Annotated in this window: 58 protein-coding genes and 2 pseudogenes (2 of these 60 only partly in view); 17 read left to right on the top strand and 43 right to left on the bottom strand. The window is 53.2% G+C overall.

The window, feature by feature from the left end; all coding sequences use genetic code 11:
- From ppa to HU143_RS19985, 3 genes are all read left to right on the top strand, one after another.
- On the top strand, positions 1-118 hold the 3' end of the coding sequence (gene ppa / locus HU143_RS19975) for an inorganic diphosphatase (protein ID WP_000055079.1). Its footprint begins 413 nt before the window's first position; 118 of the gene's 531 nt are visible here — the last part of the coding sequence; its start codon lies off the left edge, out of view; the stop codon is at positions 116-118.
- A 409-nt stretch (positions 119-527) separates the two neighbouring features.
- The gene (locus HU143_RS19980) at positions 528-1,691 is read left to right on the top strand and encodes a metallo-dependent hydrolase (RefSeq protein ID WP_023226976.1); all 1,164 of its coding nucleotides are present in this window, start codon (positions 528-530) and stop codon (positions 1,689-1,691) included.
- Positions 1,688-2,896, top strand: a complete 1,209-nt coding sequence (locus HU143_RS19985) for an MFS transporter (RefSeq protein ID WP_000203132.1) — start codon at positions 1,688-1,690, stop codon at positions 2,894-2,896. Before HU143_RS19980 ends, HU143_RS19985 begins: the two co-directional genes overlap by 4 nt.
- Positions 2,897-2,949: 53 nt before the next feature.
- On the opposite strand, the gene HU143_RS19990 is transcribed toward HU143_RS19985, so the two are convergent.
- Genes HU143_RS19990 through tamA form a run of 3 tightly spaced genes read right to left on the bottom strand, consistent with a single transcriptional unit; the run spans position 2,950 to position 8,806 of the window.
- Positions 2,950-3,294, bottom strand: a complete 345-nt coding sequence (locus HU143_RS19990; RefSeq protein WP_001219167.1) for a gamma-glutamylcyclotransferase family protein — start codon at positions 3,292-3,294, stop codon at positions 2,950-2,952.
- A gap of 2 nt (positions 3,295-3,296) precedes the next feature.
- Entirely contained in the window at positions 3,297-7,076 is a 3,780-nt protein-coding gene (gene tamB / locus HU143_RS19995) for an autotransporter assembly complex protein TamB (RefSeq protein ID WP_023226975.1), read from the bottom strand.
- Positions 7,073-8,806: an autotransporter assembly complex protein TamA gene (tamA, locus tag HU143_RS20000; protein ID WP_001120235.1), complete on the bottom strand. Its 1,734-nt coding sequence runs from the start codon at positions 8,804-8,806 to the stop codon at positions 7,073-7,075. Before tamA ends, tamB begins: the two co-directional genes overlap by 4 nt.
- A 212-nt stretch (positions 8,807-9,018) precedes the next feature.
- Between tamA and msrA the strand changes: the two are divergent.
- Both msrA and HU143_RS20010 read left to right on the top strand, forming a co-directional pair.
- Positions 9,019-9,657 (top strand): annotated as a pseudogene (msrA, locus tag HU143_RS20005) (peptide-methionine (S)-S-oxide reductase MsrA).
- Between the two features lie 182 nt (positions 9,658-9,839).
- Positions 9,840-11,183, top strand: a complete 1,344-nt coding sequence (locus HU143_RS20010; RefSeq protein WP_000934974.1) for a hemolysin family protein — start codon at positions 9,840-9,842, stop codon at positions 11,181-11,183.
- A gap of 84 nt (positions 11,184-11,267) precedes the next feature.
- On the opposite strand, the gene HU143_RS20015 is transcribed toward HU143_RS20010, so the two are convergent.
- Positions 11,268-11,474 (bottom strand): DUF1107 domain-containing protein, encoded by a 207-nt coding sequence (locus HU143_RS20015; RefSeq protein WP_000689229.1) that lies wholly within the window; start codon positions 11,472-11,474, stop codon positions 11,268-11,270.
- Between the two features lie 326 nt (positions 11,475-11,800).
- On the opposite strand from HU143_RS20015, the gene HU143_RS20020 reads away from it, so the two are divergent.
- Positions 11,801-12,358 carry a YtfJ family protein gene (locus tag HU143_RS20020; RefSeq protein ID WP_023226974.1) on the top strand — a complete coding sequence of 186 codons (558 nt, stop codon included), beginning with the start codon at positions 11,801-11,803 and terminating at the stop codon, positions 12,356-12,358.
- On the opposite strand, the gene cysQ is transcribed toward HU143_RS20020, so the two are convergent.
- Positions 12,348-13,088 (bottom strand): 3'(2'),5'-bisphosphate nucleotidase CysQ, encoded by a 741-nt coding sequence (gene cysQ / locus HU143_RS20025; RefSeq protein ID WP_000893398.1) that lies wholly within the window; start codon positions 13,086-13,088, stop codon positions 12,348-12,350. The genes HU143_RS20020 and cysQ overlap by 11 nt on opposite strands.
- Before the next feature lie 266 nt (positions 13,089-13,354).
- Here cysQ and HU143_RS20030 point away from each other — a divergent pair, with 266 nt between their 5' ends.
- Positions 13,355-15,298: a bifunctional 2',3'-cyclic-nucleotide 2'-phosphodiesterase/3'-nucleotidase gene (locus HU143_RS20030; RefSeq protein WP_023226973.1), complete on the top strand. Its 1,944-nt coding sequence runs from the start codon at positions 13,355-13,357 to the stop codon at positions 15,296-15,298.
- A gap of 57 nt (positions 15,299-15,355) precedes the next feature.
- Here HU143_RS20030 and HU143_RS20035 read toward each other — a convergent pair whose 3' ends face one another.
- On the bottom strand, positions 15,356-15,742 hold the full coding sequence (locus tag HU143_RS20035; protein WP_001201297.1) for a winged helix-turn-helix transcriptional regulator: 387 nt from the start codon (positions 15,740-15,742) through the stop codon (positions 15,356-15,358).
- Positions 15,743-15,829: 87 nt separating this feature from the next.
- On the opposite strand from HU143_RS20035, the gene HU143_RS20040 reads away from it, so the two are divergent.
- The 3 genes from HU143_RS20040 to ytfE all read left to right on the top strand — a co-directional run bounded on the left by HU143_RS20040 (position 15,830) and on the right by ytfE (position 18,489).
- Positions 15,830-16,678, top strand: coding sequence for an SDR family oxidoreductase (locus HU143_RS20040; RefSeq protein ID WP_000560616.1), 849 nt, complete (start codon positions 15,830-15,832; stop codon positions 16,676-16,678).
- An 80-nt stretch (positions 16,679-16,758) separates the two neighbouring features.
- On the top strand, positions 16,759-17,724 hold the full coding sequence (locus HU143_RS20045) for a DMT family transporter (RefSeq protein WP_023226972.1): 966 nt from the start codon (positions 16,759-16,761) through the stop codon (positions 17,722-17,724).
- 102 nt (positions 17,725-17,826) lie between these two features.
- Positions 17,827-18,489: an iron-sulfur cluster repair protein YtfE gene (gene ytfE, locus HU143_RS20050; protein ID WP_023226971.1), complete on the top strand. Its 663-nt coding sequence runs from the start codon at positions 17,827-17,829 to the stop codon at positions 18,487-18,489.
- Between the two features lie 111 nt (positions 18,490-18,600).
- Here the strand turns inward: ytfE and cycA are convergent, their stop codons facing one another.
- Both cycA and fklB read right to left on the bottom strand, forming a co-directional pair.
- Positions 18,601-20,010 (bottom strand): D-serine/D-alanine/glycine transporter, encoded by a 1,410-nt coding sequence (cycA, locus tag HU143_RS20055; protein WP_023217940.1) that lies wholly within the window; start codon positions 20,008-20,010, stop codon positions 18,601-18,603.
- A 295-nt stretch (positions 20,011-20,305) separates the two neighbouring features.
- Positions 20,306-20,926, bottom strand: a complete 621-nt coding sequence (gene fklB / locus HU143_RS20060) for an FKBP-type peptidyl-prolyl cis-trans isomerase (protein WP_000235161.1) — start codon at positions 20,924-20,926, stop codon at positions 20,306-20,308.
- 219 nt (positions 20,927-21,145) lie between these two features.
- On the opposite strand from fklB, the gene HU143_RS20065 reads away from it, so the two are divergent.
- Positions 21,146-21,781, top strand: coding sequence for a LysM-like peptidoglycan-binding domain-containing protein (locus HU143_RS20065; protein WP_023226970.1), 636 nt, complete (start codon positions 21,146-21,148; stop codon positions 21,779-21,781).
- Between the two features lie 49 nt (positions 21,782-21,830).
- Here the strand turns inward: HU143_RS20065 and HU143_RS20070 are convergent, their stop codons facing one another.
- The 6 genes from HU143_RS20070 to HU143_RS20095 all read right to left on the bottom strand — a co-directional run bounded on the left by HU143_RS20070 (position 21,831) and on the right by HU143_RS20095 (position 24,645).
- Complete coding sequence (locus tag HU143_RS20070) at positions 21,831-22,757, bottom strand: DMT family transporter (protein ID WP_023226969.1); 927 nt, start codon at positions 22,755-22,757, stop codon at positions 21,831-21,833.
- Between the two features lie 147 nt (positions 22,758-22,904).
- Entirely contained in the window at positions 22,905-23,354 is a 450-nt protein-coding gene (rplI, locus tag HU143_RS20075; protein ID WP_001196065.1) for a 50S ribosomal protein L9, read from the bottom strand.
- A 41-nt stretch (positions 23,355-23,395) separates the two neighbouring features.
- Positions 23,396-23,623, bottom strand: a complete 228-nt coding sequence (rpsR, locus tag HU143_RS20080; RefSeq protein WP_000135199.1) for a 30S ribosomal protein S18 — start codon at positions 23,621-23,623, stop codon at positions 23,396-23,398.
- A gap of 4 nt (positions 23,624-23,627) precedes the next feature.
- The gene (priB, locus tag HU143_RS20085; RefSeq protein ID WP_001519453.1) at positions 23,628-23,942 is read right to left on the bottom strand and encodes a primosomal replication protein N; all 315 of its coding nucleotides are present in this window, start codon (positions 23,940-23,942) and stop codon (positions 23,628-23,630) included.
- A gap of 6 nt (positions 23,943-23,948) precedes the next feature.
- Positions 23,949-24,344 carry a 30S ribosomal protein S6 gene (rpsF, locus tag HU143_RS20090; protein WP_001216673.1) on the bottom strand — a complete coding sequence of 132 codons (396 nt, stop codon included), beginning with the start codon at positions 24,342-24,344 and terminating at the stop codon, positions 23,949-23,951.
- Between the two features lie 70 nt (positions 24,345-24,414).
- Positions 24,415-24,645: a hypothetical protein gene (locus tag HU143_RS20095; protein ID WP_024148172.1), complete on the bottom strand. Its 231-nt coding sequence runs from the start codon at positions 24,643-24,645 to the stop codon at positions 24,415-24,417.
- 169 nt (positions 24,646-24,814) lie between these two features.
- On the opposite strand from HU143_RS20095, the gene yjfY reads away from it, so the two are divergent.
- Positions 24,815-25,090, top strand: a complete 276-nt coding sequence (gene yjfY, locus HU143_RS20100) for a DUF1471 family protein YjfY (RefSeq protein WP_023226968.1) — start codon at positions 24,815-24,817, stop codon at positions 25,088-25,090.
- 128 nt (positions 25,091-25,218) lie between these two features.
- Here the strand turns inward: yjfY and HU143_RS20105 are convergent, their stop codons facing one another.
- The 6 genes from HU143_RS20105 to ulaA are packed head-to-tail and all read right to left on the bottom strand — an operon-like array spanning position 25,219 to position 29,625.
- Positions 25,219-25,905: an L-ribulose-5-phosphate 4-epimerase gene (locus HU143_RS20105; RefSeq protein WP_001170772.1), complete on the bottom strand. Its 687-nt coding sequence runs from the start codon at positions 25,903-25,905 to the stop codon at positions 25,219-25,221.
- Entirely contained in the window at positions 25,905-26,759 is an 855-nt protein-coding gene (ulaE, locus tag HU143_RS20110) for an L-ribulose-5-phosphate 3-epimerase UlaE (RefSeq protein ID WP_000949529.1), read from the bottom strand. Before ulaE ends, HU143_RS20105 begins: the two co-directional genes overlap by 1 nt.
- Positions 26,760-26,768: 9 nt before the next feature.
- Positions 26,769-27,419, bottom strand: coding sequence for a 3-keto-L-gulonate-6-phosphate decarboxylase UlaD (gene ulaD / locus HU143_RS20115; RefSeq protein WP_000056761.1), 651 nt, complete (start codon positions 27,417-27,419; stop codon positions 26,769-26,771).
- 13 nt (positions 27,420-27,432) lie between these two features.
- Positions 27,433-27,897 carry a PTS ascorbate transporter subunit IIA gene (gene ulaC / locus HU143_RS20120; RefSeq protein WP_000776531.1) on the bottom strand — a complete coding sequence of 155 codons (465 nt, stop codon included), beginning with the start codon at positions 27,895-27,897 and terminating at the stop codon, positions 27,433-27,435.
- A 9-nt stretch (positions 27,898-27,906) separates the two neighbouring features.
- The gene (gene ulaB, locus HU143_RS20125) at positions 27,907-28,212 is read right to left on the bottom strand and encodes a PTS ascorbate transporter subunit IIB (RefSeq protein ID WP_000218357.1); all 306 of its coding nucleotides are present in this window, start codon (positions 28,210-28,212) and stop codon (positions 27,907-27,909) included.
- A 15-nt stretch (positions 28,213-28,227) separates the two neighbouring features.
- Entirely contained in the window at positions 28,228-29,625 is a 1,398-nt protein-coding gene (gene ulaA / locus HU143_RS20130) for a PTS ascorbate transporter subunit IIC (RefSeq protein WP_023226967.1), read from the bottom strand.
- Between the two features lie 362 nt (positions 29,626-29,987).
- Between ulaA and ulaG the strand changes: the two genes are divergently transcribed.
- Entirely contained in the window at positions 29,988-31,052 is a 1,065-nt protein-coding gene (gene ulaG, locus HU143_RS20135) for an L-ascorbate 6-phosphate lactonase (protein ID WP_000049161.1), read from the top strand.
- Between the two features lie 103 nt (positions 31,053-31,155).
- Positions 31,156-31,911: an HTH-type transcriptional regulator UlaR gene (ulaR, locus tag HU143_RS20140; RefSeq protein WP_000133618.1), complete on the top strand. Its 756-nt coding sequence runs from the start codon at positions 31,156-31,158 to the stop codon at positions 31,909-31,911.
- On the opposite strand, the gene yjfP is transcribed toward ulaR, so the two are convergent.
- Positions 31,908-32,657 (bottom strand): esterase, encoded by a 750-nt coding sequence (yjfP, locus tag HU143_RS20145; protein ID WP_000560304.1) that lies wholly within the window; start codon positions 32,655-32,657, stop codon positions 31,908-31,910. The genes ulaR and yjfP overlap by 4 nt on opposite strands.
- A 183-nt stretch (positions 32,658-32,840) precedes the next feature.
- Between yjfP and bsmA the strand changes: the two genes are divergently transcribed.
- Entirely contained in the window at positions 32,841-33,170 is a 330-nt protein-coding gene (bsmA, locus tag HU143_RS20150; RefSeq protein WP_000586836.1) for a biofilm peroxide resistance protein BsmA, read from the top strand.
- 130 nt (positions 33,171-33,300) lie between these two features.
- Complete coding sequence (gene yjfN / locus HU143_RS20155) at positions 33,301-33,576, top strand: DUF1471 family protease activator YjfN (protein WP_001518964.1); 276 nt, start codon at positions 33,301-33,303, stop codon at positions 33,574-33,576.
- Between the two features lie 44 nt (positions 33,577-33,620).
- On the opposite strand, the gene HU143_RS20160 is transcribed toward yjfN, so the two are convergent.
- The 22 genes and pseudogenes from HU143_RS20160 to nnr all read right to left on the bottom strand — a co-directional run bounded on the left by HU143_RS20160 (position 33,621) and on the right by nnr (position 55,674).
- Positions 33,621-35,243 (bottom strand): isovaleryl-CoA dehydrogenase, encoded by a 1,623-nt coding sequence (locus HU143_RS20160; protein WP_000118964.1) that lies wholly within the window; start codon positions 35,241-35,243, stop codon positions 33,621-33,623.
- Positions 35,244-35,327: 84 nt separating this feature from the next.
- Entirely contained in the window at positions 35,328-36,491 is a 1,164-nt protein-coding gene (locus tag HU143_RS20165; RefSeq protein WP_000943942.1) for a glutathionylspermidine synthase family protein, read from the bottom strand.
- A gap of 2 nt (positions 36,492-36,493) precedes the next feature.
- A complete protein-coding gene (locus HU143_RS20170) occupies positions 36,494-37,132 on the bottom strand; it encodes a DUF1190 domain-containing protein (protein ID WP_001085605.1) in 639 nt (212 codons plus the stop codon).
- A 9-nt stretch (positions 37,133-37,141) separates the two neighbouring features.
- Positions 37,142-37,540 carry a DUF350 domain-containing protein gene (locus HU143_RS20175; protein ID WP_000547737.1) on the bottom strand — a complete coding sequence of 133 codons (399 nt, stop codon included), beginning with the start codon at positions 37,538-37,540 and terminating at the stop codon, positions 37,142-37,144.
- Between the two features lie 17 nt (positions 37,541-37,557).
- Positions 37,558-38,241 (bottom strand): YjfK family protein, encoded by a 684-nt coding sequence (locus tag HU143_RS20180; RefSeq protein WP_072162159.1) that lies wholly within the window; start codon positions 38,239-38,241, stop codon positions 37,558-37,560.
- A 122-nt stretch (positions 38,242-38,363) separates the two neighbouring features.
- Positions 38,364-38,465: pseudogene (locus tag HU143_RS24660) on the bottom strand (hypothetical protein); the annotation flags it as partial.
- Positions 38,465-39,163 (bottom strand): PspA/IM30 family protein, encoded by a 699-nt coding sequence (locus HU143_RS20185; RefSeq protein ID WP_000511974.1) that lies wholly within the window; start codon positions 39,161-39,163, stop codon positions 38,465-38,467. The pseudogene HU143_RS24660 and the gene HU143_RS20185, both read right to left, overlap by 1 nt.
- A 14-nt stretch (positions 39,164-39,177) precedes the next feature.
- Positions 39,178-39,582, bottom strand: coding sequence for a YjfI family protein (locus HU143_RS20190; protein WP_001621793.1), 405 nt, complete (start codon positions 39,580-39,582; stop codon positions 39,178-39,180).
- A gap of 131 nt (positions 39,583-39,713) precedes the next feature.
- On the bottom strand, positions 39,714-40,445 hold the full coding sequence (gene rlmB, locus HU143_RS20195; RefSeq protein WP_001293274.1) for a 23S rRNA (guanosine(2251)-2'-O)-methyltransferase RlmB: 732 nt from the start codon (positions 40,443-40,445) through the stop codon (positions 39,714-39,716).
- 90 nt (positions 40,446-40,535) lie between these two features.
- Entirely contained in the window at positions 40,536-42,974 is a 2,439-nt protein-coding gene (gene rnr / locus HU143_RS20200; RefSeq protein ID WP_000076357.1) for a ribonuclease R, read from the bottom strand.
- Between the two features lie 37 nt (positions 42,975-43,011).
- A complete protein-coding gene (gene nsrR, locus HU143_RS20205) occupies positions 43,012-43,437 on the bottom strand; it encodes a nitric oxide-sensing transcriptional repressor NsrR (RefSeq protein ID WP_001177632.1) in 426 nt (141 codons plus the stop codon).
- A 207-nt stretch (positions 43,438-43,644) separates the two neighbouring features.
- The gene (gene purA / locus HU143_RS20210) at positions 43,645-44,943 is read right to left on the bottom strand and encodes an adenylosuccinate synthase (protein WP_000527960.1); all 1,299 of its coding nucleotides are present in this window, start codon (positions 44,941-44,943) and stop codon (positions 43,645-43,647) included.
- 102 nt (positions 44,944-45,045) lie between these two features.
- Positions 45,046-45,243: a DUF2065 domain-containing protein gene (locus HU143_RS20215; RefSeq protein WP_001089290.1), complete on the bottom strand. Its 198-nt coding sequence runs from the start codon at positions 45,241-45,243 to the stop codon at positions 45,046-45,048.
- Positions 45,244-45,321: 78 nt separating this feature from the next.
- Positions 45,322-46,326: a protease modulator HflC gene (hflC, locus tag HU143_RS20220; protein WP_001232417.1), complete on the bottom strand. Its 1,005-nt coding sequence runs from the start codon at positions 46,324-46,326 to the stop codon at positions 45,322-45,324.
- A gap of 2 nt (positions 46,327-46,328) precedes the next feature.
- Entirely contained in the window at positions 46,329-47,588 is a 1,260-nt protein-coding gene (hflK, locus tag HU143_RS20225; RefSeq protein WP_000312505.1) for an FtsH protease activity modulator HflK, read from the bottom strand.
- A gap of 214 nt (positions 47,589-47,802) precedes the next feature.
- Positions 47,803-49,083 carry a ribosome rescue GTPase HflX gene (gene hflX / locus HU143_RS20230; protein ID WP_000460338.1) on the bottom strand — a complete coding sequence of 427 codons (1,281 nt, stop codon included), beginning with the start codon at positions 49,081-49,083 and terminating at the stop codon, positions 47,803-47,805.
- A 71-nt stretch (positions 49,084-49,154) separates the two neighbouring features.
- A complete protein-coding gene (gene hfq / locus HU143_RS20235; RefSeq protein WP_001051875.1) occupies positions 49,155-49,463 on the bottom strand; it encodes an RNA chaperone Hfq in 309 nt (102 codons plus the stop codon).
- A gap of 82 nt (positions 49,464-49,545) precedes the next feature.
- Positions 49,546-50,496: a tRNA (adenosine(37)-N6)-dimethylallyltransferase MiaA gene (gene miaA, locus HU143_RS20240; protein WP_001000734.1), complete on the bottom strand. Its 951-nt coding sequence runs from the start codon at positions 50,494-50,496 to the stop codon at positions 49,546-49,548.
- Positions 50,489-52,345: a DNA mismatch repair endonuclease MutL gene (mutL, locus tag HU143_RS20245; protein ID WP_001122557.1), complete on the bottom strand. Its 1,857-nt coding sequence runs from the start codon at positions 52,343-52,345 to the stop codon at positions 50,489-50,491. The genes miaA and mutL overlap by 8 nt, the downstream gene beginning before the upstream one ends.
- Positions 52,346-52,354: 9 nt before the next feature.
- On the bottom strand, positions 52,355-53,677 hold the full coding sequence (amiB, locus tag HU143_RS20250; RefSeq protein ID WP_023226964.1) for an N-acetylmuramoyl-L-alanine amidase AmiB: 1,323 nt from the start codon (positions 53,675-53,677) through the stop codon (positions 52,355-52,357).
- A gap of 16 nt (positions 53,678-53,693) precedes the next feature.
- Positions 53,694-54,155 (bottom strand): tRNA (adenosine(37)-N6)-threonylcarbamoyltransferase complex ATPase subunit type 1 TsaE, encoded by a 462-nt coding sequence (tsaE, locus tag HU143_RS20255; protein WP_000981984.1) that lies wholly within the window; start codon positions 54,153-54,155, stop codon positions 53,694-53,696.
- On the bottom strand, positions 54,127-55,674 hold the full coding sequence (gene nnr / locus HU143_RS20260) for a bifunctional ADP-dependent NAD(P)H-hydrate dehydratase/NAD(P)H-hydrate epimerase (RefSeq protein WP_000968675.1): 1,548 nt from the start codon (positions 55,672-55,674) through the stop codon (positions 54,127-54,129). Before nnr ends, tsaE begins: the two co-directional genes overlap by 29 nt.
- Between nnr and queG the strand changes: the two genes are divergently transcribed.
- On the top strand, positions 55,673-56,519 hold the 5' portion of the coding sequence (gene queG, locus HU143_RS20265; protein WP_001615111.1) for a tRNA epoxyqueuosine(34) reductase QueG. 293 nt of this gene lie beyond the right edge of the window; 847 of the gene's 1,140 nt are visible here — the first part of the coding sequence; its start codon is at positions 55,673-55,675; its stop codon lies beyond the right edge, outside the window. The genes nnr and queG overlap by 2 nt on opposite strands.

Raw genomic sequence — 56,519 nt, forward strand, 5'->3', positions numbered from 1 at the left:
CTTCGAGCATTATAAAGATCTCGAAAAAGGCAAATGGGTGAAAGTTGACGGTTGGGACAACGCCGAAGCGGCTAAAGCGGAAATCGTTGCCTCCTTCGAGCGCGCAGCGAAGAAATAAGTTCGCTTTTACATAATCGTCAAGATAAAGGCTCTCATAGTAATGAGGGCCTTTTTATTGGCTAATGAATAGAACACAATTTTTATCATTATTAGTTTAACATTCACGGAATGAATAAGACTTTACCTTATTTTTTATTAAAAAGGGTTGAATACGCTCACATTTTCTCTAAAAAGCTTAAGATAATAATTGTTTTGTGAATGCCCGCAGACTCCTCTGGACTTACGCCCTAAATATTAGCAAGCGCCAAATTCTTATTTAGTGCATAGGCCCGATTACCTTTTTAATAAGGTATCCTAAGCTTTCCATACCAATAACCGTATTTTTAATCCAACATAACATCCGCTCAAAACACACTTTTTAATATATTTTTAAGGGCTGCCATAATTATTTACTATTTTAAGAGATTATGATGAAAAATGATATATTAATTACCGGTGGACATATCATCGATCCCGCTCGTAATATTAATGAGATTAACAAGTTACGCATCATTAACGATATTATCGTTGATGCCGATAAATATCCTGTAACTTCGGAGACCCGGATTATCCATGCCGACGGCATGATCGTCACTCCCGGTCTTATCGATTATCACGCGCATGTTTTTTATGACGCGACGGAAGGCGGCGTCAGGCCTGATATGTACATGCCGCCGAATGGCGTCACCACCGTCGTGGATGCAGGTTCTGCCGGTACGGCAAACTTTGATGCCTTCTACCGAACGGTGATTTGCGCCAGCAAAGTTCGAATCAAAGCGTTTCTGACCGTGTCGCCGCCGGGCCAAACCTGGTCACAAGAAAATTATGATCCTGACAATATTGATGAAAATAAGATCCACGCGCTGTTTCGCCAGTATCGCAATGTTCTTCAGGGATTAAAACTCAAGGTTCAGACTGAGGACATTGCTGAATATGGCTTAAAACCGCTGACTGAATCCCTTCGTATTGCCAACGATTTAAGGTGCCCCGTGGCAATACACTCGACTCATCCCGTCGTTTCCATGAAAGAACTTGTCTCCTTGCTACGCCACGGCGATATTATCGCTCATGCGTTTCACGGCAAAGGTAGCACCATTCTTACTGATGAAGGCGCTGTCTTAGCCGAAGTCCGTCAGGCAAGAGAAAGAGGCGTTATATTTGATGCCGCCAATGGTCGCAGCCATTTTTCAATGAACACGGCACGCCGGGCCATCGCCAATGGCTTTCTTCCGGATATCATCAGTAGCGATCTCTCAACCATCACTAAACTCGCCTGGCCTGTTTACGCCTTACCATGGATTTTATCGAAATATTTAGCACTCGGCGTCGCGCTTACCGATGTCATTAACGCCTGTACCCATACCCCAGCAGTTTTATTGGGCATGGCAGCAGAAATTGGTACGCTGGCCCCTGGGGCATTTGCCGATATCGCCATCTTTAAATTAAAAAACAGGCATGTTGAATTTGCCGATATTCATGGTGAAACGCTCACGGGGACGCATGTGCTGGTACCACAAATGACCATAAAATCCGGTGAGATATTATTTCGTCAAATTGATTTTGGCGCGCGGCCAAACGGAGTTGAAAAATGACCTCAATGCAAAAATGGCTACGGATCGGCGCGACATTAATGTTCGGCCTTTTTGTTGCTTATCTTGACCGTTCTAATCTTTCCGTTACGTTACCTACGATTACACACGACCTGAATATTGATGGCGCAACGGCCAGCATTGTATTAACCATATTTCTTATTGGCTATGCCTTTTCAAATATTTTTGGCGGCGTATTTACCCAGCGATACGATCCGAAAAAAATAGTCATTCTGATGGTGCTAATCTGGTCGATTGCGACCGTTTTTGTCGGATTTACCTCGTCAGTGTACGTTATTTTGATTTGTCGGCTGGTGCTTGGCATTACCGAAGGCATTTATTGGCCGCAGCAGTCCCGCTTCGCCAGCGACTGGTTTTCAGACAAAGAACGGACGCAGGCGAACAGTATTATCCAGTATTATGGACAGTTCCTGGCATTAGGCCTGGGATTTATGATTTTGTCCCCGCTGGATGCTGCCTTCGGTTGGCGAAATGTTTTTATTATCACTGGTGTGATCGGCATTGTTGTTGTAGTTCCACTTTATATAACAATGCTGAAAAAACAGGAAGAAGCGCCTTATTATCGTGCGCCGGCGCCAACAGAGAAAACTAAACTTACCCTGGAATCGCTGGGCGGAACCCCCTTCCTACTTCTTATTTTTACCTACATCACTCAAGGGATGTTGTTCTGGGGAATTACGTTATGGATACCCATGGTTGTCAATTCTCTCGGCTATACCGGATTCAGTAAAGCATTGGTCAGTTCTCTGCCTTATCTGACTGCGGTTATACTGGCAATCCCTATCTCATGGATCAGTGATAAGACACAAAAGCGTGTACTTATTGCTTCACTGGGCCTACTAATCCCCGGCGTGATGTTATTTCTCCTGCCATTTGTCGATGCGCCGGGCTTTAAAATCACGCTCATTACCCTGGCGATGGGTTATTATGCCGCCAGCTTTACCCCCAATATCTGGTCGATTATCCAGTCGAACGTTAAACCCCATGCGATTGGCCCAGCCTCCGGTATTATTAATGGCATCGGCGCCGGCGGCGGCGGTACGCTGGCAGGCCTAATGGTCGGCTATTTTTACCGGACAACCGGCAGCTATATGCAGGGATTTATGGTTCTCGGATGCATTGTTATCCTGGGCGGCGCGTCATTATTGATCTACGGCAGAATAAGAGCTCATCGTGCCCGGCGCTAGCGCCATCAGCCAGAATGTAAAAAACAACGCCACCCGAGGGTGGCGTGTTCAGTTCAGGGCTGGTTTCTGTCTAACCAGTCACCGCTTTCAATCAGAGTTAACCCATCAACAGGACGTTGATATACATACATCCATGCGCTGCCGTAAGGCGTCTGGATTAACTGGCGTGCGTATTCACCGCCCCTGGTGCGCAAAGCATCAAGTTCGGCCAGCGTGGCGTTATCAATTCGATAAACTTCACCGTATACCGCTCCGTTTCCCGGAACTGCGCCTGGATAGTGGCCCAGACTATACAACTGGTAGTTATCGATACGGTAATCGCCAAGCAATTGGGCATTGGTCATCCAGTGACTGTTGCCTTGTTTCTGTCGTAAACTGCCATAGACAAATATTCGCATTGCTAAAACTCAAACTGATAGAGCAAATCAAGTGCCTGATCTACGCCAGACACTGCTTCCAGATATAGCTTAGGCATCAGGCGATAACGTAACGTGAGCGTCGCCAGAGAGTCAAATATCCCTACACCATACTTCACCTGTAGACCCGGCAGTACATAGCCGCTGACCACAACCTGGGACGAATCGCCCACCCCTTGCGTGTCCAGCGCCAGATTACTTACACCGAATGTCTCTCCGATTTTACCCACAACCTGACCACTTTGCGCAACCCCCAGGCCAATAAGCATGGAGGTCATTGCTGCGCTATCACTCTGATTGCTGTCCAACCCCTGCCCACGCAGCAGATAAGAAAGCGCTTCAGCCTGCGGCATCGCCGGATCGGAGAAGATTTCCGCTTTGGGTTCATCAGCAGTGCCTGTGACGCGCACACCCGCAATGACATCGTCTTCGGTGGCGTCAGGGTTACGGATCGCTTCGATATTGAGCAGCGGCTGATCCGGCGGGCCGGAGAACAGCAGCTCGCCTTTACGGACAAGCAGGTCCTGGCCGTAGGCGCGGAATCGGCCGTCAGGAATATTGATTTGACCATTCAGCCCCAGCCCCTGCTTATCCTGCGCGACTTTCAAATCGCCGGTCAAACGCGCTTTAAGCCCGAAGGCGTCGATGCGCACGTTGTTGCCGACGTGGACCGTCAGATTACTGTTGATGGGAATAGACGCTGTCTGCGGCGTTTCTGGTTGCAAGTCATTGTTGAGCATAACCACATCGCTGGAGACGCCGACCGCGCTCTCCGGCAGGTCGTGCACCACAATTCGTGCCCACGGAACGTCCACACGCCCATCCAACGTGAACAGCGAAGGCGTCGCGTCAAAGACCACATCCGGCGAGACATCCAGGCGCACCATCGGCGGAACGGTAATCCGCACCCGGCTGCCTTTCGCCGTCACCCGCGCGCGCCAGTTGTCAATCTGGCTCCAGTCGGCGTTACCGTTCAGGTTAATTTGCCCTTGTTGTGTTCGCACGATACCAGCGAGCGTCGAGCGCGTACCGCTAAAGTTCATGGTGAGCTGGCTCGGCTGCATCTCAAACGGCATAAAATTACCGTCAATATCCAGCGCGCTAAGCTGCAACTGACCAAACAACTGCGGGCTTTGCACATCGCCGCCCAGACGTAGCCTGGCGTTTAACATTCCCGCCGCTTTTTCGCCGCGCGAAAAGACAGGGTTGACCATCGCCAGATTGAGATTGCGCATGTTGACGTTACCGCCGAGATTGCGCCGCCCCTGAGGATCGGTTACCTGCACCTGGCCATCGAATTGACCATTGTTCGTCAGGCGAATCAGCCATCCCAGCTCGGCGCGATTATTGTGCAGATCGGCGCTGAGGTTCAGCGTCTCAAACGCGACCGGTAATGGCGCGTCATTGACGGTCTGCGTGACCTTCACATTACGACCGGAAAGCGTGACCTTCCCCTGCGGCAATCCCTCCTGGGTGGTGTCCCACGACACGTCCGCTTTCCCGCTAAAGATCCCGCTGGCCTGAGTGGTATCAGGCATAAATGGCTTCAGCATCGCCAGATCAAAGCGGTTGAGATTGACCACCGCCCGTCCTGCGGCGCCCGCATCAATGGTTTGCGGGATGCACAGCTCGGCGTTCGGGTTCAGCCAACAATGTGGCCCGATACTGATTTTCTGTTCTTTATTACGGTAGTCCAGCGCAATCGCGCGGGTCAACGACCATGGCCCCACTGGCGTCTGGAAACGGGTGTCGCTTAACGTCCCTTTCCAGCGCGCTGCCTCGCGATCAAAACTGCCTGTCAGGGAGAGTTGACCGGATACCGGTTCTCCCTGAACACGGAGCTGTAGCTGATGCTGCTTCTCGCTGCCTTTGGCGTCAAGCGTCACCAGATTGATGTTAACGTCGGGCTGCGAAATCCGCTCTACGCGAACGTTGAGATGGCCCGCTATCTGATCGGTGGATTTAATATCGCCCTCAATGCGCGCCTGGGCGACAGACAGCTCCTGCCAACGCAGACCGCGGGCGGTGATATCCGCCAACAGCTGCGGCGCTTCTACCGTACCGCGGACTTTAACGATTCCTTTTGCCATGCCGCCCAGTCCTGGCAGCGCATTATCCAGCCCCGGCGCATCGATGGCGGCGTCAAGATTCAGCTCCTTAACGCCAAGCTCGCCTTTTATATCGGCGCTGTTTGGGCCCAGCGCAAGGTGCAGCCCCGGGATCGTCCACTGCATGTAGCTGTTGCCCTTTAGCGTCCCGTTGACGTTAACGCTGTTCTGCTTCACATTGCCGGTCAGCTTGAGCTCCGGGACATCCATCTGCCAGGTGCCGCCGTAGAGGCTGCCTTTGGTTTTCATGACGCCGTTAAGCTTCGCGGGCCAGTCCGGGATCTCTTTAGCGGTATTGATGCCATTTAGCGTCAGTTCGCCACGCCAGCTAATCGCCTGCTGCCAGTCCACCAGCGCTTTCAGTTCGGTTTTTCCCTCCAGAGCGGCGATGGTAAGTTTATCGAGATTAATCTGCCGCTCATTCCCTTTAGCATCCAGCGTGATGGTCGCCGGCGGAATATCTTGTCCTTTCACGGCGGTTCGCATCGACAACGTATAGTCGGTCATCTTACCGCTCAGTTTGAGCTTCAGATCGTCAGCCTGAAACTGGGTATCACCCGTCAATGGCCAGGCAATGCGTTGGCTGACGACTTCAAGATTGAGCGGTAAACCGGCCTCCGCCAGCCGCGTCTGGGCGCGAAGCGCGACATCCATCGGCCCGGAAAGGTTCACCCCGACCTCCAGTTGTTCGCGTAACGCGCCGCCGACCTTGAGTTTTATCTTTTCACCCTTTAGCGGATCGATATTCAGCGTACTGTTGAGCGTAATATCAACCGGCCAGTTATTGGCGAGCTGCGCCGTACCGGAGGCTTTCACCGTGCCCTGGTTGGCGTCGATATCCAGCGTATCCAGCTTCATATTACCGTCGATACTGCTGACTTTAAGCAGCATCGTGCGCACCGTCAGATCGGTATCGCCGGTGATGCGTAGCTGCTCGCCGCGAAACGACTCGATATTCAGATTGAGCGGCAGGTGAACATCGGTCATCTCCGGCATTACCGGTTTTGCAAACAGATCTTTTAGCGTTTCGCCAAGCGGCTTTTCATCCGGTTGAGGTTTCTCGATTTTGGGTTCAACCACCTCTTCCTGCGCCACGTCAGCGACCTTCGGCAGCGCGATCAGCAATCCCTGAAGCCGCGTCGGTTTCAGGGTCAGGTTTTTCTCCTGCCATGCCAGCCCGGAGGTAAAATCCAGCACCGAAACGGTAGTGTCATCAATCTTGATATTGATGTTATTCAACGCCACGCGCGACAGCGTGATGGGCCAGGGGGTGGAGAGGTTCAGCGGTCCGCTTTCTTCCTCTTCTTGCGCCGGTTCGGAAGGCGGCATTTTTTTGCTGTCGATAGCGACATTAATGTCTTTTAGCGCCAGATCATTGACGCACAGGCTACTGCGCCACAGGCAATCAAGCCCGACGGCCAGATGAATTTCGCCCGCATTCACCGCAACGCCCGGCTGCTCATAGCGGATATTTTTTAACGATAAGTCCCGCCAGCCGCCGGTGACCTGCCCAATCTCCAGCCCCGGCACCCAGCGGTTCGCCGCACTGAATACCAGATGCAGCCCCGTCGTCGTCCCGACCAGAAACGCAACGCTCGCCAGTAACACCACAATGAAAATCAACACGCCGAGGCTTATTTTCTTCCATAAACTCATAATTCAGGCCCCAGACCGATATAAAACTGTAAACCGTGTTCGTCTTTGTCGCCGACCGGTACGGCAAAATCGAGTTTGATAGGCCCAACCGGCGACGCCCAGCGCACGCCGACCCCGGTCCCGGTTTTGAAATCGCTACGGCGAATATCACTCACCGCCTCGCCGCTATCGACAAACACTGCCCCCCACCATTTGCCGGTGACGTTATACTGGTACTCCAGCGATCCGGTTGCCAGTTTTGAGGCGCCTTTAAGATTGCCGTCGCTATCTTTAGGCGAAATAGATTTGTATTTATAGCCGCGAATACTGCGGTCGCCCCCGGCGAAGAAACGTAAATCCGGCGGAACTTTGTCGAAATCACCGGTTTCTATCCAGCCCAAATTGGCGCGCATCACAAAACGGTGGCGATCGTACAAAGTCCGAATCCAGACGTTTTGCGCCTGCAGCACGGAGAAATCCACGTCGGAGCCCCAGGCCGTATTCGAATAGTCTACTGAATAGCGCTGCGAATCGCCCCAGGTTGGCATCAGTCCCCCTCGCGAGCGGGTTCGGCTGATCATCACGCCCGGGTAGAACAGCATGGTGGTATTGGTGACGTTCCCCTGGGTAAAGTGGTCGAAACTCCAGCGCAGGTTAATCGCCCGCTGCCAACCGCTGGAAAGGTCCCAGTAACGCGACACGGCAAGCGTGGTCGAGTCCTGCTCCGTATCATTCAAATCGGTACGTTTAAAACCGCCCTGTACCAGATAGTATTGCTCCAGCGGGTTTTTCAGCAGCGGCATTTTATAACTAAAATCCAGCACCTGTTCCGGCGCAGATATACTGGTGCTGGTGGTCAGACTATGACCGTAAGAGTTCATCCACGGTTTTTTCCACGACGCTTTCACGCGCGGCCCGACGTCGGTGGAGTACCCCACCCCGGTTTCAATCGTGTTTTCGGTTCGCGGCGATACCACGCCTTTTAACGGCAGAATTTTTGTTTTACGCGATTTCTCAAATTCCGGCGCCACCACGACAGAATTAAACCATCCGGTAGCGGAAAGTCGGCGGTTTAGTTCCGCCAAATCTTTCGATTCGTACTCATCGCCCTCTTTAAACGGCAACAGATTTTGTAAATATTCATCACGAATCTGCGAACCTTCGAAGGTGACAGGCCCGAAGCGATAGCGCTCACCGCTATCATAATCAATATCCCAAAACGCCTGATGGCGGCCCAGAGCAATTCCCAACTGACTTTTAACGAATTCGCTGTCGAAATAGCCTTTACGTAGCGACACGCTGGTTAACGACTTTTTAAAATTGTCGTAGTCTCCCTGGTTGAGCACCGTGCCGATTGCCGGACGCGTTTTCAGTAAGGCCAGATAATCTTTGTCCGTGCGCGCGCCGCCGCGTAAAATGACTTCTGTACCGCCAATCAACACCGGCTGGCCGGGCGTAACCCTGGCGATTAATACCTGCCGTCCTTTCGCAGGCGGTGGAAGCAGGTCGAATTTGATAGTGGGTTCGTAATAGCCTAACGCTTTAAGCCCTTCGCGAATCGCATCATCAACTCGGGCGCGAAAGCGCCGATCCGGCGTCACCTCATCGCTCTGAATCGTAGAGAGCTGTGCGCGAACGTTTTTTTCCAGCTCTCCGGATAGCCCTTCGACTTTCAGACGAACATTTGCGGCTACCGCAGAACTGCTCAGGCACAGTAAGCTAACCCAACATAACTGACGGATATGTGGCACATTTTCTCCTGAATATCCCCTATTCCCACCCCTGGAAAAAATCACACTACCGCTCCGCGGCTTAACATAAAATCAACAATTTCGATTGAAAAGCAGACGACTGCCCAAATATTTCTTATGGTTAAATCCAGATACATTAATGTTGTTATTGTGTGCAAAGATGCGTCTCGTTACAACCTTAACGCCAATTAACGCTTTCGGGAGAATAGCTCATGAGTTTATTTGATAAAAAACATCTGGTTACTCAAGCAGATGCGTTACCAGGACGCAACACCCCGATGCCGATCGCCACTCTGCATGCGGTAAATGAACACTCTATGACCAATGTCCCTGCTGGGATGGAGATCGCCTACTTCGCTATGGGCTGTTTCTGGGGCGTAGAACGTTTATTCTGGCAATTGCCCGGCGTATATAGCACCGCGGCAGGGTATGCAGGCGGTTACACGCCTAATCCAACCTACCGGGAAGTCTGCTCCGGGCAGACCGGTCATGCCGAAGCGGTACGGATAGTGTACGATCCTGCCGTTATCCGTTATGAGCAGCTTTTACAGACCTTCTGGGAAAATCACGATCCGACGCAGGGGATGCAACAGGGTAACGATCACGGTACGCAATACCGTTCTGCAATTTATCCCTTAACGCCGGAACAGAATGCCGCCGCTCACGCCAGTCGCGAGCGCTTTTAGTCGGCAATGGCCGCCGCCGGAGACCATCGCCCTATTACCACGGAAATCGCCCATGCGACGCCGTTTTACTACGCCGAAGATGAACACCAACAGTATCTGCACAAAAATCCATACGGTTACTGCGGGATTGGCGGGATCGGCGTTTGCCTGCCGCCTGACGCGTGACGACGCAGGCGTAGGGGGAACTTGTCGGAGTTGAAAATGAACCCTCTGGCGACTTTACAGTAGCTTACGCTATACTAGCCCTGAACTTATCGGCTCACTGCTACGAGCCGGTTTTCATTAAACGTTACCACACGGATTTATAAACTTCCCTTCCGAGGATCTGGCGTTTCGCCGGATAAGATATGTTAAACAGTATATTCATTATATTCTGCCTGATCGCTGTAAGTGCGTTCTTCTCCATCTCCGAGATCTCGCTTGCCGCATCACGTAAGATTAAACTTAAGTTATTAGCTGATGAAGGCAGTATCAACGCACAACGCGTATTGAAAATGCAGGAAAATCCCGGCATGTTTTTCACCGTTGTGCAAATTGGCCTGAACGCCGTCGCTATTCTTGGCGGTATCGTCGGCGATGCGGCATTTTCGCCCGCCTTTTCCGCCCTTTTCTCGCACTATATGTCGCCAGAACTCTCCGAGCAGCTGAGCTTTATTCTCTCTTTCTCGCTGGTGACGGGGCTGTTTATCCTGTTCGCGGATTTAACCCCGAAACGCATCGGTATGATTGCGCCAGAAGCTGTGGCTTTGCGTATCATCAACCCGATGCGCTTCTGCCTGTTCGTTTTTCGCCCGCTGGTGTGGCTGTTTAACGGCATGGCAAACAACATCTTCCGCCTGTTCAAAATTCCAATGGTGCGGAAAGACGACATTACTTCTGATGATATTTACGCGGTGGTGGAAGCCGGCGCGCTGGCGGGCGTCTTGCGCAAGCAAGAGCACGAACTGATTGAAAATGTGTTTGAACTTGAATCCCGCACCGTACCGTCTTCTATGACGTCGCGCGAAAGTATCATCTGGTTTGATCTGCACGAAGACGAACAAAGCCTGAAGAAAAAGGTCGCCGAACATCCGCACTCAAAATTTTTGGTGTGTAATGAAGATATCGACCACATCATCGGCTATGTAGACTCCAAAGATCTGCTGAATCGCGTGCTGGCGAACCAAAGTATGGCGCTGAATAGCGGCGTGCAAATTCGCAATACCTTGATTGTGCCGGATACGCTGACCCTTTCTGAGGCGCTGGAAAGTTTCAAAACGGCGGGCGAAGATTTCGCGGTCATTATGAATGAATACGCTCTGGTCGTCGGTATCATTACGCTGAACGATGTGATGACCACGCTAATGGGTGACCTGGTCGGCCAGGGACTGGAAGAGCAAATTGTGGCGCGCGATGAAAATTCCTGGCTGGTTGACGGCGGCACGCCGATTGACGACGTCATGCGCGTGCTGGATATCGATGAGTTTCCGCAATCCGGCAACTATGAAACCATTGGCGGCTTTATGATGTTTATGCTGCGCAAGATCCCAAAACGTACTGATTCGGTGAAGTTTTCCGGCTACAAATTTGAAGTGGTGGATATCGACAACTACCGTATCGATCAGTTGCTGGTGACGCGTCTCGACAATAAAAGCAACGTACCGGCGCCGAAACTGCCCGATGCGCAAGGTAAAGAAGACAGCGCGGCCTGAAATACGTTTGCCAGAAACATCAACGGCTCCTGATTCAGGAGCCGTTTTTTTTTACTTTTTTAACCTACTGCATAGCACTTTTGGTTACGCCATCTCAGTTTGCAGACGCATAACCTGACGGTTAACTTCAGACATCACAGACAAGTGCTGCTTGTCTCTCACTTTTGGGATAAGAATCTTACCCTTATCGAACTCAAAAGCGCCAACATCCTTGATATATAACCGTCCACGGAACAGGATCTTCACGTACTTCGCCACCTGTAGCGGGTTGTAGCGTTGGAAAATTTTCATTGTTGTCTCCTGCAGAGTATTACGCCCTTGCGGTGCCACAATCAGCCCAACAGTTTTAAGGCGCAAATTTTAATGCCATATGACTATAGACCATATCTACGTCGTTTCCAGTGTGCATAAGTATATTTACCTTTTGATTACAGTTATTCAGAATTATCTAAACATCAGCTCATTTTTCTCAGTATATGCCTTCATTTTTCACAGGAAGTGTGCGCCCGCCCGCAAACTGGCATCCCCTTTGCGGGAAAAAGCATCAATCGCACATATGATTAACTATCGGCCCAAAGTGGTCGGATCACCTGCAAAAAAATAAAGAAGGAATGACCATGACCCTACGTAAAATTCTGGCGATGTCGTGTCTGCTACTCCCCATAATGGCTTGTGCGCATAACCTTGAAGATAACCAACGGGTGCCGCCGGTAGGCATTGCCGATCGTGGCGAACTGACGTTGAATAAAGATGAGTTTAGTTATAAAAACTGGAATAGCGCGCAGCTGACGGGAAAAGTGCGCGTCCTGCTGCACATTGCGGGTCGAACGTCAGCGAAGGAAAAAAACGCCACGCTGATTGAAGCGATTAAATCAGCCAAGCTCCCGCATGACAGATACCAGACGACCACAATTGTGAACACCGATGATGCGATCCCCGGCTCCGGTATGTTCGTGCGTAGCAGTATAGAAAGTAATAAAAAGCTCTACCCGTGGTCGCAATTTATTGTCGACAGCAATGGCGTGGCGCGTAACGCCTGGCAATTAAAAGAAGAGGGGTCCGCCGTCATCGTGCTTGACAAAGACGGTCGGGTTCAATGGGTGAAAGATGGCGCGTTAACCCAGCAAGAGGTACAGCAGGTGGTCGACCTGCTGCATAAGCTCCTCAGTAAATAGTCACCCGGAAGCCGGGGTTAAGGAACGACTCACGAGGGGTATAGTCCAGCGTTTTTCCCTGCCAGTCGTGAACGTGCGCCCCGGCTGCAACAGCAATGGCATGACCTGCGGCAGTGTCCCAGACGCTGGTCGGCCCAAATCTGGGGTAAAGCTGCGCCTGGCCTTCCGCCACAAGGCAGAATTTCAGCGAGGAACCAATAGAGGTTGTCTGATGTTCGCCAAGCTGTTGGAGATATTCGGTGAGTTCATCATCCGTATGCGAACGGCTAATCACCACCAGCGGCGGGCGGGCATCCCGGACCTGAATCTGCTTACGCACCCCGCACTCCTCTTTCCAGGCCTTACCTTCCGCCGCGTAGTACATCACTTTCAGCACCGGCGCATAGACCACGCCCAACACCGGCTTGCCCTGCTCAATCAGCGCGATATTGACCGTGAATTCGCCATTGCGCTTGATGAACTCCTTGGTGCCGTCGAGCGGATCGACCAGCCAGTAACGCTGCCAGTGCTGGCGCACTTCCCAGGCAGGCGGATCTTCTTCTGAAAGCACCGGAATATCCGGCGTGAGCGTGCGTAACCCTTCGAGAATCACGGTATGTGCGGCGATATCCGCCGCAGTGACTGGAGAATCGTCCTGCTTGCGGGCGTACTCCATCGGTTTGGCTCCATCATAAACCTGCATAATGGCATCGCCCGCGTTCCGTGCAAGCTGGCATACTTGTTCTAACATTCTCCACCTCTTTATGACAGGGGCGTTAACTCGTTGTTTTACTTATACCCGATCGTTAAGGGTTCCGCCAACTGTGATACCGTCTGCGGTTTTGATAATACCTTTCATGGCATGATTCACCCTTCTGTGAACACTCGCAAAAAATCGGCCGGATGGGGCGGTTTTGCCTTCTTCTGCTGACGGTCGGAACGATACCGGTTTCACTGTTTATCATCGCTATTTTTCACTATCCGGCTTTTCTATTGCGTTCTTAAAAGGTGCCTCTGATGATTAAGTTTAGTGCAACGCTTCTGGCTACGCTGATCGCCGCCAGCGTGAATGCGGCCACCGTCGATCTCCGTATCATGGAAACTACTGATTTACATAGCAACATGATGGATTTCGATTATTACAAGGATACCGCAACCGAAAAATTCGGATTGGTACGTACCGCAAGTTTGATTCATGCCGCCCGAAATGAAGTCAAAAACAGCGTGCTGGTGGATAACGGCGACCTGATTCAGGGGAGCCCTCTGGGCGATTATATGGCGGCAAAAGGGCTCAAAGACGGTGATGTTCACCCGGTCTATAAAGCGCTCAACACTCTGGATTACGCGGTTGGAAACCTCGGCAACCATGAGTTTAATTATGGTCTGGACTATCTGCATAACGCGCTGGCCGGCGCGAAATTCCCTTATGTTAACGCCAATATTATCGACGTTAAAACCCAAAAGCCGCTCTTTACGCCTTATCTGATTAAAGAGACGAGCGTTATTGATAAAGACGGCCACCCGCAAACTCTGAAAATCGGCTATATCGGCTTTGTTCCGCCGCAAATCATGATTTGGGATAAAGCGAATCTGAGCGGCAAAGTTACCGTCAATGACATTATGGAAACCGCCCGGAAATATGTGCCCGAAATGCGCGAGAAAGGCGCAGATATCGTGGTAGTCATTGCTCACTCAGGCCTTTCTGCCGATCCGTACCACAGCATGGCGGAAAACTCGGTTTATTACCTCAGCGAAGTTCCTGGCGTCGACGCGATTATGTTTGGCCACGCTCACGCCGTCTTCCCCGGTAAAGATTTTGCCGACATCAAAGGCGCGGATATCGCCAAAGGTACGCTTAACGGCATTCCTGCGGTAATGCCTGGCATGTGGGGCGACCATCTGGGAGTGGTCGATCTGGTGCTCAATAACGACAGCGGTAAATGGCAGGTTACGCAGGCGAAAGCGGAAGCGCGGCCTATCTATGACGCCGCCGCTAAAAAGTCGCAGGCAGCGGAAGACAGTAAGCTGGTCGATATTCTGAAAGCCGATCACGACGCCACCCGCGAGTTTGTCAGCAAGCCCATCGGTAAATCCGCCGATAACATGTACAGTTATCTTGCTCTGGTGCAGGACGATCCTACCGTACAGGTGGTGAATAACGCGCAAAAAGCGTATGTGGAACACTTTATTCAGGGCGATCCGGATCTGGCGAAACTGCCGGTGCTGTCCGCCGCCGCGCCGTTTAAAGTTGGCGGGCGTAAGAACGATCCTGCCAGCTTTGTCGAGGTGGAAAAAGGCCAGCTGACCTTCCGTAACGCCGCGGATCTTTATCTCTATCCGAATACGCTGGTGGTGGTGAAAGCCAGCGGCAAGGAGGTAAAAGAGTGGCTGGAATGCTCTGCCGGACAGTTTAATCAAATTGATATTCACAGCAACAAACCGCAATCGTTGATCAATTGGGATGGCTTTCGCACCTATAATTTCGATGTCATTGACGGTGTGAATTATCAAATCGATGTGTCACAGCCCGCCCGCTATGATGGCGAATGCCAGATGGTGAATCCGCAGGCGGAACGTATTAAAAACCTGACCTTTAACGGTAAGCCTGTCGACCCGAACGCTACGTTCCTGGTCGCCACGAATAACTATCGCGCTTACGGCGGCAAGTTTGCCGGCACGGGCGACAGCCATATCGCCTTTGCGTCTCCGGATGAAAATCGCGCCGTGCTGGCGGCATGGATTGGCGCAGAGTCAAAACGCGCGGGCGAAATCCATCCGGCGGCGGATAATAACTGGCGTCTGGCGCCAATCCACAGCGATACGGCGCTGGATATCCGCTTTGAAACATCGCCAGGCGATAAAGCCGCGGCCTTCATTAAAGCGAAAGGGCAGTATCCGATGAAGAAGGTTGCCGTCGATGATATCGGTTTTGCCATTTATCAGGTAGATTTGAGCAAGTAACGTGAGTCCCGTATGGCGCTGCGTTTATTCGGCCTGACTGACAGGCCGAATAAAGCGCTAGCCGCCATCTGATAAACGCTCCCGCTGCGCCAATACCTGGGGCAAATTCAGTTCTATCCAGTCCGCCAGCGCGGCGACTTTATCGCTCACCTGCTCGCCAAGCGGCGTCAGGCTGTACTCCACATGCGGCGGAACAACTGGATATGACACCCGGTTAAGAAATCCGTCCTGTTCAAGCGCCTGTAACGACTGCGCCAGCATCTTTTCACTCACGCCTCCCATCTTGCGGCGCAGGTCGCTAAAACGGTGTGTACCGTCGCGTAACGCGACCAGAATCAGTACGCCCCAGCGACTGGTGACATGCTTTAACACCTCACGGGACGGGCACTGTTCAGCAAAGAGATTACCTTCACGCAACTGCCGGGAAAGAGTATGAGCGCGCATTGATACTTACCTTTTTGTACGTACTTACTAAAAGTAAGTTTAGGTGGTAGCGTAATAAAACACAAGACCAACACTGAGGAGTTCACCATGATTGCTATCACCGGCGCAACGGGCCAACTGGGCCAACACGTTATTGAAAACCTGTTAAAAACGACGCCCGCCAGTCACCTCGTCGCAATCGTCCGTAACCCGAAAAAAGCCGCCCCGCTCAGTCAACGCGGGATCGCCGTTCGCCAGGCGGATTACGCTAACGAAGCCGCGCTGACCACCGCCTTACAGGGCGTTGATAAACTGCTGCTCATTTCATCCAGCGAAGTGGGACAACGCACCGCGCAGCACCGCAACGTTATTCAGGCCGCCATTGCCGCGAAGGTGAAATTCATCGCCTATACCAGCCTGCTACATGCGGATAAATCGCCGCTGGCGCTCGCCGATGAACATATTGAAACGGAAAAAATGCTGGCTGAGTCAGGTATTCCTCACACGCTATTACGTAACGGCTGGTATACGGAAAACTACCTGGCGAGCGTCCCTGCCGCGCTGAAGCATGGCGTCTTTATTGGCGCGGCGGGAGAAGGGAAAATCGCCTCCGCAATGCGCGCTGACTATGCCGCCGCCGCCGCGCGCGTCATCCGTGAAGAGGGTCACGCCGGGAATGTCTACGAGCTGGCGGGTGATGACGCCTGGACATTAAGCCAGTTGGCGGATGAACTTACTCATCAGAGCGGAAAAAAAATCGTCTACCAGAACCTGAGCGAAGTCGATTTTGCCGCCGCGCTGAAAGGCGCAGGCCTGCCTGACGGACTGGCGGATATGTTGGCCAATTCTGACGCTGGCGCGGCGAAAGGCGGCCTGTTTGATGACAGCCATACGCTGCGTAAACTCATCGGTCGCCCGACGACGACGCTCACAGAAAGCCTTCGCTCCGTACTGTAAGTGTTAAAATTTAGTTAATTTATGTAGCATCCTCATAGACCATCTCAGATAATGACGGAACGGTTTATGAGGAGAATCTGATGATTAGCGGCGTGCTATACGCCCTGCTGGCAGGGCTAATGTGGGGATTGATTTTCGTCGGCCCGTTAATCGTGCCGGATTACCCGGCCCTCTTACAGTCAATGGGACGCTATCTGGCGCTGGGGCTGATTGCCCTGCCAATTGCCTGGTTAGGCCGCACGCGGTTACGCCAGTTGACGCGCAAAGACTGGTTCACCGCCCTGTCGCTGACTCTGATGGGCAATGTAATCTATTACGCCTGCCTCGCCAGCGCCATTCAGCGAACCGGCGCGCCGGTTTCGACGATGATCATCGGGACATTGCCGGTCGTCATTCCGCTTTTCGCTAACGTTCTCTATAGCCAACGAGACGGCAGATTATCCTGGCGGCGTTTAGCGCCCGCGCTGGCGCTTATCGGTTTTGGCCTGCTGTGCGTCAATATTGCTGAACTTAGCCAGGGATTGTCCGATGTTAGCGGCTGGCGCTATGGTTCAGGCATTGTGCTGGCGCTGATTTCCGTAGCGTGCTGGGCATGGTATGCGCTGCGCAACGCCCGCTGGCTGCGGGAAAATCCCGACAAACATCCCATGATGTGGGCAACGGCGCAGGCGCTGGTTACGCTGCCGGTCTCGTTAATCGGCTATGCGGCAACCTGTCTGTGGCTGAGTATCCAGAACCCGATGTTTACCCTGCCCTTTGGCCCGCATCCCGCGCTGTTTATCGGTCTGATGATCGCCATCGCGGTGCTGTGTTCCTGGGTGGGCGCGTTGTGCTGGAATATCGCCAGCCAAAAATTGCCAACCGTTATTTTAGGGCCGCTGATTGTTTTTGAAACGTTGGCAGGACTGCTCTATACCTTCATTCTGCGCCAGGAAATCCCGCCATTCCTGACGTTAAGCGGCATTGCGCTCCTGGTGGCGGGCGTGGTCATTGCCGTGAGAGCGAAACCGGAAAAAGCGACCGTCGTTCCGGTCACGGAACGCTAATTTCATACTCGCTTAAATTATACGCACCCCGAAAGAGTTATAGCCTCGCCTTAAAGATGCATTTAAAATACAACTTATATTATTGCAAATGAGGTAACGGCTATGGCTTATCGCGATCAACCTTTAGGCGAACTGGCGCTCTCTATTCCCCGCGCATCGGCGCTGTTTCGCCAGTACGATATGGATTACTGCTGCGGTGGAAAACAGACGCTGGCGCGCGCCGCCGCGCGTCACGACGTCGATATTGACATCATTGAAGCGCAACTGGCGCAATTGGCTGAACAGCCCATCGAAAAAGACTGGCGCGCCGTTCCGCTGGCGGACATTATTGACCATATCGTTGTGCGCTATCATGATCGACACCGCGAACAACTGCCGGAGCTTATCCTGCAGGCAACCAAAGTGGAACGCGTTCACGCGGATAAGCCAAACGTCCCACGCGGCCTGACAAAATATCTCACCGCGCTGCATGAAGAGCTTTCCAGCCATATGATGAAAGAAGAACAGATCCTGTTCCCCATGATCAAACAGGGTATGGGTCGCCAGGCAACGGGCCCGATAAGCGTAATGGAAAGCGAGCATGACGAGGCGGGAGAGCTGGTAGACGTCATCAAACACGTCACCCAAAATGTAACGCCGCCGCCAGAAGCCTGCACCACCTGGAAAACGATGTATAACGGCATTAATGAGATGATTGATGATCTGATGGAGCACATCAGCCTGGAGAATAACGTGCTGTTCCCACGCGCACTGGCCGGAGAATAATCGCCAGCCGGGCATTTTGCCGGATGGCGGCTGTAAACGGCGCCTTATCCGGCCTCCAAATCAACGCTACGCTGTAAGCCCGGTAAGCGCCAGCGCCACCGGGCAAAACAATTAACGCATTCCCGCCATCCGTTTCTTACCTATCAACAGCCAGCCCAGACCCAACGCGATAAACCACAGCGGCGTCACGATCAGCGCCTGGCGCGTATCATCTTCCAGCGTCAGCAATACCAGCACGAACGCAAAGAACGCCATGCAGACCCAGCACATCAGCTTACCGAGCGGCATCTTATAGATGGATTTTTCATGCAGGTGGGGACGCTTTTTGCGGTACACCAGGTATGAACACAGAATGATGGTCCAGACAAACATAAACAGGATGGCCGAAACCGTAGTGATCATGGTGAATGCGCCAATCACGCTCGGGTTGACCATCAGCATAACCACGCCGCCCAGCAGGCAGATACAGGAGAAGGTCAGGCCTTTCGCCGGTACCGCGCGTTTCGATAGCTTAGCGAACGCTTTTGGCGCCACGCCTTCTTGCGCCAGGCCAAACAGCATACGGCTGGTCGAGAAGACGCCGCTGTTGGCGGAAGACGCCGCCGAGGTCAGCACAACAAAGTTGATCACGCTCGCGGCGGCAGGCAGACCCACCAGTACAAACAGCTCAACAAACGGGCTCTTATCCGGCACCACGGAACTCCACGGCGTCACCGACATAATGACAATCAGCGCAAAGACGTAGAACATGATGATACGGATCGGTATTGAGTTGATCGCGCGCGGCAGCGATTTTTCCGGATCTTTAGTTTCTGCGGCGGTAGTACCGACCAGCTCAATGCCCACGAAGGCGAACACCGCAATCTGGAAACCGGCAAAGAACCCGCTAATACCTTTCGGGAACCAGCCGCCGTCATTCCACAGATGCGCGAAAGACGCTTCAACGCCGGTCGGCGATTTAAAGTGCATCGCAATCATCACCAACCCGACCACAATCAACGCCACGATGGCGACGATTTTGACCATAGCAAACCAAAATTCCATTTCACCAAACATTTTAACGGTGGCGAGGTTGAGGCTTAGCAGCAGGACCACTACCGCCAGCGAGGCGACCCAATCGGAAAGGCCGGGAAACCAGAACTGCGCGTAGGCGGTAATCGCCACCACGTCAGCCATACCGGTCACTACCCAGCAAAACCAGTACGTCCAGCCGGTGAAATATCCCGCCCAGGGGCCAAGCAGGTCGGAAGCAAAATCGCTAAACGATTTATATTCCAGATTCGAGAGCAGCAATTCCCCCATGGCGCGCATCACGAAAAAAAGCATAAAACCGATGATCATATACACAAAAATGATCGACGGTCCGGCGAGACTGATCGTTTTACCCGATCCCATAAACAGACCGGTACCAATAGCGCCGCCAATAGCGATAAGCTGTATATGACGGTTTGTAAGATTGCGCCGTAGCGACTGTTCAGCCGGAGCCTGTTCGTCGGCTGCGACTTTTACCTGATCTACCATGTTTTTCTTCCTGTACCTGTCTGTGTTGTGCGGGCTCTACGGCCTTTGGTCTATGATACGACGATCCTGTTATCAGGACTCATCGATATTAGGTAAGAATCGGCGGGATGAATACTCAGATTCAAATACAATGTTAATTTTATGTTTAAAATGAGTGTTATATCACTTTGATAATGCGAATTAGCTCACAAAAATACACGTAACGACGCCATTTGCAAAATAAAATATTGGCATCTACTGAAGTCAGGGTTGCCGGATAAGGCCTTTACGCCGCCATCCGGCAAACTAGGGGCGCTTAGAGAATTTCCAGCAGTTCCACTTCAAACACCAGGGTGCTGAATGGCGGAATAGATGCCCCGGCCCCACGCTCGCCATAGGCCAGCTCCTGTGGAATAGTTAGTTCCCATTTGGAACCTACCGGCATCAGAGTCAGCGCTTCAATCCAGCCGGCGATCACGCCATTTACCGGGAATTCAGCCGGTTCGCCGCGCGCGACGGAGCTGTCAAATACGGTGCCATCAATAAGCTTACCGGTGTAATGCACGCGTACACGGTCGGTACGCGCCGGAATCGCGCCTTCGCCCTGCGTCAGAACGCGGAACTGTAAACCAGATTCAGTACTGTTCACACCGTCTTTTTCGCGGTTTTCTTCCAGGTATTTCACGCCTTCGGCCGCCATTGCTTTGAAACGCTCACGACGCACCGCGTCCGCACGCTCATGAATTTCACGCAGCGCACGATGCACCACATCAACAGGAACCGCCGGGTGTTTACCTTCCAGCGCATCAGCAATACCTGCAACCAGCGCTTCAGGCAATAGCCCTTCAAGACCGGATTCGCTGAGCTGCTGCCCTACCTGCAAACCAATGCCGTAGCTCGCTTGCGCTTCAATAGTGTCAAAAGTCGGGGTGGCCATTATTTTTCCTTCATCGGATATCAAAAAAGTAGCGGGCAGCATAACAGCCACGCTTCTTCTGGTAAAACTTTGTCTCAGGGAGGATGACAAATCGCAGGGAAAAAGAAACAATAGATTATCCGTATTGATGTCACGAAAGCGGATAGCACTACCAGTATCATAGCGTTAGCCATCTATACTCTATGATTAAGGAACGAGATGCGGAGCAGGAGGTAAACCATGCCCGGGCGCTTTGAATTAAAACCAACCCTGGCGAAAATCTGGCACGCGCCGGATAATTTTCGCATCATGGAGCCGCTGCCGCCTATGCATCGTCGTGGCATTATCATTGCCGCTATCGTGCTGGTGATCGGTTTCCTGCTGCCCGCCAGCGAGACCAGCGACTCGCCTGTCGTCACGCGGGAAGCGCAATTGGATCTGCAATCGCAATCACAGCCGCCGACGGAGGCCCAGCTTCAGGCGCAGCTGGTCGCGCCGCAAAACGATCCGGATCAGGTGGCGCCCGTTGCGCCGGAACCTATCCAGGAAGGCCAGCCGGAAGAACAAAACCAGCCGCAGACGCAGCCTTTCCAGCAGGATAGCGGCATCGGTCAACAGTGGCGCTCGTACCGGGTAGAGTCTGGTAAAACTCTGGCGCAACTGTTCCGTGACCACGGGCTGCCCCCGACAGACGTTTATGCAATGGCGCAGGTAGAAGGCGCTGGCAAACCGCTGAGTAATCTCAAAAATGGTCAAATGATTAAAATTCGCCAGAATGTCAGCGGGGTGGTGACAGGTTTAACGATAGATGGTGATAACGGTCAACAGGTGCTGTTTACGCGTCAGCCTGACGGCAGTTTTATTCGCGCACAGTAACGCCGGCTACGCCTTACCCCGCCTATACCCTATTCGTTCAGGTGAAGCATTACCGCTTCACCTTATTCACCCACCAAATCCCCGAACACACCAGCACCAGCGCAATCATGTATTTCCACTCCAATATATTCTCGCCGAGAAAAATAGCCGAAAGAGCCGCGCCGGAAACCGGGATCAGAAAGTTAAACGGCGCAATCATCCCCACGCGATTATATTTGAGTAAAATGCTCCATAGCGCAAAAGCGACCGACGAGAGCAGCGTCAGGTAGACTAAAATCGCCACCGACGAGAAGCCATGTATCGTCAGCGTACCGCCAAAAACGTAACCGCCAAAGACCAGTACCAGACCGCCAATCCCCAATTGATAGCCAGTCATGACCATCGGATCGACCGTCTGCGAGAGACGTTTGCCATACAACGTGGCCGCAGAAAGAATAAACGCCGCCAGCACCACGGAGCCTTCTCCCGGCAGATTAAAGCTGAAATCCAGGCCGTTGCTGACGTTCACCACCATGACGCCCGCAAAGCCCAGAATACAGCCGAGCGTTTTGTTGTAGCTCAATCGGTCGTTCTGATAAATAAAGTGCGCCAGCAATACGCTGAAGAATGTGCCTGTCGCGTTCATGATTGAGCCTTTCACGCCGGAGGTGAACGCAAGGCCGATATAGAAAAAGAGATATTGCAGCGACGTCTGGGTCAGCCCCAGTAACGTCAACTGAGCAAACTGGCGCGGACGAAACCGACCAATCGGTTTACGCTGAAGCAGCGCGAACAGTAGCAGCAACCCACCCGCAAACAAAAAACGATAACCAGCAAAAACAATTTTAGAAGGGATATCGTCGGTGGCTATCTGAAAGAGGTCATAACCGCTTTTGATGGCTGGATAAGCGCCGCCCCATAGCAGGCAACAAAATGCGGCACACACATAAACGACGTTTTTGCGGGCAAACGGGGAGGCCTGGCGTTGGGTATCCATTCTTTCACCAAGAAATTAAAATAATGTTTTATTTTTAATTATCGCGAAAAGAGGGGGAGATAGCCAGTCGAAAAGCGATGGAGTTAAAAAAGCAAAACGCCGGCGCTGGGCCGACGTTTTGTTGCTAGCAAAAACGAGAATGACTGATTACTCAGCAACCACGTTGATGATAACTTTTGCGAATACTTCGCTGTGAACCTGGAAGTTCACTTCGTGTTCGCCAGTGGTACGCAGAACGCCGTTCGGCAGACGAACTTCGCTCTTAGCCACGTCAACGCCAGCTGCAGTCACAGCGTCAGCGATGTCGCGAGTACCGATGGAACCGAACAGTTTACCTTCGTCGCCTGCTTTAGACGCGATAGTAACGGTTTCCAGGGCGTTGATTTTCTCTGCGCGTGCATTTGCAGCAGCCAGAACGTCAGCCAGTTTAGCTTCCAGTTCAGCGCGACGTGCTTCGAAGTATTCAACGTTTTTCTTGGTAGCCGGAACAGCTTTACCCTGTGGTACCAGGAAGTTACGAGCATAGCCCGCTTTAACGTTAACCTGATCACCCAGGCTACCCAGGTTTGCTACTTTATCAAGCAGAATAACTTGCATTACCTTATCCTCTCAAAGTCGTATTAATGGACCGTGACCGATTACTGATGGCGATCAGTGTACGGCAGCAGAGACAGGTAGCGAGCGCGTTTGATAGCGCGAGCCAGCTGACGCTGGTATTTTGCACGGGTACCGGTGATACGGCTTGGGACAATCTTACCGCTTTCGGTGATGTAGTTTTTCAGCGTAGCGATATCTTTATAGTCGATCTCTTGAACGCCTTCCGCGGTGAAACGGCAGAACTTGCGACGACGGAAATAACGTGCCATATGGCTAGTCTCCAGAATCTATCAATTCAATCTGCTCGGCATGCAGAACCATTTTGCTCAGACCGTTCTTTGCCTTGTGGCAAGAAATAAACCCCTGAACGGTTATGCGGCTGCCGACCGTTATACTGTGAGTAATGGCCTGGTTTTCGTGTCCGCTAACAATAACGGGCATTTGGCACCACGCCTGCCGGTGAAAGCCGGCTTCCTCTTGCACAGAACGATGCTCAAGCACGAACTGGCAATGCGGAATTCCTGATGGACTGACCTTTCGAAGGGGGGCCCTGCACACGGTGCCGGACAACGCCAGACGGTTGGTCATCAGAAATTACTCTTCAGAATCCCCAGCTTCAGCATCATCTGCGGTTTCGTTAGCGAAATCATCGCGACGCTCACGGCGCTCGTCTTTCGCTTTAACCATCGGAGATGCTTCGGTAACAGCGTGCTTAGTACGCATAACCATGCTGCGGATAACGGCATCGTTGAAGCGGAAGGTAGTTTCCAGCTCATCGATCACTTCCTGCGGCGCTTCAACGTTCATCAGAACGTAGTGCGCTTTGTGCAGTTTGTTGATCGGGTAAGCCAGCTGACGGCGGCCCCAGTCTTCCAGACGGTGGATCTTGCCTTCTGCGCCAGTGATGGCGGCAGAGTAACGCTCGATCATGCCCGGAACCTGTTCGCTCTGGTCAGGATGGACCATAAAAACGATTTCGTAATGACGCATCGAATTGCTCCTTACGGATTATTCAGCCTCCTGTCTGGGTCAGCCGCGGCCCATGGAGGCAAGGAACGTGTTAAAGGTCGGCTGAAAAATGACGCGTTATAATACTGGCGCCTGCGGGCAAACTCAAGGTGATTGTACAATTATTTATCGTGCCGAACGTAACGCCTGTCCCGTCGCATTTTGCTGCTGAGATATTAACTTCATATCGCATGCCACTATAAACGGCCTGTTGCGGCAGAGAAATTGACACTGTGGTCAGCGCGCTTTTTTGCCATACAGGGTTTCTTAAACATAGCGGCATACATCAATGGGTTGTTAATCAGATAAAAAACGACAATACGATAATTTTTTGAACAACAGCATCAGAAAAGGTCGCCATCTCTGCGGCGGGTTATGGTTAAAATTAAACCAGAAGCGATTCACTAAAAGGGGATATCGCCAACCAGACCGCGCGGCTGAGGAGGTACTCTATGCGAGCCCGGATAATGTTATTTCTGGCTGCGCTTTTGCCTGGCGTAACGGCAACGGCAGCCATCGAGTTAAATAATCATCAGGCCAGAAATATGGATGATGTGCGCAGCTTAGGCGTAATCTACATCAACCACAACTTCGCCACGGAAAGTGAAGCCAATCTGGCGCTGAATGAAGAGGCCGACGTGCGAAACGCAATGTATTATCACGTCATACTTATCCGGGAACCGGGTAGCAATGGCAATATACACGCCAGCGCGAATATTTATCGCTAGCATCAGGAAAACCAACGAAAAAGCCATAGTTGATTTGCCCCCTGAACAGGGGGCTTTTTTCGCGGAAAGATGGCTCCGGAATTAGACCTGTGACATCCCGATAATATTCACATTCCGGAGCTCATACTTCACTTCTGCCCGTAATACGCATTCGGGCCATGCTTACGCATGAAGTGTTTATTCATCAGATAATCGTCGATGGGGTTGAGGCCAGGGTTAATACCGCGCGCAATCCACGCCATTCGCGCCACTTCCTCCATGACCACCGCGTTATGTACCGCATCGTGCGCATCTTTCCCCCAGGCGAACGGCCCGTGTTGATACACGACAATGCCTGGCGTATGCAGCGGTTCCACCTCGCCCAGCGTTTCGATGATCACCTTACCAGTGTTCAGCTCGTACTCGCCCTGCACTTCTTCTTCGCTTAACGCCCTGGTACAAGGAATATCGCCAAAGAAATAGTCCGCGTGCGTGGTACCGAGCGCCGGAATAGCCATCCCCGCCTGCGCCCATGCCGTGGCGTGGGTTGAATGGGTATGAACGACGCCGCCAAGCGACGGATAGCGTTGATACAGCGCCAGATGGGTAGCGGTATCGGAAGAAGGACGATAACGTCCCTCCACCACTTTGCCATCCATATCCACCACCACCATGTCATCTACCTTCATGGTTTCATAGGCGACACCGCTTGGCTTAATCACCACCAGCCCGCGTTCGCGATCGATAGCGCTGACGTTGCCCCAGGTAAACGTCACCAGTCCATAACGGGGCAAATCCATGTTAGCGTCAAATACCTGCTGCTTGAGCTTTTGCATTATGCCGCCTCCACCATGCCTGCTTTGGCCATGCGCGCTTTCACCCAGTCACGCGCTTTCGCCACTTCTGCCGCCGGGTTCTCTGCTGTTTCGCTCCACATCTCAATCAGATAGGGCCCGCAATAACCACTCTGTTTGAGCGTTTCGAAGCAGCGTTCGAAATCGACAACGCCTTCGCCAAACGGCACATTTTTGAACACGCCGGGTTTAGTATCTTTGACGTGTACCGCGACGATATGCCCGATTCCCGCCTGTAGCTCCATCTGTACGTCGTTATCCCACGCCGACAGATTGCCGATATCCGGATAGAGCTGGAACCACGGGTTATTGAGGTAGTGAGCATAGCCTAGCGCTTTACTGATGGAATTCATCAATGGGTAATCCATGATCTCCATCGCCAGCGTCACCTGGGCGCGGCTGGCCATATCAACGCTCTCTTTTAACCCATCGCGGAAGCGGCAACGCGTTTCGTCGTTGGCCTGCTGATAGTAAACGTCGTACCCCGCCAGTTGAATGACGCGAATCCCGACGTCCTGCGCAAACTGAATCGCTTTACGCATAATCTCCAGCCCCTGCGCCCGTACCGCGTCATCTTCGCTACCGAGCGGAAAACGACGATGCGCGCTCAGACACATGGACGGCACGCGCACGCCGGTTTCAGCAACCGCGCTCACCAGCGCCAGGCGCTGCTCGCGACTCCAGTCGAGCCGCGCCAGTCGGGCGTCGGTCTCGTCCACCGACATTTCAACAAAGTCAAAACCCAGCGTTTTCGCCAGCCGCAGGCGCTCCAGCCAGCACTCCCCGGCAGGGAGCGCTTTTTCATAGATGCCGAGCGGAATTTGTTTCGACAGCATAGCCGCTCCTTAGCCCCACAGTTGGGCAATGGAGCGTTTGAACTGCCGTGCGGCTTCTACCGGCGATTCGGCATCGCGAATGCTGCGCCCCGCGATAAAGACATGGATCGGAATGCCTTTGAACAGCGGCAGGTCTTCCAGCGCCAGTCCGCCGGTCACGGTCACTTTAAAGCCCATATCGGAGAGCCGCTTAATCGCGGTAATATCCGCCTCGCCCCACGCCACGCCTGCCGCCTGCGCGTCGCGGCTGCGGTGATAAACCACTTGCTGAATGCCCGCATCGCGCCACTGCTGCGCCTGTTCCCAGGTCCAGTAACCGGTCAGTTCGATCTGCACGTCACCGTTGAACTCTTTCGCCACATCCAGCGCGCCTTTTGCGGTGTTGATATCCGCACAGCAAATCACGGTCACCCAGTCCGCATTGGCTTCGAAACACATACGGGAGAGGATTTTACCGGCATCGGCAATTTTGGCGTCCGCCAGCACGATTTTGTGCGGGTAAAGCGCTTTCAGGTCGCGAACCGCACGCACGCCTTCGCCCACGCACAGAATGGTGCCCACTTCGATAATGTCGACTTCTTCGGCAATCAGGCGAGTGGTTTCATAGGCGCTATCCATAGTCTGGTTGTCCAGCGCGACCTGCAACATTGGTAATGACATGTTCAATTCCTTCTTAAGCTGCCGCGTTGGTGCGGTCAATGAGATCCAGGACTTCCTGCGCGGTACGGCAGGCGCGTAAACGGTCAAAATTAGCTTCGTCTTCAAACAGGTTGACGATCTGCATGATGCCCACTTCCTGGTGAGTGTTGGCATCAACCGCCGCCATGGTGATCAGAATATCGACCGGATCGTTATCTTCGTGGTTGAACTCCAGCGGCTTTTTCAGCGTCACCAGTGAGAAACCGGTTTTCTTCACGCCCTCTTCCGGACGCCCGTGCGGCATTGCCAGCCCCGGAGCGATAACGAAATAAGGGCCGAACTGTTCCACGCCATCGAGAATCGCCTGGTAGTAACGCGGCTCGACAACGTCTGCCGCCACCAGCAAATCCACACCAATTTTTACGGCTTCCTGCCAGGTATTCGCTTCAGCCTGCAAGCGGATAGAATTATTCTCCGCCAGCGAATCACGTAATTTCATGTTGCGTCCTTACTTCACGTCCTGTGGAAAATGCGCTTTGATCACTTCCAGCAATTTCGGGCCGAAGTCTGCGGGCGATAGCATGTTGCGCACGCCAACCACATATTTGTTGCCCGTCACGCTGATTTCGCCTGCAATATGGGTAGAAGCGATGATGATATCCGCGCCGCTCAACTCGCTTTTGTACTCGCCAACCGCGCAGCTGTTTACCGTGTGGTCAATGTTTGATTGGGTTAAAAACTGGTCCACTTTCATTTTCATGATCATGGAACTGCCCTGTCCGTTGCCACACACAGCCAGAATACGTACGGTCATAATCAAAACTCCTTATTAAGCAGACTGTTCTGCCAGTTGTTTTTCTGCATCTTCTTCTGCGCGCAGTGCGCGGCCAGCGAAGAACATATAAGCCAGTGCAATTACAATGATGACGGCCATAAAGGCGATACCGATGGAGAAGAAGCCCTGCATCATCGGCGGCGCCAGAATCGACCAGTCCGCCATACCCATCCAGGCACTCATACCGGTGAGTTTCACCGCCCAGACGCAACCAAAGATTTCAATCATCCCCATCACCAGACAAATTTTCAGCGCCGCACGCCAGCCGCCAAAGTGGTTGGCAAACACGCCGATAGTGGCGTTAGAGAAGAACATCGGGATAAAGCCAGGAATAATCAGGATCGAGGAACCACAGGCAACCAGGATGCCAACCGCAATCAGCTGGCCGATGGTGCCCCACATAAAGCCCCAGACCACGGCGTTAGGCGCGAAGCTATAGATAGCCGCACAGTCAATCGCCAGTACTGCGCCCGGAATCAGACGCTGGGAGATACCGTTAAAGGCCTCAGAGAGTTCGGCGACAAACATACGCACGCCCTGAGTGATGATGAAGATCGCCACCGCAAAGGAGAAACCGGTTTGCAGGATATAGATTGTCCAGTGGGTTTTACCCGCCATCGCCTGTACGGTATCGATACCAAAAGAGAGCAGAATGGCACCAAAGAAGATGGTCATTACAATCGCCGTGGAGACGATGTTGTCATGGAAAATGTTCAGCCAGCCCGGCAGTTTGAGGTCTTCAACGCTTTCCTCTTTTTTGCCCAGGAACGGCGCGACTTTATAGGCAATCCAGGAAGCAAACTGCTGCTGGTGACCGATGGAGAAACCGCAGCCGTCCGTCACTTCCTGAGTCGGCTTGTACATCATGTTGGAGGTAATACCCCAGTACAGGGAAACCAGTATCGCCGTGCAGATAATGGTGGTCCACATGGAATAGCCGAAGATATAGAAAGAGACCGCAATCAGCCCCGCCTGCTGGAACATGATGTGCCCGGTCAACATGATGGTGCGAATACCGGTAATGCGTCGCAACAAGACGTAACAAATATTCAGCGCCAGCGCGAGCAACACCGCGTAGCCTACCCAACTATACGCATCGCCCATCCGTTCGATCGTTGCCATCATCGAAGCATAGGTATCGGAAATCGCGCCGTTGATGCCGTAGACCTCAGACATTTTCGCCACCACCGGTTTAAAGGTGCTGGTCAGAATGCCGGACCCGGCCTGTAGCAGCATGAAGCCAATGATGGTTTTGATCGTCCCTTTGATGATCACGCTGACGCTTTTGCGCAACAGGATATAGCCCAGGCAGGTCACAATACCCAGTAATAGCGGGGCATTAGTCATTACCTGATTAAAGAAAATGGTAAAGATGTTGTAGAGGATCTCCATAACGATCTCCGGCAGATAAGGTTGCTGAGTCACAGGCGCTCAGGATAATGTCCCTTCACTTTAATTTTCAAAAGTAATCACAACAAGATTAAATTTGATTAAATGTGACGTAGCGCGCAAATAATTAGCACACTTAATACATGGTTTACTTATAGGTAACTCATTTTTTCATTAAGATAAGTAAAATCATAAAGATGCCAACATTCACATGACGCCAGACAAGATTAAATCTTCTCCTGACTGCGTTCTCTCCTGCCAAAAAGTCAAAAAATAGCCCATTGCCTTCTTGAGAAAATAGTGTCAGGATTAATCAAAACAAATCACGTTTTGAACCATTTTGAACAAACATGAAGGTAAATGCGATGAGTAAAGTACAAAGCATCACGCGTGAATCATGGATTCTGAGCACGTTTCCGGAGTGGGGAAGCTGGCTGAACGAAGAGATTGAACAAGAGCAGGTCGCGCCGGGTACGTTCGCTATGTGGTGGCTGGGCTGTACCGGGATCTGGCTAAAATCTGAAGGCGGCACTAACGTATGCGTCGATTTCTGGTGCGGTACCGGTAAACAGAGCCACGGTAATCCGTTGATGAAAACTGGCCACCAGATGCAGCGTATGGCTGGCGTCAAAAAATTACAGCCTAACCTGCGCACCACGCCGTTTGTTCTCGATCCTTTCGCTATCCGTCAGATTGACGCCGTCCTGGCGACCCACGACCATAACGATCACATTGACGTCAATGTCGCGGCTGCCGTAATGCAGAATTGCGCCGATGATGTTCCGTTTATCGGCCCGCAGACCTGCGTGGATTTATGGGTTGGCTGGGGCGTGCCGAAAGAACGCTGCATCGTGGTAAAACCGGGCGATGTCGTGAAAGTGAAAGATATTGAAATTCATGCGCTTGATGCCTTTGACCGCACTGCATTAATCACCCTGCCCGCCGATCAGAAAGCTGCTGGCGTACTGCCGGACGGCATGGATGTACGCGCGGTTAACTATCTGTTTAAAACGCCGGGCGGCAATCTCTATCACAGCGGCGATTCTCACTATTCCAACTACTACGCGAAACACGGCAACGAACATCAAATTGATGTCGCGCTCGGTTCTTACGGTGAAAACCCGCGCGGTATTACGGACAAAATGACCAGCGCGGATATTTTACGCATGGCGGAATCGCTGAATACCAAAGTGGTGATCCCGTTCCATCACGATATCTGGTCGAACTTCCAGGCCGATCCACAGGAGATCCGCGTGTTATGGGAAATGAAGAAAGATCGCCTGAAGTATGGTTTTAAACCGTTTATCTGGCAGGTTGGCGGCAAGTTTACCTGGCCGTTGGATAAAGACAATTTCGAATACCACTATCCGCGTGGTTTTGACGATTGCTTTACCATTGAACCCGATCTACCATTCAAATCCTTCCTGTGAGTCGATATCATGCCGGGATTACCCGGCATTTTTCCATTTACTTTAGTATTTCCAGGCTATTTCAAATATCATCTTTTCAAATCAATTTGTATCGGAATAGCTCATGACTGAAGCACAAAGACATCAAATACTGCTGGATATGCTGGCACAGTTGGGCTTTGTTACCGTCGAAAACGTGATTGAGCGTCTGGGGATCTCCCCGGCGACAGCGCGCCGCGACATCAACAAGCTCGACGAAAGCGGGAAACTTAAAAAAGTGCGCAACGGCGCAGAGGCCATTACCCAACAACGGCCCCGCTGGACGCCGATGAATCTGCACCAGGCGCAAAACCACGATGAAAAAGTACGCATCGCGAAAGCGGCGTCGCAGCTGGTAAACCCGGGTGAAAGCGTAGTGATTAACTGCGGCTCCACCGCTTTCCTGCTGGGGCGCGAAATGTGCGGGAAGCCGGTACAAATCATTACCAACTATCTGCCGTTGGCGAATTATCTGATCGATCAAGAGCATGACAGCGTGATTATCATGGGGGGTCAGTACAACAAAAGCCAGTCGATTACCCTGAGCCCGCAGGGAAGCGAAAACAGTCTCTATGCTGGCCACTGGATGTTTACCAGCGGAAAGGGCTTAACCGCGGATGGCCTGTACAAGACCGATATGCTAACCGCCATGGCGGAACAAAAAATGCTCAGCGTCGTCGGGAAACTGGTCGCGCTGGTCGATAGCAGTAAAATTGGCGAGCGCGCGGGGATGCTGTTCAGCCGCGCCGATCAGATCGCTATGCTGATTACCGGCAAAAATGCCAATCCGCAGGTTTTGCAACAGCTTGAAGCCCAGGGTGTAAGCATACTCCGCGTTTAAAGATGCTGTCGGAAAAACGCTACCGTCGCCGACAACGCTTCTGGCGTAATGCGATGCCGCACGCCTGCGGCCCATAAACAGGTCACATGCTTATCCAGCTTCGCCCCGGCGAGTGCCTGCTGGAGCCGGAAGGTTTCGATAGCAGGCACCACGTCATCCTCCTGACCATGCCACAACAGAAGCGGCCTGTCGGCCAGTCGCTCTAACTGGTGTGTGACTTCCCATTCACGTAGCGGCGCGATGATATTGTCGAATTCCGCCTGCTGTGCCGGGTTCTGCGGGGATAACGGCGGGAAAAGCGTCCGGGCGAGCCCGGTAAAATAGCCCGACCCCATTAAACTGGCCCCGCATTTTACCTCACGGTGACGCGTCATAATGCCCAGCGCCGTCATACCGCCCATGGATGCGCCGCCCACCGCTAACCGCCCGTCAAGTAGCCAGTTTTCCGCCTGAATCGCCGCACGTAACGTCGTAAATTCCTGCATGTTTTGGTGCAGAATCTGCCAGAATCGGTGTATCCGTCCCTGTGAGTCGCCGCCAAAGCGAGCGCCATGCTCCGGCGCATCCGGCATGACTACCCGGAATCCTGCCTGTGCCAGGGCAACGGCAAAATAACTATAAACCAGGCTGGAGGAGGTGAAGCCATGATAGAACACCACACAGGGAAGCGGCACGGCGCGTTTCCCTTCCGGGAAGGCATGTAGTACGACGCCTCCGGCTAATTGTCGTGTTTCAATCGCTATCATTATTCTCTCCTTTTTATCCGGTATGCCACGGAGAAATACTTAACGCAAGTTTATGGATAGCGCAATAATTCATAATGTTTGAGAACTGGGTTACGCTTTCGCAACGTTTTCATTCGAAAATCGCGTGACAGGTAACACTTCGGGAACATTCCCCCTAAAGGGAAATCAATAAGGCATTACACTATGATTATCAGGAAACGAGATAGAGTTATGCGTCGGTTTGCTTCATTGATAGCAGCGCTGTTATTAAGCGCGTGTAGCGTGCTGCAGGGTACGCCGCAACCTGCGCCGCCTGTCGCCGATCACCCGCAGGAAATCCGTCGCGATCAAACGCAAGGACTACAGCGGATGGGGACCGTAAGCGCGCTGGTTCGGGGCTCCCCGGATGATGCAATAGATGAAATCAGAGCGAAAGCCGTCGCTGCGAAAGCCGATTATTACGTTATCTTAATGGTTGATGAAACGGTTGTAACCGGCCAGTGGTATTCACAAGCCATTTTGTATCGTCAATAACAGTAGATTGATTTTTAGTCAGTTTTACATTGCTTTGCGCCCCTATGCGTTTACCTGTGCACAATAAACAAACAGGTTTACCGTGATGGAGCGTCCTGTTAAATGCGGGGTATGTAATAAGGAGCTGACGATGAAACAAGAACTTGCCTTATCCTCACTGCTGCTTTCTGCCGGACTGGTGAGTACGACGGCACAGTCTGCCGAATTCGCCAGTGCTGACTGCGTAACGGGTCTGAATGAAATCGGCCTGATCTCGGTCAGTAATGTTGCAGGAAACCCACAGGATGTGGAGCGGATTATCGCCCTGAAAGCCGATGAACAGGGTGCGTCCTGGTACAGAATTATTCAAATGTATGAAGAACAACAGTCGGATAACTGGCGCGTACAGGCGATACTCTATGCCTGATGCCGCGTGGCTCGCGCCGGATGGCATGTACTACAGGCCAAACGTTACCGCAGTCCCCCGGTCGCCCTTAACAGTAAATCATTTTGCACTTGGGCAGGCAGCGGCATTTCGCCGCGTGTATCCAGCATCATCTGACACCACGCTTGCGCCAGCGGCGGCGAGGCATGACGCAGCATTTCCGCTCCGCACCCCAGCAAGAAAAGCTGCTGCGTAATCTCTCTGCCCATTGCTTCGTCCGGTTTGCGTAAACGTTGCTGTAGCTGACGTACCGCGCGGTCGTAATGGCGATCCTGACCTTTGACTTCCGCAAAAGCTTCACTCAATACGTCATAGACGCCGTGTTGTTTTGTCAGCACCCGAAGTACATCCAGACACATGATATTGCCGGAACCTTCCCAGATACTGTTCACCGGCATTTCACGGTACAGGCGCGGGAGTTCGCTCTCTTCGCAATACCCCATCCCGCCGAGCACCTCCATCGCCTCAGCCACAAAAGGGATTCCCTGCTTACAGATGGCGAATTTCGCCGCTGGCGTGAATAATCGCGCCCATAATGCCTCTTTCGCCTCGCGACGTTGCTCCCAGGCGCGCGCCAGCCGAAACAAAAGCGCCGTCTGCCCCTCCAGGCATAGCGCCATACGACTTAAGGTTTGTCGCATCAACGGTTGTTCGATCAGCGGCTTACCAAAAGCCTGACGCTGATGAGCATGGTAAATGGCGACTGAAAACGCACGCCGCATTAAGCCATGACTCCCGAGCGCGCAGTCAAGACGCGTCATACCGCCCATCTTTAAGATATGCCGAATCCCTTCGCCCTCTTCTCCCAGCCGCCAGCCGACGGCATCCTGAAACTCGACCTCGGCGCTGGCATTAGATCGATTACCGAGTTTATCTTTCAGGCGCTCAAGACGAACAGAGTTCCGTTGCCCGTCTGGCAGGAAACGCGGCACAAAGAAACAGGATAGTCCTCCTTTTGCCTGCGCCAGCACGAGGTGCGCATCACTTTGCGGCACAGAGAAAAACCATTTATGTCCCACCAGCCGATATGAATCATCCGCCAGCCGCTCCGCGTGGGTCGTATTACTGAGTACGTCAGATCCGCCCTGCTTTTCCGTCATTCCCATGCCGATAAGCAGGCCCCGTTTTTGCCCGCCCGGCAGCAAATGCGAATCGTAGCGATCGCTGCGCAGCGGCGCCAGCCAGTCATGGAAAGTGGCGGGAAGCATCTGCAATAGCAACGGCGTCGCGGCAAAGGTCATCGTGACAGGACAGAGTGTTCCCGCTTCTACCTGAGCATGTAATACAAAACGCGCCGCCCGGGCGACAAAACTTCCCGCCCTTGCCTCTTCCTCCCAGGCCAGGTTATGTACCCTATTAGCGCAAAGCCCCTGCATCAACAGGTGCCAGGCGGGGTGAAAGCGAACGTCATCCAGGCGCTGTCCCTGGGGATCGTAACGCAGCAACTCAGGAGGATGCGCGTTCGCCAGACGACCCAGCTCCAGTGATTCCGCCGTTCCCAGTTGTTGGCCAATGCTGGCGAGAAGATCGCTATCCCATCCCGCGCCTTCCCGGGAAACCGCTTCACACAGCGCGCCATCAGACAGGAATAAGTTACTGTTATTGAGCGGAGCAGGTTGATTAAAGACGGTATGTGTTTGCCAGGACATGGTGTATCCCTCCTTCAATGGCGCTGAAGTCAAGTATGGTCATGACTGCGCCATTGACGCCGGAGCAAGATCACAAAAGTATGATTAACCGGCAATATAATGTGGGACGAAACGGGAAGTGTCTTTGGTAATTAGCGTATTGTCCTCGCGAATCCCCATCCCGGAGGCTTCATCGTCAATGATCCAACTGCCAATCAGCGTATAGCTATCGCCAAAGCGCGGCAAAGGCTGAAACGCCTGGTAAATCATCGGCTCGTCAGCGTAGTCGCCGTCGGCATGATCGATAACATTTTGCCGCTCGTCGAAAATCGTGACGTTGCCGCCTTCACGTGAATAAATCGGCTTCCGTACGCTGCTTTCGCCTGGCGCTGCGAGCGATTTTTCGCCCTCAAACCAGGCCGGCAGAAGATTCGGATGGCCAGGGAAAAAGCGCCACAATAACGGCAACAGCCCTTTGTTACTCAGAATACTTTTCCACAATGGCTCAATCCATTGCTCACGACGTTTTCGCAACAGCGGGCCGTTGTCATCGCGCATCATCCATTCCAGCGGGTAGAGCTTAAAGGCGCGGCGAATCACGTTATCGTCCAGATCGGTCAGCACACCGCCTACGCCAAGCCCCAGTTCTTCAATATAGATAAATCGCGTTTCCTGGCCCGCCTGCTGCGCGCAATCCTGAAGGTACAGCACCGTCGTGCGATCTTCGTCGGTATCTTCGCAACAGCAAAAGTAGAGCGGTTCCCGACTGTACAGCTCGCTGAAGCGGGCGATCAGCCGCTCCTGTATCGCGTTGTATTGATCGGCATCACGCGGGATGGCGCCGCTACGACGAGCATCCTCCAGCCATAGCCATTGAAAGTAGGAGGACTCATAGAGCGACGTCGGCGTATCCGCATTGTATTCCAGCAATTTAACCGGATCTTTGCCGCACCAGACGAAATCCATCCGCCCGTAAAGCGAAGGATCGCGGCTGCGCCAACTTTCGGCGATGACATCCCAGTACAATGGCGGGATCGCCAGCTGCTGCATGATCTGCTCATCCCGGACGGCCCGCTCGACAATCTCCAAACACATCTGATGAAGCTCTGCGGTCGGTTTTTCGATCTGTTCTTCAATTTGCCGTAATGTAAAACGGTAGGCCCGGCTTTCATCCCAGTAAATTTCGTTATCGATAACATGAAAGTCAAAACCGTGATCGCATGCGATCTTATCCAGATCCCGGCGTACCGGTACGTTATGTCGTAGCATGGTTAGCCTCCCCAGTGCCCGCGGGCGCTGGAAGAACGGCCATAGCCGCCGCGGGAGACGGTGGACGCTTTCCGTGTGATATAACCAGGGCTGGTCGCGGTATCGCTTTTCCCTGTGCCGCTGCGCCACGCATAATCGCCGGATGTGGTGCGCCAGACGGGACGGGAGACGTAGGATGAACCGCCGCTGCTATAGATATATTGTTCGTCACGGTTCTGGCGAATCGCGCGGCTGAGTAAAAAGCCGCTTAATACCGGAACCCAGCTCCGCTCGGTGATATCAAAGTAGCAATCGCCAAACTGCGACTGACAGCGCTCCTGCGTCAATTGCTTAGGCACATTAGCGTAAAATTCTGTTTTCGCATTATTCCAGCCGTCAGCGCAAACGCTGGCGCTATTGCCATCGTCAATACAGTCGTTCACCGTGGCGTAAAACGTCCCATCGCCGTCGTTGTCACTATTGCTGCCGTCACCGTACCCTTTCAGGAGAAAAAAGGCCGCTCCGCCCATAATCGCCAGCGTCAGGTATTTTGGCGTGTAGCGATTTCGTTGCCGCTCAAAGGGATTGACCGGTTCGGCTATCCGTCTTATTGCCGAATGGCCTACGCCGGATGTGCTTCTGGATTTTCGTTTTTTTGCCATGATCTTCCGTTACCATGTCATACAGGCAGCGTTAAAAATACCGCCAGCCAGCGCTGCGGTTCCCATAAATAGCCCCGCCGCCACGTTGTGATGAATAATTTTTTCGCTCAGCGTAGGCATGTATAACCTTACGCAACCATAAATCAGCAGTTGAATCACCAGCGCAATGCCGCCCCAGGCAAAATAGTCCGGGATACTGACCGAGTTTATCGCCGCGCTGGATAAGGGGATGACATAGCCCAGCAACGTACCACTAAAGGCCAGCGATGCCGCAGTATTGTTATTTTTTATCAGCTGCCATTCATTATGCGGCGTTATCTTTGAGTAAATAAAAAGAAATACAATGACCATTGCCGCGCCAATAAAAAAATAGGCGCAGAAAGCCAGTAATGCGTCCAGTATATGCATAATTTCCCTGTATGTGCTTAACCAATAACCGTCAGTGAAGTGAGCGGGATATCCACGCCGAGGGCGCGTGAAAACACCCATTCAGGCTCACCGCGCTCATTAAATGATTCTTCCCCGTTCAATAGAAGATACTCCCAGGCGTCATCCGTCACCTGGCGCTGGAAGCCCATCGTAAAATTGTGAACGTCCCATTTCTCTGCCTGCTGATTTTCAACCTTTTCCAGCATGTAGACAGGTTCAATATTGCCCGGCTCTTCATGGTTAAAAAAGCGCTGCCAGCGCCGTTCTTGCCAGTTGAGCGTCATCGGCCCTATTGCCGCTGACGCAATGGCTGAACGCCAGTGACGTTCCTCGTTAATACCGAAACTTTCCTCATATACAAAAAGTTTGATGTCATCAATGTCGTCAACATCCGTGCCGCCAGTGGTGTTAATTTGTAGAAACTCATCGCCAGAGGTGTAGTAGCGAAAAATCTGACTGCCGCCGCCTAAATCTATGCGACTCGCTGCCGCGACAGTGTATTTTTCACCCGGTAGCGCCACCAGCAACGACGACTCCAGTAGCCGAAATGCCAGCGTATCCAGCGTGAAACCGGCGTTAAGATGTAATCCTAATGGTCCGCGAATCGGCGCTGGCGCGCTTGTTTTACCGAGCAAACGCTGAAAAAATTGCATCATAGGGGAACCTCTATCTCTTGCCATGCGACCTCTTCAGCCAGAATGCGATTGTCGTTGGGCATAATGCCATTTGAGATCGCGCATTCATGTGCCGTCTCGTATGAAAGCGACGAAGCTCAGCACGGTAGAGCGCTTTCGCGCTACCGATAACAAAGCAGATACTGCCCGATAAACAGGCCCAGCAAAGCGGGCCAGGTCAGTCTGGACAAATGACGCTGGCAGGTTTTGACAATCCACGTAAAGAGCATTATTCGCCTTGTTGACGCTGTAAACGCGCCAACACATCCTGAGCATTGCTTTTATTGGTTGCGCCAATACCCGCCTGCGCCAGTTTTTCATCCAGGTCGCGTCCATCGGCGACTTTTTCCAGCTGCGCGGCGGCATCCAGCCGGGCCTGGCGTTCAGCCTGACGCGTTTGTAAACGTTTAAGCGACTCCGCCGCCGTAGACACATTCGACGCGGCTCCGACGGTCGAGGTCGTCACCGCCTGCTGCGCGCGCTGCATGGCTTCTGTCGCCTTAACCACTTCAAGTTGCTGCTCAAACTGCGCAATCCGCTGGCCTGTCGCCGTTACGGCCTTCTCCACCGCATCACGAGAGGCTTCCAGATTAGTCAGCACCTGTTCTTCGGCAAGAATGGCATTTTCCAGACGGGCTATTTCTTCCGCCACTTCGTTGAGTAAAGCGGCGTCGACATTCTTACTCATTGCCGCCAACGCCCGTGTTTCAAGGCTGGCTTTACGCTCACGTAAATCATTCAGCTTGTCATGGCTTAACTTCACCCGCGCCAATAAATCCACTCTGGATTTACCCGCTTTATCCAGCTCGGCTTTTGCGTCGCGAATATGCTGCTCCAGCATACGTACACCCTGCGCTTCATCAATGGCGTCTTCTGCCTGAGCAACGAATGATTTACCTAATGTAAACAAACTTTTTAAAATTCCCATGTAAGCCGCCTGTATTATTCCTGTGAATAGACTTGTGTTATTTCAGCGATATCCAACGCATTTTCTACAAGCGTGGTGATTTCCAGCGTCACGTCGGCAAGCGACGAATTTAACGACAACGCGCCAAAAGCGACATAATATTCCTCCTGTTTTACCTGGGTAATACCGACCGAAGACAGCGGTAAAACCTTCTGATTTCTCAGCAAGAAAAGATTAAATTCCGCGGTATCTCTAATCGTATTTACCGGACAGATATAAGTCTCGATAACTATTTGTTGCGAGGTAAATAAAACCGTCAGTGGTAAATCGCCATAATCATTCATTTTTATTATTAATGAAGATTCATTATTTTCTATATCAATATCTAATTCGGCGATGTTGTTTAACGCATCCGCCAGCGTCCGTGGAGTCCATGCCATATTATTATCTCTATCTCTTTTTTATAAATAAAGGGAGTTACAGGGTAGGTTTTGCTTTTTATATTACCAGCCAAAGATAAAAAAAAACCATCCGATTATGGATGGTTTTTTCTTAAAAAATACTATTAGCGTCAGGTACGCTGGCGAACGGCTTCAAACAGACAAATCCCGGTCGCCACAGAGACATTCAGCGATGACACGCTACCGGCCATAGGAATGCTGATCAGCTCATCGCAGTGCTCACGGGTCAGACGACGCATACCTTCACCTTCTGCGCCCATGACCAGCGCCATGCGGCCAGGCATTTTGCTCTGATACAGCGTATGGTCAGCCTCGCCCGCCGTTCCGACAATCCAGATATTCTCTTCCTGCAACATGCGCATCGTGCGCGCCAGGTTGGTGACGCGGATCAACGGCACGCTTTCCGCTGCGCCGCAGGCGACTTTCTTCGCCGTCGCGTTAAGTTGCGCGGAGCGGTCTTTCGGCACGATTACCGCATGTACGCCTGCAGCATCGGCGCTGCGCAGACAGGCGCCAAGATTATGCGGATCGGTGACGCCATCGAGGATCAACAAAAAAGGGCGATCGTGTAATGCGATCAGATCCGGCAGATCGTTTTCCTGATACTGCCGGCCTGGTTTCACGCGAGCGATAATACCCTGATGCACGGCACCGTCGCTTTTCTCGTCGAGATATTGGCGGTTTGCCAGCTGGATAACAACGCCCTGGGACTCAAGGGCGTGAATCAGCGGCAACAGACGTTTATCTTCACGGCCTTTTAAAATAAAGACTTCCTGAAAACGTTCAGGGGCGCGCTCCAGCAGGGCCTGCACTGCGTGGATGCCGTAAATCATTTCGCTCATTAATGTACTCGTTGTTTACGTTTTGCCGGGGGCGCTACGCTTGCCCGGCCTACAGATAATTCACCCTCTTCTGTTTGAAGAGGGTATTGCTCACTCTGCCGCTTTTTTCTTCGCCGCACGCTTCGCTTTGGTCGCTGCGGCTATTTTCTGCGTTTTAGCCGATGGCTTTTTTGCTTTTCTCGCGTCTTTTTTCGCTGCTTTCGGCTTCGCTTTTTTCTCGCCGCGGAAGGCGCTATCAGGCTCGAAGTTAACTTTTTTACCTACCTGACGACGTTTACCGGCGTTTTTACTTTCACCTTTTTTCGCTTTTTCACGCGCCGTTTTGCCGACGTTACGCGGTGCGCGCTCGCTGGAGATCAGGCTAAAGTCAATTTTCCGTTCGTCCATATTCACCGCTTCGACGCGTACCTCGACCCGGTCGCCCAGGCGATATGTCTGTCCGCCGGATTCGCCAATCAGACGTTGCCCTACCTGATCGAAGCGATAGTAATCGTTATCCAGTGAGGAAACGTGTACCAGCCCATCGATAAACAGTTCATCAAGACGGACAAAGAAGCCGAAACCGGTGACGCTGGCAATCACGCCCTTAAAGACGTTGCCTACCTGATCCAGCATAAAGTCACATTTCAGCCAGTCGGAGACATCACGCGTCGCTTCATCAGCGCGGCGTTCCGCCATCGAACAGTGCTGGCCGAGCTGCAACATCTCTTCCATCGAGTAGTGATAACCGCCCGTTTCTGTGGTGTTGCCCTTGTTCCCTTGCTCTTTCGCCAGCAGGTACTTAATGGCGCGGTGCAAAGAAAGATCCGGATAGCGGCGAATCGGCGAGGTAAAGTGCGCATAAGACTGCAACGCCAGGCCAAAGTGCCCGCGGTTTTCCGGATCGTAAATCGCCTGCTTCATTGAACGCAGCAGCATAGTTTGCAGCATTTCGGCGTCCGGCCGGTCGGCAATCGATTCAAGCAGTTCGGCATAATCGCGCGGTTCCGGTTTGTTTCCGCCCGGAAGCTCCAACCCCAGCTCCGCCAGTACGGAGCGGAATGAGGTGATCGCTTCGGTGGTGGGCTTATCATGAATACGGAATAACGCCGGCTCTTTAGCTTTTTCGACAAAGCGCGCCGCCGAGATATTCGCCATGATCATGCACTCTTCGATAAGCTTATGCGCGTCATTACGCTGGGTCTGTTCGATACGCTCAATGCGACGTTCGGCGTTAAAGATAAACTTCGCCTCTTCGCTCTCAAACGAGATCCCCCCGCGCTCTTCACGCGCTTTATCCAGCACTTTGTAGAGGTTGTGCAGCTCTTCAATATGCTTCACCAGCGGCGCATATTGTTCACGCAGATCCTGATCGCCCTGCAGCATATGCCAGACTTTGGTATAGGTCAGACGCGCATGGGAGCTCATCACCGCTTCATAGAATTTGTAGCCGGTCAGCCGACCTTTCGCCGAGATGGTCATTTCACAGACCATACACAGCCTGTCAACCTGCGGGTTTAGCGAACACAGACCGTTGGAGAGCACCTCCGGCAACATTGGGACAACCTGTGACGGGAAGTAAACCGACGTGCCGCGATTGCGCGCCTCGCGATCCAGCGGCGTTGGCGGCCGTACATAATAGCTCACGTCAGCAATAGCGACCCACAAACGCCAGCCGCCGCCGCGTTTTTTCTCACAGTAAACCGCGTCGTCAAAGTCACGGGCATCTTCGCCATCAATAGTGACCAGCGGCAAATCGCGCAGATCGACACGACCGACTTTCGCCTCTTCCGGCACCTCTTCTTTCAACCCGGCGACCTGCTGCTCTACCGCCTGCGGCCAGATGTAGGGTATTTCATGGGTACGCAGCGCCATATCAACCGCCATACCGGTGCCCATATTGTCGCCCAGCACTTCGACGATTTTCCCTACCGCTTTAGTACGGCGAGTTGGACGTTGGGTCAGTTCAACCACGACCACGAACCCCATCCGCGCGCCCATGACGTCTTCTGGCGGGATAAGAATGTCGAAGCTGAGACGGCTGTCGTCCGGCACTACAAAGCCGACGCCCGCATCGGTGAAATAACGCCCGACTATCTGACTGGTTTTCGGTACCAGTACACGGACGATACGCGCTTCGCGGCGACCTTTACGATCGGCGCCCAGCGGCTGCGCCAGCACCTGATCGCCATGAATACAGGTTTTCATCTGCTCGCTGGAAAGATACAGATCGTCTTTGCGGCCTTCGACACGTAAGAAACCGTAACCATCACGATGACCGATCACGGTGCCTTTCAGCAGGTCGAGGCGTTCCGGCAGCGCATAGCACTGGCGGCGGGTAAAGACCAGTTGTCCGTCGCGCTCCATCGCGCGCAGGCGGCGACGCAAGGCTTCAAGCTGCTCTTCGCCTTCAATATTCAGTTCTACGGCCAGTTCTTCGCGACTGGCCGGTTTTTCACGTTTCGTTAAATGTTCGAGGATAAATTCCCGGCTCGGGATAGGATTCGCGTATTTTTCTGCTTCGCGTTCCTGGAAAGGATCTTGTGACATTGAGGTTCCTCCATTGTCATCTCTAATGAAGTTTACTTCACTCCACCAGTAATAATTTATAAAGCGGTTGATTCTCTTCAACCAAATCGGCAAGCGTGTAGTTATCCAGCTCCTTGAGAAAACTCTGCACGGCCTTAGAAAGCGCCTGTTTCAGACGACAGGCAGGGGTGATGTGGCAAAATTCGCTGCTACAGTTGACCAGTGATAAGGGTTCCAGCTCACGCACCACATCGCCAATACAAATAGTATTAGCCGGTTTACCCAGGCGGATACCGCCATTTTTTCCCCGAACGGCGGTGACAAAGCCCGCCCGGCTAAGCTGATTGATAATTTTGACCATATGATTACGGGACACGCCGTAGACTTCTGTCACCTCAGAAATGCTGGTCATTCGTCCATCTGGTAACGACGCCATATAGATTAGCGCACGTAAGCCGTAATCGGTGAAACTCGTTAACTGCACATCAACCTCAGGAAAAGGGAAAACGGGATATAACTTATCTGTATTGATGATAAACCAGCCACAAGCTGTGTCGCTAATTTATTTCAGTTCGGGGAAGGAAAAAAGCGAGGATTTAGCACTGTGTCGGATAGCGTAATGGCTTACCCGACACAGCAATGTATCACACTGTTAGCCCGGCAAGCAAAATATCTGCCAGGCGTACCAGATTTACGCGTCGAACGGGTCGCGCAGAATCATCGTCTCAGTACGATCGGGGCCGGTAGAAATAATATCAATCGGCACGCCGGTCAGTTCTTCGATACGTTTGATGTAGTTCAGCGCCGCCTGCGGCAGGCCGCTACGATCTTTCACGCCGAAGGTGGATTCAGACCAGCCCGGCATGGTTTCGTAAATCGGCTCTACACCTTTCCAGTCGTCAGCTGCCAGCGGAGTGGTAGTCACTTCGCGACCATCCGGCATACGGTAAGCCACGCAGAGTTTCACCTCTTTCAGGCCATCCAGCACGTCCAGTTTGGTCAGGCAGAAGCCAGACAGGGAGTTCAGCTGTACCGCACGACGAACGGCAACGGTGTCCAGCCAGCCGGTACGACGACGACGGCCGGTAGTAGCGCCATATTCGTTACCCTGCTTGCAGAGGAACTCGCCGGTTTCATCAAACAGTTCGGTCGGGAACGGACCCGCACCTACGCGAGTGGAGTAAGCTTTGAGGATACCCAGAACGTAATCAACATAACGCGGGCCCAGGCCGGAACCGGTCGCCACGCCACCTGCTGTGGTGTTAGAAGAAGTTACGTACGGATAAGTACCGTGGTCGATATCCAGCAGGGTACCCTGCGCACCTTCAAACATGACGAAATCGCCACGCTGACGCGCCTGGTCGAGCAGGTCTGAAACGTCAACAACCATAGAAGTCAGGATGTCGGCAACAGCCATCGTATCATCCAGAACTTTCTGGTAATCAACCGCTTCAGCTTTGTAGTAGTTAACCAACTGGAAGTTGTGATATTCCATCACTTCTTTCAGTTTTTCAGCGAAGGTTTCTTTGTCGAAAAGGTCACCAACACGCAGACCGCGACGTGCCACTTTATCTTCATAAGCAGGCCCGATTCCACGACCGGTGGTGCCGATCGCTTTCGCGCCACGCGCTTTCTCACGCGCGTTATCCAGCGCAACGTGATAATCAAGGATCAGCGGACAGGCTTCAGACAGCAGCAGACGCTCACGAACGGGGATGCCACGGTCTTCCAGTTCTTTCATCTCTTTCATCAGCGCGGCCGGAGACAGCACAACACCGTTACCGATGATGCTGGTTACATTCTCGCGAAGAATACCTGATGGAATAAGATGGAGAACGGTTTTTTCACCGTTGATTACGAGAGTATGGCCTGCGTTGTGACCGCCCTGGTAGCGTACAACATATTTAGCCCGTTCAGTCAGAAGATCGACGATCTTTCCTTTACCTTCGTCACCCCATTGGGTGCCCAGTACGACGACGTTGTTACCCATTTTTCAAAATCACCGTTTGCTTAAAAATGGATTCTACCATCGCTTTTTCAGATATACAGCACTTTTTGCACTCAATCTGCGGCAAATCCGACCACTTTTTGCTCAGCCAATCGTTTTCCTCAACATGTAGTAGACCACAACTCCCGCGACCACAAGTCCGCCGCCAAAACGACGTAAAACATTTTCCGGCAGTTGCGCCAGTGCCGAAACCATTTTTTTCCATGCGCCGGGATACAGCATCGGTCCCAGCCCTTCGAGGACTAATACCAGAGCAAGCGCCAACCAGATTGTTGAATTCATTTATCGCCCTTATAAAAGAAAACCACCGGCATCCTTTGGATGCGGTGGTTTTGCTGGTCTAAAACCGCTGACGCTATTTTAGCGTGTCGTCGAACTCGGTGTCTTCATGTAGCGGAAGAAATCGCTGTCCGGGCTCAGTACCATCACGTCCTGATTACCTTCGAAGCTCTTCTCGTAAGCGCGCAGACTACGAATGAACGCGTAGAAATCAGGGTCCTGACTGAACGCGTCGGCAAACAGCTTCGCGGCTTCAGCATCACCTTCACCACGCATGATACGCCCCTGACGCTCGGCTTCCGCCAGAGTTTTCGTCACCTCATAGTCAGCAGCCGCACGCAGTTTTTCCGCTTCTTCCTGACCTTGTGAGCGATGACGACGCGCGACCGCTTCACGCTCGGCGCGCATACGGTTGTAAATCGCCTCAGAAACCTCGGTCGGCAGGTTGATCTGCTTAATACGCACATCGACCACTTCGATACCCAACGCCGCCATACTGTTCGGGTTGATGACCGGTACTTTACCTTTGGTTTCCGCCGTGACGCGTTCCGCCGCTTCGGCAATCGCGTCATCCGCCGCCGGGGTCGCCACTTCATCATCGGTACCGGCTGAACCGGAGTTCAGCGCGTCGCGCACCTCCAGAGTCAGACGACCACGAGAATCGGTCACGATGTCTTTTACGTCCAGGCGACCAATCTCAGAACGCAAACGGTCCGAGAATTTACGTTTTAACAGCACTTCGGCTTGCGAAATATCGCCGCCGCCGGTCGCCAGATAGTAACGGCTAAAGTCGCTGATACGCCATTTGATGTAGGAGTCGACAATCAGGTCTTTCTTCTCTTTAGTCACAAAGCGATCGGCCTGGTTATCCATCGTCTGGATACGCGCATCAAGCATTTTCACTGATTCAATAAACGGGATCTTAAAGTGCAGACCCGGCGCGTAAACCAGCGGTTTGTTCTCATCGTCACGCAGAACTTTACCAAAACGCAGCGTAATGCCGCGCTCGCCCTCTTTGACCACAAAGACGGACATGTAGAGCACTACCAGCACGATGATGATAATCGCAATAACTGACTTACGCATCGTTATTCCCCCTGACGCTGGTAGTCGTTACGCTGCGCATTCGCGCGGCGTTGGTCCATAATATCGCCCTGATTTGAGGACGACGTGTTGCTTGCTCCGCTGGCGTTAGACTTTGTGGACGGCGGCAGGCGCAGCAGGTTGCTGGCGCTATTGTCGCTCTTTGCCGCCGGCGCATTCCCGCCTTTCAGCATCTGATCTAACGGCAGCACCATTAAATTACCGCTCTTGTCGTTAACCAGTACTTTACGGGTATGGCTCAGCACTTTTTCCATCGTTTCAATATACAGACGCTCGCGTGTAATCTGCGGCGCGGCTTTATATTCCGGCAAAATCTTCGCAAACCGGGCGACTTCACCCTGCGCTTCCAGGATAGTCTGGGTTTTATAGGCGCGTGCCTCTTCCAGAATACGCTGCGCCTGACCGTTGGCGCGCGGCTGAACTTCGTTGGTATACGCTTCCGCTTCACGAATGTACTGCTGCTCGTTTTCACGTGCGGCAATCGCGTCGTCAAAGGCGGCTTTCACCTCTTCCGGCGGACGCGCAGCCTGGAAGTTCACGTCCAGCAGGGTAATCCCCATGTTGTACGGTTTGATAGTCTCTTCCAGCTCGCGTTGGGTATCGCTACGAATAACGGTACGACCTTCGGTCAGGATGCGATCCATCGTGTATTTACCAATGACGCCACGCAGCGCGCTGTCGGTGGCCTGACGCAGGCTATCGTCCGGGCTGGTCACGCTAAACAGATATTTCTGCGGATCGGTGACGCGGTATTGCACGTTCATTTCAACGCGCACGACGTTTTCATCAGACGTCAGCATCACGCCTGACGCCGCCAGTTCGCGCACCGCTTCAACGTTCACCGGCGTGACGTCGTCAATAAATGTCGGCTTCCAGTTCAGACCTGGCTCTACCAGATGGCTGAATTTACCAAAACGCGTCACAACGCCGCGCTCGGCTTCTTTAATGGTATAAAAACCACTGGCCGCCCAGATAATGACTACTGCCGCCGCGGCGATGGCGACAATACGGCCTCCCAGTTGCGGACGCGGGCCTTGCGATGAGCTACCGCCGCCGGAACCGGTGCCTTTACCGCCCCCAAAACCACCGAGTTTTTTACTCAGCTTACGGAAGATATCATCCAGATCGGGAGGTCCCTGATCGCGGCCACCTTTGTTTCCATTTCCCCCAGAGTTGCTGCCAGGTTTGCTGCTTCCCCACGGGTCGCGGTCCTGTCCGTTATTACCGGGCTGATTCCACGCCATGTTTGTGCTCCATATTTGTTATGCGGTGATCCCCGTTGTCTTTCGACCTCAGAGGATAAGGCGAAATTACTCCATGCTTCAGACGAACCGCCGTTACAGACATCATCTTTCAGGCTACGTCCTGAGTGGCGGCTTTTTTACCCCAGGTCACTTCGTTGTGAGCTCCTGAAATTCTCTCAGCTACCGCCTCAATACGACCTGAATGACTTCGCGTCTAGATCACGTATTCGATCAACGCCGGTTCTTGTTTACAGAGGCGACGCCAGTCGACAATCGGCATTCGTACCTGCAGACTGACGCTACCGTCTTCCTCCATCCACTCTTTTTCTATTGCCTGAAGCTGATAAAACCGGCTTCTCAGACGCCCTTCCTGCGGCGGCAAACGCAGCGTATGCTGCGCCACCTCGCCGGAAAGACGCTCCGTCAAAGCCTGAAAAAGCTGTGGTATCCCCACGCCGCTTTGCGCTGAAAGCCAAACGCGGATGGGTTTATTCTCTTCATCTCTGTCGATACGCGGTTCAAAGTCGTCCAGCATATCGATTTTGTTCATCACCATTAAGGTGGGGATTTCGTGAGCGTCAATCTCTTCAAGAACGGTGTTTACCGCCTCGATGTTTTCCTGCACACGAACATCCGCCGCATCGACCACATGCAGCAGCAGCGTCGCCTGACGCGTCTCCTGCAGGGTAGCTTTAAAGGCAGCCACCAGATCGTGCGGTAAATGGCGGATAAAGCCTACCGTATCCGCCAGAACGGTTTCACCGACATCCGCTACATCAATACGACGTAACGTGGGGTCCAGCGTCGCAAATAGCTGATCTGCCGCATAGACCCGCGCTTCAGTGATCTGATTAAAAAGGGTGGATTTTCCGGCGTTGGTATAGCCCACCAGCGATACCGTCGGAACGTCGGCCTTGATGCGCGACTGCCGCCCCTGCTCACGTTGCTTCTCAACTTTCTCCAGGCGCGACTGAATCTGCACAATGCGATTACGCAGTAAACGACGGTCGGTTTCGAGCTGGGTTTCACCCGGACCGCGCAAACCAATCCCGCCTTTCTGACGTTCAAGGTGGGTCCAGCCACGCACCAGACGCGTAGCCAGATGGCGTAGCTGCGCCAGCTCAACCTGCAACTTACCTTCATGGGTACGCGCACGTTGGGCAAAAATATCTAAGATAAGACCGGTGCGATCGATAACCCGGCACTCGCACAAACGCTCCAGGTTTCGCTCCTGGGCTGGACTCAATGCATGATCAAACAATACGACCGCTGCGCCAGTCGCTTTCACGGCTTCCGCAATTTCAACTGCCTTACCTTCACCTACAAAGTACTTCGGGTGCGGTGCTTTACGGCTACCGGTAATCACCTGCATTGCTTCGACACCGGCGGAAGAGACCAGAGATTCAAACTCCTGGAGGTCTTCCATATCTTTGTCTTGCGAAAAATAGATGTGTACCAGTACCGCCTGCTCACCGGCATCATAACGGTCAAACAAGCGTAAACCCTCTTAATAACCAGCGGGGGCGATTATCCGACGCCCCCGACATGGATAAACAGCGCGTGAACTTATTCAGTCTCTTCGCTGTCCTGTTGCGCAGTAGAACCCTGCGCGTTGCTACCGTGATGGTAGTTATTGCTGGCGCCGCCACCGGCATTGTTGCTGTGATGGGAAACCGGGCGAGACGGGACAACAGTAGAAATCGCGTGCTTATAAACCATCTGGCTGACCGTGTTCTTCAACAGGATCACGAACTGATCAAAGGACTCGATTTGACCTTGCAGCTTAATACCATTCACCAAATAAATAGAAACTGGAACACGTTCCCGACGCAATGCGTTCAGGAACGGATCTTGTAAAGATTGCCCCTTAGCCATTCTCTTTTCCTTATATGCTTATTTGTACTTTGAACCTTTCGATTCTGAAAAATTGCGCACGATACGTCTCAATTGTACACATTCAGTCTGCGATAGCACCAACAACCTGTAATACTTCTTTTCGCGCCCGATCGGGATTCTCACTGTCAAGCCAGCGCACCCCTTCCCAACCGCGCAACCAGGTCATCTGGCGCTTCGCCAACTGTCTCGTGGCGCAAACACCTCTATAAACCATTTCATCATATGAGATTTCGCCCTCAATGTATGACCACATCTGGCGGTATCCCACACAACGGATGGAAGGCAAGTCCGTATGCAAATCTCCTCGGGCAAAAAGCGCCCGGACTTCTGCTTCAAAACCTGAAGCCAACATCTGATGAAAACGCAGTTCAATGCGCTGATGGAGCAGTTCACGGCTCGCCGGGGCGATAGCGAACTGATGCACCTGGTACGGTAGCGCGTCTCCTGACGTTTGCGTTAGCTCCGTTAAAGTTTTACCCGAAATGAAAAAAACTTCCAGTGCCCGGGAAAGTCTTTGCGGATCATTTGGATGAATTCGCGCGGCGGCAACCGGATCTATCTCCTGAAGTTGCTGATGCAACGCCTCCCATCCAAGCTCCGCTGCTTGCTGCTCTATCCGGGATCTGACCTCCGGATCTGCTGAAGGCAGCGGCGATAACCCTTCCAGCAATGCCTTAAAATACAGCATGGTACCGCCCACTAACAGCGGGATACGCCCCGCAGCGGTGATCTCCGCCATTTGCGCTAACGCGTCGCGGCGAAAATCCGCTGCCGAATACGCCTGTGACGGGTCGCGTATATCCAGCAGTCGATGCGGCGCCGCTTTCAGCTCATCGGCATTCGGCTTAGCCGTGCCAATATCCATTCCCCGATAAATGAGGGCGGAATCAACGCTTATCAACTCTACTGGCAAAACTTTACGCAGTTCTATCGCCAGCGCCGTTTTGCCGGAGGCCGTCGGCCCCATCAAAAATATCGCCTTAGGCAGGCTCGCCTTGCTTACATCATTCATGCTTCAGGGCGTTCATCGCCGAATGTAAATCAACAGGTTGTAACAGGCCACCCGGCGGCGCTTTTACCAGCTGCGGACATAGCCGCTCAACATCCGCCAGCAGCGATATGGCCTGCGCCATCGACCACTGCGGATGTTCGCTCTGCACATTACGCGCTATCCATTGTGCAATATTGACCGTTGCAAATGTGGTCTGCTGCGCCAGGTAGCCTATCAGTTCAGGAATCAAGATTTGTAAATTTTGTTGTCGTAAGGGTAAAGGCACCGCCCGAATGGTCACATGCTGCGCATCTGACTGAAATTCAATACCCAATTCTCCCAACAAAGATTGGGCTTGTTGCAGCGCGGCTTTTTCATCGGCGCTCACTTTTAAACGCAGCGGAATCAGCAACGGCTGCGCGCAAACCGGACTTTGACCCGGAGTAAGCTGCGCCTGACGCAGCCAACGCTCCGCAACCGGCAACGACAAGAGCTGGATAGTCCCCGCGTGTTCCAGCAACGCGCAGTCACCGCCGACTATCGTCAGTACGCGACCAAAACTCTGGCTATGTCCGTCAAGCGCAGGCGCAACCGGCTCCGGCGCGGGGCTCGTCGTCGGCGTCTGTAAAAGCGCGCGATAAACCTCGCCCTGCAGCTTCTGATAACCTGGCTGCGCGTGCGGCCAACCAACTGCGGACTGACGCCCGCCGTTACCGCCCGATGCGCCGCCGGAATAACGCGGTGTCGCGGGCTCGCGCGCCGCAGTTGGCTCGGCGGGTACAGCAAAATGGTTGCGCCCGGCGGCGATACGGTTTTCCGGGACATGCCGCGGCGCTGGCGCAATCTCCTCCAGCGGCAGCGTCGTTTCCGTCTGCTGTTGCAGAACGCTCAGCACCCCTTGATAGATGAAGTCGTGCACCAGCCGGGATTGATGAAAACGCACTTCGTGCTTGGCGGGATGAACATTGACATCCACCTGATGCGGGTCAATCTCCAGATACAGCACAAACGCAGGCTGTTGGTCCGCGCCCAGTTTATCTTCACAGGCCTGGCGAATGGCATGGTTGATCAAGCGGTCGCGCATCATGCGGCCATTCACATAACAGTACTGGATCTCCGTTAACGCCGTGGTGGTGTGATTCGGATCGGCGACCCAGCCGCGCAGGGTCAGATCGCCATGCTGCCACTCGATCGCCAGTGCCTGTTCGAGAAACGGCGTCCCGCAGATGGCGCCTAACCGGCGCTCTTTTTGCCCGTCCTTTGCGACAGCGCGATACTGCCGTACCAATTTGCCGTTGTGCGACAGGTTAAGCGTGACGTCAAAACGGGCCAATGCAATACGACGGATGATCTCATCGATGTGATTAAATTCCGTTTTTTCGGTACGCATGAATTTGCGCCGGGCGGGCGTATTATAAAAGAGATCCAGAACTTCCAGGGTGGTGCCGACCGGGTGCGCGGCGGGTTTTACCGTCACGTCCATGTCGCGCCCTTCCGCATACGCCTGCCAGGCTTCCGCCTGCTCCGCCGTGCGCGACGTTAGCGTCAAACGCGAGACCGAACTGATACTGGCCAGCGCTTCGCCGCGAAATCCCAGACTGATAATCGCTTCCAGATCGTCAAGCGAGGCGATTTTACTGGTGGCATGACGGGCCAGCGCCAGCGCCAGCTCCTCTTTTTTAATGCCGCAGCCATTGTCGCGAATACGAATAAGCTTCGCGCCGCCACGCTCGATATCAATATCAACGCGGGTAGCGCCTGCATCCAGACTATTCTCTACCAGCTCTTTAACAACCGACGCAGGGCGTTCCACCACTTCGCCAGCGGCGATTTGGTTCGCAAGCTGCGGCGGCAGAACCTGAATCGGCATGAAATCTCCTTAATTCGCGGCGGTTATAGCGCCAGGCTGGTTGGTACTGGCCGTCTGGCCTGGGCTGCCCTGCGGCGCAGACTGGATCGGATGCGCTGCAAAGTACTTACGCAACCCCCGGTATATAGCGTCAGCAATCTGCTGCTGATAGCGGTCGCTCGCCAGCAATCGCTCTTCGCCGTGATTACTGATAAAACCCGTCTCCACCAAAATGGACGGGATATCCGGCGAACGCAGCACGCCCAGGCTCGCGTGTTCCGGGCGACGTTTATGCAGCGACCCCACGCCGTCGAGTTGGCTTAGTACGTTCGTCGCCACATCATACCCTACCCGCTGCGAATGACCGAATTGCAAATCCAGTACCGCCTGGCTCAGGTAAGGGTCTGACTGACTGTTCGCCAGCACATCGCCAGCGCCGCCTAACAGTTCGGATTGCTTCTCATGCTGCTCAAGCCAGTTTGCCATTTCGCTGTTCGCGCGACGATTGGACAATACCCAGACGGAGGCGCCGGTGGCGTCGCGATTTGGCGCGGCATCCGCATGAATAGAGACAAGGAAGTTGGCGTTTTGCTTACGCGCCACGTCAGACCGCCCCATCACCGAAATAAAATAGTCGCCGTCACGCGTCAGCACGCCTTTAAACATCGGATCGTTATTCAGCAATGTGCGTAACTTACGCGCGATGGCGATGGTGACATTTTTCTCGCGCGTACCGCCCGGGCCTATCGCGCCGGGGTCCTGACCTCCATGCCCGGCATCAATAGCAATCACCACTTTATCGCCAGCGCCTGCTGACGCGCGCGCCGCAGGCCGCGTAACGGTATTGCTGCTGGTTACGCCGGTCAGGCGATCATCAGAAGATTTAAACGGATTACGGGCAGGCTCCGTCGGACGGGGCGCGCTTTCAACCCGTTTCGCGACGACAGGCGGTGGTGGTGGCGGCGGAACATCGGCATTAATGGTGAAAATGACCGTATAGTTGCCGCCGTTTTGCCGCTTCACCGCCTCGGTTTTACCATTTTCCGTCAGATCGACAAGCAACCGTAAAGATTGCGCATCTTTCGGCATTCCGGCACGGATCGTTTTTACCAGATTGTTACCGCTAAACTGAAGCGGCAGCCCCTGAATCACGCCGGTCTGCCTGATATCCAGCGCCACGGTCCGTTTACCGTCCTGTGAGTAAGCATATTCCGGCTCGCCGATAAAACTCAGCGTAATGCGCGCCTGCTGCTCGCCGTTGGACACCTGAATATCAGAGAGACTGGCGGCGCCCGCCTGCGCGCACAGCAGGATTAAGGCTGCTATTACGGCATTTTTGATGCGATAAATCATCCCGCCACCTTTATAGCTAATCGGCTAAACGCGCCAGTAACGAATGACCCGATGAGGATACCGCGCTTACGCGAGCCTCACGCCCCTGCGCCTGGTAATCAATATGGATTTCGACGTCCGGGTCGGGGAGAACGCCTTTACCTTGTTGCGGCCACTCCACCAGACAAATGGCGTCGTTGGCGAAATAATCGCGAATGCCCATAAACTCCAGCTCCTCCGGGTCCGCAAGACGGTATAAGTCGAAGTGATACACCATCATGTTATCAAGCGCATAAGGCTCTACCAGCGTATAGGTGGGGCTTTTTACATTACCGTTATGGCCTAACGCCTGTAAAAATCCCCGGCTAAACGTCGTTTTACCGGCACCTAAATCGCCATACAGATAAATAACGGTCGCGCCATCGCAGGCGTTGGCTACCCGTTGCCCCAGATCTAGCGTCGCCTGTTCGTCAGGTAGCGGAATTACTCGATTCATCATGGTTTACGTCAATCACATCAGGGTTAACAATACGCCGCAGCGTAGTAAAAAGATCGGTCGCCAACATGCCGCGAGCGCCATAACGCGCTGCCAGTAAGTCCGCCGCCGCGCCGTGAGCCACACATCCCACACATGCCGCATCATACGGGGTAAACTTCTGTCCGAGCAATGCGCCGATGATGCCGGACAGGACATCGCCCATCCCGCCGCTCGCCATCCCTGCATTACCAGCGTCAATGATAGCCAGAGGGTGGTGTTCAGCGGCAATAATCGTTCCTGCGCCTTTTAACACGACCACGCCTCCGTACCGTTTTACCAGACGCTGTGCTGAAAGTAAGCGATCACTTTCAATTTCTGCCACAGAACATCCTAACAGGCGGGCCGCCTCTCCCGGATGCGGCGTAATCACGCGATTGTGACGTTTATCAGGATTGATTGCCAGTAGGTTCAACGCATCCGCATCCCACAGCATAGGTTTACGGACGTTTTCTACTTTCTGTAAGGCTTTTTTGCCCCATTCCTGCTGTCCAAGCCCCGGGCCGATCACCACAACGTCAGCCCAGGTCAGGCTCTCTTCCAGCGACTGAGGCGTGAGTTCATGTACCATCAGTTCCGGGCGGGCCGTCAGCAACGGCGCGATGTTTTCACCGCGGGTCAGTACTCTGACCAAGCCAGCTCCCGTACGCAGCGCCGCCTCGCCAGCCATCCGAATTGCGCCCGCTGTTCCCTGGTCGCCTCCAATAATCGCCAGACGACCATGATCGCCCTTATGCGAGGTCGGTCGACGCGGCGTTAGCCATTGCCCCAACTGCGTCGCGTCAAAACGCCGGAGCGGCGGCGTCTGGCTCGCCAGCCAGCCTTCCAGTCCCAACGCGTCATAATGCAATATGCCGGTAACGTCACGCGCTTTGCCGGTCAGCAGGCCTGGTTTCAGGGCGATAAACGTGACCGTATGCGCGGCGCTTATCACCGCGCCAGGCGTGGCGCCCGTTTGCGCCAGCAGGCCTGACGGGATATCGACGGCGACAACCGGCGCAGGATGAGCGTTCGCCTGTTCAATCAGACCGGCTACCGGGTCGCGCGGCGCCTGGGCTATGCCGGTGCCAAGCAGCGCGTCGATAATCAGATCCGTCGCTTCCGGCCAGATAATATCGGCAGCATGGATAATGCCGCCAGCATTCAGCCAGGCATCGCGCGCCTGCGCCGCTTCTTCAGGCAACGGTTTGTCGCTCTCCTGCGCCAGCAACGTTACGCTAATGCCCGCCGCTTGCGCTAGTCGCGCCACAACGTAACCATCGCCGCCGTTGTTGCCATGACCACACAACACCAGCCAGTGTCGGGTGTCAGGATAACTGTCACGGGCTACCCGAAATGCCGCGTCGCCAGCGCGCAGCATCAATTCATAGAGTGTGAGTCCGAAGGCATCCGCCGCATCGCGTTCCAGCCGTTTGATGTCATCGGCGGGCCAAATGGAGTGTGGTATACTTACAGGGTTTTTCTTCATGTTATGGTCCATCATGTCAAAGCCCCTCGATCTCAATCAGTTAGCGCAAAATATTAAGCAGTGGGGGCTGGAGCTGGGCTTTCAGCAGGTCGGTATTACTGATACCGATCTGCGCGCATCCGAACCTGCGCTGCAGGCGTGGCTGGACAAACAATACCACGGCGAGATGGCATGGATGGCGCGCCACGGTATGATGCGCGCCCGGCCTCATGAACTCTTACCCGGTACGCTACGTGTCATCAGCGTGCGCATGAACTATCTGCCCGCCAACGCCGCGTTTGCCAGTACGTTGAAGGATCCCACGCTGGGCTACGTTAGCCGATATGCGCTGGGGCGTGATTATCACAAGCTATTACGCAGTCGTCTTAAAAAACTGGGCGAGCAGATCCAGCAGTACTGCGGTTCGCTGAATTTTAGACCGTTTGTCGACTCTGCGCCTATTCTTGAACGCCCATTAGCGGAAAAAGCCGGACTTGGCTGGACGGGTAAGCACTCACTTATCCTTAATCGGGAGGCAGGCTCATTCTTTTTCCTGGGGGAACTGCTGATTGATTTACCGCTGCCGGTCGACCAGCCGGTCGAGGAAGGTTGCGGCAAATGCGTCGCCTGTATGACCATTTGCCCGACCGGGGCGATTGTCGAACCGTATACGGTGGACGCGCGGCGCTGTATTTCTTATCTCACCATTGAGCTGGAAGGCGCTATTCCGGAAGCATTTCGCCCACTGATAGGCAACCGTATTTACGGCTGCGATGACTGCCAGCTTATCTGTCCGTGGAATCGTTACTCTCAGTTGACCGACGAAGCAGATTTTAGCCCACGCAAGGCGCTGCATAACCCAGATTTGGTTGAGTTATTTA

The organism is Salmonella sp. SJTUF14076 (genome assembly GCF_015534835.1).
Taxonomy (GTDB): Bacteria; Pseudomonadota; Gammaproteobacteria; order Enterobacterales; family Enterobacteriaceae; genus Salmonella; species Salmonella enterica.

Bases quoted from the DNA above. Each gene is read 5' to 3' on its own strand.
- HU143_RS20035 (WP_001201297.1), bottom strand. From the start codon at position 15,742: ATGCGCGCTCATACTCTTTCCCGGCAGTTGCGTGAAGGTAATCTCTTT.
- HU143_RS20180 (WP_072162159.1), bottom strand. From the start codon at position 38,241: ATGGCAAGAGATAGAGGTTCCCCTATGATGCAATTTTTTCAGCGTTTG.
- purA (WP_000527960.1), bottom strand. From the start codon at position 44,943: ATGGGTAACAACGTCGTCGTACTGGGCACCCAATGGGGTGACGAAGGT.
- ulaD (WP_000056761.1), bottom strand. From the start codon at position 27,419: ATGTCATTACCAATGTTGCAGGTCGCGCTGGACAACCAGACTATGGAT.
- ulaE (WP_000949529.1), bottom strand. From the start codon at position 26,759: ATGCTGTCGAAACAAATTCCGCTCGGCATCTATGAAAAAGCGCTCCCT.
- HU143_RS20015 (WP_000689229.1), bottom strand. From the start codon at position 11,474: ATGAAAATTTTCCAACGCTACAACCCGCTACAGGTGGCGAAGTACGTG.
- HU143_RS20095 (WP_024148172.1), bottom strand. From the start codon at position 24,645: ATGCCGCTATGTTTAAGAAACCCTGTATGGCAAAAAAGCGCGCTGACC.
- HU143_RS20215 (WP_001089290.1), bottom strand. From the start codon at position 45,243: ATGAATTCAACAATCTGGTTGGCGCTTGCTCTGGTATTAGTCCTCGAA.
- rpsR (WP_000135199.1), bottom strand. From the start codon at position 23,623: ATGGCACGTTATTTCCGTCGTCGCAAGTTCTGCCGTTTCACCGCGGAA.
- HU143_RS20175 (WP_000547737.1), bottom strand. From the start codon at position 37,540: ATGCATATACTGGACGCATTACTGGCTTTCTGCGCCTATTTTTTTATT.
- HU143_RS20190 (WP_001621793.1), bottom strand. From the start codon at position 39,582: ATGGCATGGACTCCACGGACGCTGGCGGATGCGTTAAACAACATCGCC.
- HU143_RS19990 (WP_001219167.1), bottom strand. From the start codon at position 3,294: ATGCGAATATTTGTCTATGGCAGTTTACGACAGAAACAAGGCAACAGT.
- bsmA (WP_000586836.1), top strand. From the start codon at position 32,841: ATGATTATCAGGAAACGAGATAGAGTTATGCGTCGGTTTGCTTCATTG.
- yjfP (WP_000560304.1), bottom strand. From the start codon at position 32,657: ATGATAGCGATTGAAACACGACAATTAGCCGGAGGCGTCGTACTACAT.
- mutL (WP_001122557.1), bottom strand. From the start codon at position 52,345: ATGCCGATTCAGGTTCTGCCGCCGCAGCTTGCGAACCAAATCGCCGCT.
- cysQ (WP_000893398.1), bottom strand. From the start codon at position 13,088: ATGTTAGAACAAGTATGCCAGCTTGCACGGAACGCGGGCGATGCCATT.
- hfq (WP_001051875.1), bottom strand. From the start codon at position 49,463: ATGGCTAAGGGGCAATCTTTACAAGATCCGTTCCTGAACGCATTGCGT.
- ulaB (WP_000218357.1), bottom strand. From the start codon at position 28,212: ATGACCGTACGTATTCTGGCTGTGTGTGGCAACGGACAGGGCAGTTCC.
- ulaA (WP_023226967.1), bottom strand. From the start codon at position 29,625: ATGGAGATCCTCTACAACATCTTTACCATTTTCTTTAATCAGGTAATG.
- hflK (WP_000312505.1), bottom strand. From the start codon at position 47,588: ATGGCGTGGAATCAGCCCGGTAATAACGGACAGGACCGCGACCCGTGG.
- HU143_RS20185 (WP_000511974.1), bottom strand. From the start codon at position 39,163: ATGGGAATTTTAAAAAGTTTGTTTACATTAGGTAAATCATTCGTTGCT.
- HU143_RS20020 (WP_023226974.1), top strand. From the start codon at position 11,801: ATGACCCTACGTAAAATTCTGGCGATGTCGTGTCTGCTACTCCCCATA.
- rlmB (WP_001293274.1), bottom strand. From the start codon at position 40,445: ATGAGCGAAATGATTTACGGCATCCACGCAGTGCAGGCCCTGCTGGAG.
- priB (WP_001519453.1), bottom strand. From the start codon at position 23,942: ATGACCAACCGTCTGGCGTTGTCCGGCACCGTGTGCAGGGCCCCCCTT.
- yjfY (WP_023226968.1), top strand. From the start codon at position 24,815: ATGCGAGCCCGGATAATGTTATTTCTGGCTGCGCTTTTGCCTGGCGTA.
- cycA (WP_023217940.1), bottom strand. From the start codon at position 20,010: ATGGTAGATCAGGTAAAAGTCGCAGCCGACGAACAGGCTCCGGCTGAA.
- HU143_RS20065 (WP_023226970.1), top strand. From the start codon at position 21,146: ATGCCCGGGCGCTTTGAATTAAAACCAACCCTGGCGAAAATCTGGCAC.
- HU143_RS20045 (WP_023226972.1), top strand. From the start codon at position 16,759: ATGATTAGCGGCGTGCTATACGCCCTGCTGGCAGGGCTAATGTGGGGA.
- ulaC (WP_000776531.1), bottom strand. From the start codon at position 27,897: ATGAAATTACGTGATTCGCTGGCGGAGAATAATTCTATCCGCTTGCAG.
- HU143_RS20170 (WP_001085605.1), bottom strand. From the start codon at position 37,132: ATGGCAAAAAAACGAAAATCCAGAAGCACATCCGGCGTAGGCCATTCG.
- yjfN (WP_001518964.1), top strand. From the start codon at position 33,301: ATGAAACAAGAACTTGCCTTATCCTCACTGCTGCTTTCTGCCGGACTG.
- ulaR (WP_000133618.1), top strand. From the start codon at position 31,156: ATGACTGAAGCACAAAGACATCAAATACTGCTGGATATGCTGGCACAG.
- HU143_RS19985 (WP_000203132.1), top strand. From the start codon at position 1,688: ATGACCTCAATGCAAAAATGGCTACGGATCGGCGCGACATTAATGTTC.
- nnr (WP_000968675.1), bottom strand. From the start codon at position 55,674: ATGATGGACCATAACATGAAGAAAAACCCTGTAAGTATACCACACTCC.
- rplI (WP_001196065.1), bottom strand. From the start codon at position 23,354: ATGCAAGTTATTCTGCTTGATAAAGTAGCAAACCTGGGTAGCCTGGGT.
- ulaG (WP_000049161.1), top strand. From the start codon at position 29,988: ATGAGTAAAGTACAAAGCATCACGCGTGAATCATGGATTCTGAGCACG.
- HU143_RS20165 (WP_000943942.1), bottom strand. From the start codon at position 36,491: ATGCTACGACATAACGTACCGGTACGCCGGGATCTGGATAAGATCGCA.
- rpsF (WP_001216673.1), bottom strand. From the start codon at position 24,344: ATGCGTCATTACGAAATCGTTTTTATGGTCCATCCTGACCAGAGCGAA.
- amiB (WP_023226964.1), bottom strand. From the start codon at position 53,677: ATGATTTATCGCATCAAAAATGCCGTAATAGCAGCCTTAATCCTGCTG.
- HU143_RS20030 (WP_023226973.1), top strand. From the start codon at position 13,355: ATGATTAAGTTTAGTGCAACGCTTCTGGCTACGCTGATCGCCGCCAGC.
- tamB (WP_023226975.1), bottom strand. From the start codon at position 7,076: ATGAGTTTATGGAAGAAAATAAGCCTCGGCGTGTTGATTTTCATTGTG.
- HU143_RS20070 (WP_023226969.1), bottom strand. From the start codon at position 22,757: ATGGATACCCAACGCCAGGCCTCCCCGTTTGCCCGCAAAAACGTCGTT.
- HU143_RS20105 (WP_001170772.1), bottom strand. From the start codon at position 25,905: ATGCAAAAGCTCAAGCAGCAGGTATTTGACGCTAACATGGATTTGCCC.
- ytfE (WP_023226971.1), top strand. From the start codon at position 17,827: ATGGCTTATCGCGATCAACCTTTAGGCGAACTGGCGCTCTCTATTCCC.
- HU143_RS20040 (WP_000560616.1), top strand. From the start codon at position 15,830: ATGATTGCTATCACCGGCGCAACGGGCCAACTGGGCCAACACGTTATT.
- fklB (WP_000235161.1), bottom strand. From the start codon at position 20,926: ATGGCCACCCCGACTTTTGACACTATTGAAGCGCAAGCGAGCTACGGC.
- HU143_RS20160 (WP_000118964.1), bottom strand. From the start codon at position 35,243: ATGTCCTGGCAAACACATACCGTCTTTAATCAACCTGCTCCGCTCAAT.
- hflC (WP_001232417.1), bottom strand. From the start codon at position 46,326: ATGCGTAAGTCAGTTATTGCGATTATCATCATCGTGCTGGTAGTGCTC.
- tsaE (WP_000981984.1), bottom strand. From the start codon at position 54,155: ATGATGAATCGAGTAATTCCGCTACCTGACGAACAGGCGACGCTAGAT.
- miaA (WP_001000734.1), bottom strand. From the start codon at position 50,496: ATGAATGATGTAAGCAAGGCGAGCCTGCCTAAGGCGATATTTTTGATG.
- HU143_RS19980 (WP_023226976.1), top strand. From the start codon at position 528: ATGATGAAAAATGATATATTAATTACCGGTGGACATATCATCGATCCC.
- rnr (WP_000076357.1), bottom strand. From the start codon at position 42,974: ATGTCACAAGATCCTTTCCAGGAACGCGAAGCAGAAAAATACGCGAAT.
- HU143_RS20010 (WP_000934974.1), top strand. From the start codon at position 9,840: ATGTTAAACAGTATATTCATTATATTCTGCCTGATCGCTGTAAGTGCG.